Here is a 56,235-nt window from a genome sequence, read left to right on the forward strand (position 1 = left end):
AACTCGCGGCTGAATGTCCGTCTTCTCTCCATAAACCACCTCCGGTTTCATCTTCCACCTTAACAAGGTGTCTTTGAAACCGGCAGCAGCCCACGAAGCGTAGTTGCTGCTGGGTGCACTCCGGCGTTCAGCTACCTGCTACGGTAGATGTGGGCGCAGGCTGCTTCAAAGCTGGCTCAGCGGCAACGCTGCATGGCTGCTCCCTGCCAAGTACAGACGAAAAAAAGCGAGTCATCTGACTCGCTTCATTCTCACCAAGCACCTTGATTGTGAATCCGGCTCACTTTGTCGCGGTTGAAATCCGGTTCGAAGCGTCGTTTCGCGACATTTCGACTTGGATTCCACATCAATGACAAGCAATGCTTGATGTAATTTTGGTTGCGGAGGCAAGATTTGAACTTGCGACCTTTGGGTTATGAGCCCAACGAGCTACCAGGCTGCTCCACTCCGCGCCAAGCCTTGTATTCTATCACGCTTTATCAGCATCAGCTGTCGGCGCAACTTCTTCTGCACGATCAACCAGCTCGACCAATGCCATCGGAGCGTTGTCGCCCACGCGGAAACCCATCTTCAGGATGCGGGTGTAACCACCAGGACGGGCCTTGAAGCGTGGACCCAATTCGTTGAAAAGCTTCACCACCACGTCGCGATCACGCAGGCGATCAAATGCCAAGCGGCGGTTGGCGACGGTGGGCTCCTTGGCCAGGGTGATCATGGGCTCGACCACTCGGCGCAGCTCCTTGGCCTTGGGCACCGTGGTCTTGATGACTTCGTGCGTGAGCAACGAGTTCATCATGTTGCGCAACATCGCGAGACGGTGCTCGCTGGTGCGGTTGAGTTTACGAAGTCCGTGTCCGTGACGCATTTTTCATCCTTTCAGTGTTTTGCTCTCAGCCGTATCAGGTACTGAGAGTTCGTCCGGGTCTGACCTCCTTGGCCAGACACTGCGGTCTCAGTGCTTGTCCAGGCCAGCAGGCGGCCAGTTTTCAAGCTTCATGCCCAAGGTCAGCCCACGCGAGGCAAGCACTTCCTTGATTTCGTTGAGCGACTTGCGACCCAGATTCGGGGTCTTGAGGAGCTCGTTCTCGGTGCGCTGGATCAGGTCACCGATGTAATAGATGTTTTCGGCCTTGAGGCAGTTTGCTGAACGCACGGTGAGCTCGAGCTCGTCCACAGGGCGCAGCAGGATCGGGTCAAACTGTTGCGAGCTGCGTTGGGCCGGTGCATCGAATGCGGAGAGCTCCACACCTTCGAGTTGCGCGAACACCGCCAGCTGTTCGACGAGGATCTTGGCAGAGGCGCGCACCGCCTCTTCAGGGCCGATGGAACCATTGGTCTCGATTTCGAGGACCAGCTTGTCCAGGTCGGTGCGCTGCTCGACGCGCGCGCTTTCCACGGTGTAGCTCACACGCTTGACGGGCGAGAAAGAGGCGTCGAGCACGATGCGACCAATGGAACGGGTCTGGTCATCGTTGCGACGAAGGCTGCCAGGCACATAGCCACGGCCTTTTTCCACTTTGATCTGCATATCCAGCTTGGCGCCAGCAGACAACGTGGCGATCACGTGGCCGGGATTCACAATTTCAACATCGTGTGGCGTCTGGATGTCGGCCGCAGTGACGAGGCCCTCACCGTCCTTGCGCAGGCTCAGCGTGACTTCATCGCGGTTGTGCAGCTTGAACACCACGCCCTTGAGATTCAGGAGCATGTTGACCACGTCTTCCTGCACGCCGTCGATCGAGGAATACTCGTGAACGACACCCGCAATGGTGACTTCGGTCGGTGCGTGGCCCGTCATGGACGACAGCAGAACCCGACGCAGGGCGTTGCCCAGCGTGTGGCCATAACCGCGCTCGAAAGGCTCGAGCGTGACTTTGGCACGATTGGTCGAGACTTGCTCGACGTTGATGGTCTTGGGCTTCAGCAGATTGTTCAGCATTCAAACTTCCTTCAGGACCCTCGGCTCGTTACACCGATAAGGCAGACGGAGCATGGCCCGACCGCACCCAGAAAGTGCAGATCGGGAACGGAATTAACGGGAATACAGTTCGACGATCAGCGATTCGTTGATGTCGGAGCCGAACTCATCGCGATCAGGCGACTTCTTGAACACACCTTCGACCTTGTCGGCCGAAACTTCCACCCAGGCGGGGAAGCCGATCTGCTTGGCCAGCTCGAGCGCCTCAACCACACGACCTTGTTTCTTCGACTTTTCGCGCACAGCGATCACGTCGCCGGCCTTGACCGAGTACGACGGAATATTGACTGCCTTGCCGTTCACCGTGATCGCCTTGTGCGACACGATCTGACGGGCCTCGGCACGGGTTGAAGCAAAGCCCATGCGGAACACCACGTTGTCGAGACGGGCTTCCAGGAGGAACAGCAGGTTGGCACCGGTGTTGCCACGGCGACGATCCGCTTCGGCGAAGTAGCGTCGAAACTGACGCTCCAGCACGCCATACGTGCGCTTGACCTTCTGCTTCTCGCGCAGCTGCACGCCGAAATCGGACGTACGCTGACCAGAAGTGCGGCCATGCTGGCCAGGCTTGGAGTCGAATTTCGCCTTGTCGCTGATCGAGCGGCGAGCGCTCTTGAGCAACAGGTCGGCGCCTTCACGGCGAGAAAGTTTGGCCTTGGGGCCGAGGTAACGTGCCACGTTGGTTTCCTTGTTTCACTGCCACAACCATGTGTTGCGGGAGCCACCTTGTGTTGAAGGTGGCGGTGGGCTTAGCAAAAATGCCACCGCAGAACAATCTGCGGTGGCGCTCGAAAAAGCCTTCAATTATACCGCGATCCGCGGTATGCCATCAGATACGACGGCGCTTCTGCGGACGGCAGCCGTTGTGCGGCACCGGCGTCACGTCCGAGATCGAGTTGATGCGGATGCCGAGCGCACCAAGCGCGCGCACCGACGATTCACGGCCGGGACCGGGACCCTTGATCTCGACATCCAGGTTCTTGATGCCTTGTTCAATGGCTGCGCGGCCTGCGACTTCGGATGCCACCTGGGCAGCGAACGGCGTGGATTTGCGCGAGCCCTTGAAGCCCTGACCACCCGACGATGCCCACGACAGTGCGTTGCCCTGGCGGTCGGTAATGGTGATGATGGTGTTATTGAACGACGCGTGCACGTGGGCAATGCCGTCGGCAACGTTTTTGCGGACTTTCTTGCGGACGCGGGCAGATGCGCTGCTGGAGGGAGACTTGGCCATGAGGGTCCTTCTAACCGTTTATTTTTTCAGCGACTGGGCAGCCTTGCGGGGACCCTTGCGCGTACGGGCGTTGGTCTTGGTACGCTGACCACGCAGCGGCAGACCACGACGGTGGCGGAAGCCACGGTAGCAACCAATGTCCATCAAACGCTTGATGTTCATGGTGGTTTCACGACGCAGGTCGCCCTCGATCGTGAACGTACCGACCTGATCGCGCACCTTTTCGAGTTCCGCGTCGCTCAGATCCTTGATCTTCTTGGCGTAGTCAATACCGCAGGCTTCGCAAATCTTGCGAGCGCGGGTGCGGCCAATGCCGAAGATTGCCGTCAAGCCGATTTCAGCGTGCTTGTGCGGCGGAATGTTGATGCCTGCAATACGAGCCATGTTGGGTCCTCTTAACTAACCAATCAGCCTTGACGCTGTTTGTGACGCGGATCGGTGCAAATGACTCGCACGACACCATGCCGCTTGATAATCTTACAGTTGCGGCACATTTTCTTGACCGAAGCCGAAACTCTCATAGTCTTCTCCTAGATATTCCTAAAAACGTTCAATACCGACCTTCACTTCGAGCGGAACACGATTCGCGCTCTGGTAAGGTCATAAGGTGTCAGCTCCACCTTGACCTTGTCCCCTGGCAAGATCCGGATGTAGTGCATCCGCATCTTGCCGCTGATGTGCCCCAGCACCACATGACCGTTTTCGAGTTTGACCCTGAAAGTCGCATTGGGGAGGTTTTCAACGACCTCACCCTGCATCTCGATCACGTCATCCTTGGCCATAAGCGAAGTTCAAGGGGAGGTTTTGAAATTGGCCTTCTTGAGCAGCGATTCGTATTGCTGCGACATCATGTAATTCTGAACCTGGGCCATGAAGTCCATGGTGACCACCACGATGATCAACAGGGAGGTGCCGCCAAAATAGAACGGCACGTTGTACTTCAGGATCAGGAACTCTGGCAGCAGACACACCGCGGTGATGTACACAGCACCGGCCAGTGTCAGCCTCAGCAGGATCTTGTCGATATAGCGCGCGGTCTGGTCGCCAGGACGGATACCCGGAACGAACGCGCCGCTCTTCTTCAGGTTATCGGCCGTCTCACGGCTGTTGAACACCAACGCGGTGTAGAAGAAGCAGAAGAAGACGATGGCCGCGGCATACAGCGCCACGTAAATCGGTTGTCCGGGGGACAGCGCAGCGGCAAGGTCACGCAGCCAACGGGTCGAATCTCCCGTGCTCACCCAACTCACCACCGTGGTGGGCAGCAGAATGATCGACGACGCGAAGATCGGCGGAATCACGCCAGCCATGTTCAGCTTGAGCGGAAGGTGCGACGACTGGCCGCCGTACACCTTGTTGCCCACCTGCCGGCGTGCGTAGTTCACCAGGATCTTGCGCTGACCGCGTTCCACGAACACCACGAAATAGGTGACCAGGATCACCAGCACGATGATGAAGATCGACACCAGGATGTTCATGGCACCTGTGCGCACCAGTTCGAGCAACCCACCAATCGCGCTGGGCAGGCCTGCGGCAATACCAGCAAAGATCAGGATCGAGATACCGTTGCCCAGACCCCGTTCGGTGATCTGCTCGCCGAGCCACATCAGGAACATGGTGCCCGCCACCAGGCTCACCACAGCCGTCAGGCGGAAACCCATACCGGGATCGATCACCAGACCAGCCTGGCCTTCCAACGCCAGGGCAATGCCCATGGCCTGGAAGATGGCGAGCGCCAGCGTGCCATACCGGGTGTATTGCGTGATCTTGCGACGGCCTGCTTCGCCCTCTTTCTTCAGCTGTTCGAACGTGGGAACCACGTAGGTCATCAGCTGCATGATGATTGAGGCGGAGATGTACGGCATGATGCCCAACGCGAACACGGTGAAGCGCGACAGCGCACCGCCCGAGAACATGTTGAACAGGCTGAGAATGCCCCCCTGCTGACCCTGGAACAGTTGTGCCAGTTGCGCGGGGTCGATACCGGGAACGGGGATATGGGCCCCGATGCGGTAGACCACCAGAGCCAGCAACAGGAACACCAGCCGGCGACGCAAGTCACCGAACTTTCCGGTTTTGGCCAGGGACGTGGATCCAGTTGCCACAGGAAGCTTCCGTTCGTGTCCGATCAGGCGGCAGTAGCCAGCGAGCCACCTGCGGCCTCGATGGCCTGCTTGGCACCCGCCGTGGCAGCGATGTCCTTGAGGGTCACGGCACGCGTGATCTCACCGGTCTTGACAACCTTGACGCGCTTGGCGAGGTGAGGTACGAGACCAGCCTGCTTCAGCACGAGCACATCGATTTCACTGGCTTCGAGAGCATTGAGAGCAGCCAGAGTCACTTCGGCGTTGAACTGCAGCTGCGCAGATTTGAAGCCGCGCTTGGGCAGACGACGCTGCAGAGGCATCTGGCCGCCTTCGAAACCGACCTTGTGGTAACCACCCGAACGGGACTTCTGGCCTTTGTGGCCACGACCCGCGGTCTTGCCCAGGCCAGAGCCGATGCCGCGGCCAACACGGCGCTTGGCGTGCTTGGCGCCTTCGGAAGGCTTGATGGTATTGAGTTGCATGTCAGTGACTCCGATCAGACGATTTTGACCAGATAGCTGATCTTGTTGATCATGCCGCGCACGGCGGGCGTGTCCTGCAGCTCGCTCACGCTGTTGAGCTTGCGCAGGCCCAGGCCACGGACGGTGTCACGGTGGGATTGCTTGGTACCAATGGGGCTGCGCACCAGTTGGACCTTGACGGTATTTTGAGTGGTCATGATCGCTCCAATCAACCCAGGATATCTTCGACGGACTTGCCACGCTTGGCAGCCACGTCGGCAGGGGTCGTCGAGTTCTTCAATGCGTCCAGCGTGGCGCGCACCAGGTTGTAGGGGTTGCTCGAACCATGGCTCTTGGCCACGACGTCGGTGATACCCAGCACTTCGAACACGGCGCGCATCGGGCCGCCGGCGATGATGCCGGTACCCTTGGAGGCCGGCAGCATCATCACGTTGGAAGCGCCGTGCTCCCCGTGCACGCTGTGGTGCAGCGAACCGTTCTTGAGCGACACCTTGATCATGTTGCGGCGGGCCTGCTCCATGGCCTTCTGCACAGCCACCGGCACTTCACGCGCCTTGCCCTTGCCCATGCCCACGCGGCCATCGCCGTCACCGACCACGGTCAACGCCGCGAAACCGAGAATGCGACCACCCTTGACCACCTTGGTCACGCGGTTGATCGCGATCATCTTCTCGCGCAGACCGTCTTCGTTCGCTTCTTTGTTGATGTTTGCCGTAAATTTAGCCATTTTGTGTATTCCGTTTGATCAGAACTGCAGACCGGCTTCACGCGCCGCGTCTGCCAGGGCTTTCACCCGGCCGTGGTAAGCAAAACCGGAACGGTCAAACGCCACCTTCTCGATGCCGGCGGCCTTCGCCTTTTCAGCGATGCGCTTGCCCACCAGGGCTGCGGCAGCGGTGTTGCCACCCTTGCCCGCGCCGCCGATCTGAGCACGCACTTCGGCTTCAGCGGTCGAAGCCGCAGCCAGCACGCGGCTGCCGTCGTCGGAAATAACGCTGGCATAGATGTGCAGATTGGTGCGATTCACACTCAGGCGCACGGCGCCTTGCTGCGCGATGCGGATGCGCGTCTGACGGGCGCGGCGGAGACGTTGCTCTTTTTTGGTCAACATGATCCTGGTCCTTATTTCTTCTTGGTTTCCTTGATCACGACCTTCTCATCCGCATAACGGATGCCCTTGCCCTTGTAGGGCTCGGGAGGGCGAACAGCTCGCACCTCGGAAGCGATCTGGCCCACGCGCTGGCGGTCGGAACCCTTGATCAGGATCTCGGTTGGCGTCGGGGTTTCCACCTTGATGCCGGCAGGCATGTCCATCACAACAGGATGGGAGTAGCCGACCGTCAGGTTGAGCTTGGCGCCTTGTGCCTGGGCCTTGTAGCCCACACCCAACAACGTCAGCTTCTTCTCGAAGCCCTTGCTCACACCATTGACCATGTTGTTGACCAGCTGGCGCATGGTGCCCGACATGGCATTGGCTTCACGCGACTCATCCACGGGAACGAAGGTCAGCGTGCCGCCCTTGTTCTCCACTTTGACCAGTGCGTTCTGCGTCAACGCCAAGGCACCCAGGGCACCCTTGACATTGATCTGGTTGTCCTTGACCGCGACTTCCACCCCGGCTGGGATGGTGACCGGCAGTTTTCCAATACGTGACATTAATTTCTCCTCAATGCCCGCATCAGGCGACGTAACACAGGACTTCGCCACCGACACCGGTGGCGCGCGCCTTGCGGTCGGTCATCACACCTTGCGGCGTGGTGACAATGGCCACGCCCAGGCCGTTCTGGACCTGGGGAATGGCGTTCCGGCCACGGTAGACACGCAGGCCAGGACGACTCACGCGCTCGATGCGTTCAATCACAGGACGGCCAGCGTAGTACTTGAGGGCGATTTCAAGCTCATTCTTGCCATCGGCGCTCTTGACCTGGAAGCCATCGATATAACCCTCGTCCTTCAGGACCTGGGCAATAGCGGCCTTGACCTTGGAAGCCGGCATCGTCACAACGGCCTTTTCGACCATCTGTGCGTTGCGGATGCGGGTCAACATGTCGGCAATAGGATCACTCATGCTCATTTGTGGTTCTCCTGTTGCTTACCAGCTGGCTTTGGTGATGCCGGGGATCTCACCGGCAAACGCCATTTCACGGACTTTGGCACGGGCCAGACCGAAATGATTGAAGGTGCCACGCGGACGGCCAGTGATCTCGCAGCGGTTGCGCTGACGGGTCGGGTTGGCATTGCGGGGCAGCTTCTGCAGCGCCAGCCGGGCGGCATCGCGCTCTTCCTCGCTCTTCTTGGCGTCGCTGGACGTCGCCTTGAGCTCGGTGTATTTCTTGGCGAACTTGGCCGCGAGCTTCTCGCGCTTGAGTTCACGTTGGAGTAGTGCTTGTTTAGCCACGCGCCACCTCAGTTCTTGAACGGGAAACGGAAACCAGCCAGAAGAGCCTTGCACTCTTCGTCGTTCTTGGCGGTCGTCGTGATGCTGATGTTGAGACCGCGCAGGGCATCGACCTTGTCGTACTCGATCTCAGGGAAAATGATCTGCTCCTTGACGCCGACGTTGTAGTTGCCACGGCCGTCGAACGAACGGCCGGAGATACCACGGAAGTCGCGCACACGGGGCAGCGCCACGGTGACGAAACGGTCCAGGAATTCGTACATACGGGCGCCGCGCAGGGTCACCATGCAGCCAATGGCTTGCTGCTCACGGATCTTGAAACCCGCGATAGCCTTCCGGGCCTTGGTCACGACCGGCTTCTGGCCTGCGATCTTGGTCAGGTCGCCCACAGCGTTGTCCATGACCTTCTTGTCAGCCACGGCCTCGCTCACGCCCATGTTCAGCGTGATCTTGGTGATGCGAGGCACCTCCATGGTCGACTTGTAGCCGAACTTCTTCATGAGTTCGGGAGCGACGGAGTCGCGATAGATCTCTTGGAAACGTGCCATGGTCATGCCACCTTGATTTCTTCACCGCTGGACTTGAAGACGCGCACTTTCTTGCCGTCAGCCAGAAGTTTGATACCCACGCGATCCGCCTTGCCCGTAGCGCCATTGAAGATGGCGATATTGGACTGATGGATGGGCATGGTCTTTTCGATGATGCCGCCGGTGATGCCCTTCATGGGGTTCGGCTTGGCATGCTTCTTCACAAGGTTGACGCCTTCGACAACCAGATGGCTGTCGTCGCTGCGCTGCAACACCTTGCCGCGCTTGCCCTTGTCACGACCGGCAATCACGATGACCTCATCGCCACTACGAATCTTGTTCATGATGATTCCTCAGAGAACCTCGGGCGCCAAGGACACGATCTTCATGAACTTCTCGGTGCGCAACTCGCGCGTGACCGGTCCGAAGATGCGGGTGCCGATGGGCTCCAGCTTGGCATTGAGCAACACAGCCGCGTTGCCGTCGAATTTGATCAGGGCGCCATCCTGGCGACGGATGCCCTTGGCGGTGCGAACCACCACAGCGTTGTAGACCTCGCCTTTTTTGACGCGGCCACGGGGCGCTGCTTCCTTGATGCTGACTTTGATGACGTCGCCCACACTGGCGTAACGACGCTTGGAGCCGCCGAGCACCTTGATGCACATCACGGACTTCGCGCCCGTGTTGTCAGCAACATCGAGTCGAGATTGCGTTTGAATCATTTGATTTAAGTCCCAACTTGAATCCCCCCTGCCACCACGGCCGAGAGTGATCAGTCTTGGGCCCGTCGTCGCAGGCTGGCCGGGCATTGCGCCCGACCCACCTGCTTCGGTGGGCAGATAGCTCTCCGCCTTTTCAGGCGAAGCCACAAATTATGGCATGGGTTTAAAACCTGGTCAACTGGCCTGCGTGTGTACAGGCAAATATCGGGCACACAGTTGCTGGAAGGCAGCCAGTTCGGGGTCCACGCCCAGCTCGTCGAGCAGAATGGCGGCCACGTCGGGCGCCAAGCGCGAGGCTTCGACCGCATCCAGGAACAGAATGCGCCAGCGGCGGGCCAGGACATCCTCCACGGTCTGGGCGTATTCAAACCGGGCGGCGTAGCGCACCATGGCCTCGCTCAGTCCGGCCCCGAGAAATGTCGCCGCGCCAGGACATGCGGTGACTTTGGGCCCTTCCGTGCCGTATAGATGAAGGCCGGGCGCGGTATGCAGGGGCGTGACCGGACTGCTAACGGCTTCGGCACCCAGCAACACTTGCTTCGCGCTCTGGCCGCCAGCCCGGTGCGGCAGCAGCCGGCTGGCGAAGCAACGCTCCAGCACGTCCTCAGCCATGGCGCGATAGGTGGTCCACTTGCCACCCGTAACGGTGACGAGGCCACTGGCATCCACCACGATGGTGTGCTCCCGGGACAACACCTTGGTGCCCCCCTTGGCGGATTCGGGGGCCGCCACCAGGGGGCGCAGGCCCACCCAGAGGCTGCGAATGTCTTCACGGCGCACGGGCCGGCTGAGTACCTGGCTGGCCTCGCCCAGAATGAATTCCAGCTCTTCGGCAAAGGCATCGGGTTCGCGCGGTAGATCCCGGCGAGGCGTGTCGGTGGTCCCCAGCACCAGTTTCCCCAGCCATGGCACCGCGAACAGGACACGCCCATCGCGCGTCCTGGGCACCAGCAGGGCATGACCACCCGGGAGGAAGTCGCGATCGACCACCACATGCACACCCTGACTGGGGCTGACCATGTTTGAGCGTGAGCCCTCGCTCACTTTGGGTTCTGTGTGGTCGCGCAGCGCGTCGACCCAGACACCGGCGGCATTGACCACGCAGCGCGCCTGCAACTCGAAGGCGTTGCCGCCTCGCCGGTCGGTCACCGCCAGCGCGGACAACGGGTGGTCGCCGCCGGCGAGCTGGCGCACAGACGTCACCTCGGCGTAGTTCAGCACGCGGGCTCCCGCCGCTTCCGCGCTGCGCGCGAGCGCAAGCGCGAGGCGGGCGTCGTCGAACTGCCCATCCCAGTACTTGACGCCGCCGCGCAGCCCTTCCGGGTTGACGCCCGGCAAGGCCTGTAGCGCCTCTTCGCGGCTCAGAAACTCCGTACGACCCAGCCCCGCGCCGCCCGCGAGCAGGTCGTACAGCTTGAGGCCGAGACCATAGAAAGGCGTCTGCCACCAGCGGTAAGAAGGCATGACAAAGGGCAGAGGCTGGGCCAGGTGGGGCGCCACCCGCAGCACAGTCGCGCGCTCGGCCAGGGCTTCGCGCACCAAGGCCAGGTTGCCTTGGGCGAGATAACGCACGCCACCGTGCAGCAACTTGGTGGAACGGGACGAGGTACCGCCAGCGAAGTCGTGCGATTCCAGCAGCACCACGGAGAAACCGCGCAGTGCCGCATCGAGCGCCACCCCCAGGCCGGTGGCACCGCCACCGACGACGGCCAGGTCATAGACACCGTGGCGCGGGAGCGAGTCGAGCAGTTCTGCGCGTTTCATGAGAGAGAAGATGGTCCTCCGAACCACGAGGTCCGGAGGGGGATTGCTACAAAAGCCGAGGCATCACATCAGCGTACTTTGCCATTCTTCCACGCGTTGAGCAGCTGGTCGTAGGCGATGGTCTCTCCCTTCGGCTTTTCGTTGGCCAGCTTCTTCCAGGGCGCGGCCTTGTCGCTCAGGTACTTGTTGGGATCGCCCTTGGGATTGAGTTTGGGCGCACAACGTTCCATGCCTGCGCGTTCGAGGCGGCTCATCACCTGGTCCATCTGCTCGGCCAGGTTGTCCATCGCGGCCTGAGGCGTCTTCTCGCCCGTCACCGCCTGCGCCACGTTCTGCCACCAGAGTTGCGCGAGCTTGGGGTAGTCGGGCACGTTGGTGCCGGTGGGCGTCCAGGCCACGCGGGCCGGGCTGCGGTAGAACTCGACCAGGCCGCCGAGCCTGGGCGCCAGATCGGTCATGGCCTTGCTCTGGATGTCGCTTTCGCGGATCGGGGTGAGGCCCACGATGGTCTTCTTCAGCGATGTGGTCTTGGCGGTCACGAACTGCGCATACAGCCAGGCCGCCGCGGTCTTGTTTTCGTCATGACCATTGAAGAAGGACCAGGAGCCAACATCCTGGTAGCCGTTCTGCATGCCCTGCTTCCAGTACGGACCGTTCGGGCCGGGGGCCATGCGCCACTTGGGCGTGCCATCGGCGTTGACCACAGGGAGCCCGGGCTTCGTCATGTCGGCGGTGAACGCCGTGTACCAGAAGATCTGCTGCGCGATCTGCCCCTGGGCAGGTACCGGGCCGGCTTCGCCGAACGTCATTCCGGTGGCCTCCTTGGGCGCGTACTTCTTCATCCAGTCGATGTACTTGGTGAGTGCGTACACAGCGGCTGGCGAGTTGGTGGCCCCGCCGCGCGACACGCTCGCCCCCTGCGGATGGCAGCCGTCGGCGGATGCGCGAATGCCCCACTCGTCCACCGGCTTGCCGTTCGGAATACCGACGTCGGCGGTGCCGGCCATGGACAGCCAGGCGTCGGTGAAGCGCCAACCCAGCGATGGATCCTTCTTGCCGTAGTCCATGTGGCCGTAGATCGGCTTGCCGTCGATGGTCTTCACGTCGTTGGTGAAGAACTCGGCGATGTCTTCGTAAGCGCTCCAGTTCAGCGGCACACCGAGGTCGTAGCCGTATTTGGCCTTGAACTTGTCTTTCAGGTCTTTGCGGTCGAACAGATCGGCGCGGAACCAGTACAGGTTGGCGAACTGCTGGTCGGGCAACTGGTAGAGCTTGCCGTCCGGCGCGGTGGTGAAGCTGGTGCCGATGAAGTCCTTGATGTCCAGCCCCGGGTTGGTGAACTCCTTGCCCTTGCCCGCCATGTAGTCGGTCAGGTTCATCATCTTGCCGTAGCGATAGTGCGTGCCGATCAGGTCGGAGTCGCTGATCCAGCCGTCGTAGATCGACTTGCCCGACTGCATCGAGGTCTGCAGCTTCTCGACCACATCCCCTTCCTGGATCAGGTCGTGCTTGACGGTGATGCCGGTGATTTCACCGAAGGCCTTGGCAAGCGTCTTGCTCTCGTACTCGTGCGTGGTGATGGTTTCGGACACCACCGAGATCTCCTTCACGCCCTTGGCCTTGAGCTTGGCGGCGGCGTCGATGAACCACTTCATCTCGGCGGCCTGCTGCGCCTTGGTGAGGGTGGAAGGCTGGAACTCGTTGTCGATCCACTTCTTTGCCGCGGCTTCGTCGGCCCAGGCGGGCAGAGAACCCATGGCCAGCAGCGCGGCCGTGGCCAGCGCGGTGTGTCGCAATCTCATGTTGTCTCCTCGAGCGGTATGCCTCCCCGGCGTGTGACAGGTCTCGGCCCCGGGGAAGCAACGGGCCGAATACGGGAAAAAGCCGGCCGTGGCGTCAGCCCTTGCGCATCACCAGAAGCAGCCAGCCCATGGAGAGCACGAAGGCGATCCAGATGCTGGGTTCCTGCTCGAGCGAGAACCACTCGACGAACCGGCCCGCCATGCCGACGAAGGCGAGGTTGATGTAGGCCGCGCCCAGCAGGCCGATGAAAAGGCGGTCGCCGCGCGTGGTGACCATGGGCAGGAAGCCCTTGCGCTCGATCGTGGGTGCCTTGACTTCCCACAGCGTCATGCCCGCAAGCATGAGCGCGATGCACGTGAAGAAGACGGCAACGGGTGTGGTCCAGACCATCCAGGCAAACATGGAAATCTCCTCAAACGCGGCCCATCGCGAAGCCCTTCGCGATGTAGTGCCGCACGAACCAGATGACGATCGCGCCTGGCACGATGGTCAGCACGCCGGCGGCGGCCAGCGTGGCCCAGTCCATGCCGCTGGCACTCACCGTGCGTGTCATCGTCGCGACGATGGGCTTGGCGTTCACGCTGGTGAGCGTGCGCGCCAGCAGCAGTTCCACCCAGCTGAACATGAAGCAGAAAAAGGCCGCCACGCCCACCCCTGCCTTGATGAGCGGCAGGAAGATGGTGAAGAAGAAGCGCGGGAAGCTGTAGCCGTCGATGTATGCGGTCTCGTCGATCTCGCGCGGAATACCGCTCATGAAGCCCTCCAGGATCCACACCGCCAGCGGCACGTTGAACAGAAGGTGCGCCATGGCCACCGCGATGTGCGTGTCCATCAGACCCAGCGTGGTGTACAGCTGGAAGAACGGCAGCAGGAACACCGCGGGCGGCGTCATGCGGTTGGTGAGCAGCCAGAAGAACACATGCTTGTCGCCCAGGAAACGGTAGCGCGAGAACGCGTAGGCCGCGGGCAGCGCCACCACCAGTGAGATCACCGTATTGATGCCGACATAGATCAGGCTGTTGATGTAGCCGGAGTACCAGGAAGGGTCGGTGAAGATGGTCTGGTAGTTCGCCCAGGTGAACTCCGTCGGCCACAGCGTGAACGAGGACAGGATCTCCTGGTTGGTCTTGAAGCTCATGTTGACCATCCAGTAGATGGGCAGAAGCGCGAAGACCAGGTAGGCAATGAGGAACAGCGTCCTCTTGCGAAAGCGCCGGTTATCCATGGCCCTGCTCCTTTTCGGATGTGCCCAGGCTCTGCATCCAGTTGTAGAGCACGAAGCAGAACAGCAGGATGATGAGGAAATAGATCAGCGAGAACGCCGCTGCCGGGCCGAGGTCGAACTGGCCGACGGCCTTGGTGGTGAGGTATTGCGAAAGGAAGGTGGTGGCGTTGCCCGGGCCGCCACCGGTGAGCACAAAGGGCTCGGTGTAGATCATGAAACTGTCCATGAAGCGCAGCAGCACCGCGATCATCAGCACGCCGCGCATCTTGGGCAGCTGGATGTAACGGAACACCGACCATTTGCTCGCGCCATCGATGCTGGCGGCCTGGTAGTAGGCGTCGGGAATGCTGCGCAGACCGGCGAAGGCCAGCAGGGCCACCAGCGGCGTCCAGTGCCACACGTCCATGATGAGCACCGTCCACCACGCGTGCACCGGATTGCCGGTGTAGCTGTAGTCCATGCCAGCCCACTGCAGGAAGTAACCCAGCAAGCCGATGTCGGCGCGGCCGAAGATCTGCCAGATGGTGCCGACCACGTTCCAGGGAATGAGCAGCGACAGCGCAACCAGCACCAGCACAGCGGAAGACTTCCAGCCTTGCGCGGGCATGGACAGCGCCAGTGCGATGCCCAGCGGAATCTCCACCAGCAGCACGGCGAGCGAGAACTGGATCTGTCGCCACAGCGCCAGGTGCAGTTCGCTGTCGCGCATCACGGCGGCGAACCACTCGGTGCCGACAAACACGCGGCGGTCGGGCGAGAGCACGTCCTGCACCGAATAATTCACCACTGTCATCAGCGGCAGCACGGCAGAGAAGGCCACGCAGAGAATCACGGGCAGCACGAGCCACCACGCCTTCTGGTTCACGGGTTTGGTCGTCATGTGATGAGCACCTCGTCGTGGTAGAAGCAGGTGTGCCTGTCCAGCACCCGCAGGCTCACCACCTCACCCACGGCGGGCACGGTGGTCTCTGGCGTCAGCCGGCACTTCAGGCGGTGCCCGCCTGCCTCACAGGTCAGCATCACGCTGGTGCCGATGTCCTGCACGCGCACCACGGTCGCGGGCAGGGTATCGGGCTCCGCAGCCTGCCCGAGCGTCAGGTACTCTGGCCGGATGCCGAGCTTCAGTGATCCCTCGGGCAGTGCCCGCCCCCGGTTGTTCGCCAGCGGATGCCCCAGCACCATCAGGCCGCCGCGAACGCTGGTGATCGGCAGGAAGTTCATGCCGGGCGAGCCGATGAAATGGCCGACGAAGGTGTGTGCAGGCCTTTCAAACAGCGCCTCGGCGGAACCGATCTGTACGGCGCGTCCACGGGTCATCACGACCACCTCTTCGGCGAAGGTGAGAGCTTCCACCTGATCGTGCGTGACGTAGATCAGCGTGAGCTTGAGCTCCTGGTGGATCTGCTTGAGCTTGCGCCGCAGTTGCCACTTGAGGTGAGGGTCGATCACCGTGAGCGGTTCATCGAACAGCACGGCGGAGACGTCCGAACGGACCAGTCCACGACCGAGCGAGATCTTCTGCTTCTGGTCGGCGGAGAGACCTGCCGCGCGCATGTCCAGCTGGTGGCTCATCTCCAGCATTTCGGCGATGCGGCCGACCCTTGCCTGGATATCCGCTGCGGGCACTTTGCGGTTGCGCAAGGGGAACGCCAGGTTCTGCGCCACGGTCATGGTGTCGTAGATGACCGGGAACTGGAACACCTGCGCGATGTTGCGCTGCTGGGGGCTTTGCCGCGTCACGTCCTTGCCGTTGAAACGCACCGTGCCCTGCGATGGCACCAGCAGACCCGAGATGATGTTGAGCATCGTTGTCTTGCCGCAGCCCGAGGGTCCGAGGAGCGCGTAGGCGCCGCCATCCTCGAAGGTCATCTGAAGGGGGAGCAGCGCGTAGTCCTCATCGGCCTTCGGATTCGCCCGGTAGGCGTGCGCCAGATCGAGTTCAATGCGTGCCATCAGCCCACCCTCCCCGCCCGGGCCGGTGCGCGCACCAGAGGCCCGTCGGCATCGAAGACAAAAAGGCTTTCGGGCTGAAGGTGGAGGGTGATCGGGTCACCCAGCGGGCAGTCGTGCACACCAGTGAGCTGGGCCACCAGTTCGCCCAGCCCGGTGTGCACATGCACGAAGGTGTCGGAACCGGCGATCTCGGCCAATTCCACGCGCCCTGGCACAGCCATGTCGCCGGGTCGCGGGTCTATGCGCAGCCCCCCCGCCCGCACACCCAGGATGAGGCGGGCAGGCGCGTCCGGCGGCAACCCCAGTGGCCAGACCTGATCGTCTTGCACACGCACCCCGCCGGCCACTGTTTGTGCGCTCATCAGATTCATGGGTGGGTCGCTGAACGCCCGCGCCACTCGGATGCTGCACGGCGCATGAAACACCTCGGCGGTGGGGCCGTACTGGAGCAGCTCACCCGCGTCCATCACCGCCGTGTAGCCGCCCAGCAGCAAGGCCTCGCCCGGCTCCGTCGTGGCGTAGACCACGGTGGCATCGCTGGTGGCGAAGAGTTGTGTGAGCTCCTCGCGCAACTCTTCGCGCAGCTTGTAGTCCAGGTTCACCAGGGGCTCGTCGAACAGCATGAGCGGTGCGTGCTTGCCCAACGCGCGGGCCAGCGCCACGCGCTGCTGCTGCCCGCCAGAGAGTTCCGCAGGCAGGCGGTCGAGGAATGCCTCGATGTGCAGCCGACCTGCGAGTTCGCGCACACGCTGCTCCACGTCGCGCTCGCCACGCAGTCGCATCGGCGATGCGATGTTCTGCGCCACCGTCATCGAAGGGTAGTTGACGAACTGCTGATAGACCATGGCCACGTTGCGCTGGCGCACCGGCACCCGCGTCACGTCCGCCCCATCGACCAGCACGCGGCCTGCGGTGACCGTGTCCAGCCCAGCCATCACGCGCATCAGGCTGGTCTTGCCGGCCTGGGTGGCGCCCAGCAGCACGGTGACGGCGCCGGGAGCCAGATCAAGGCTCAGCGGATAGAGATGGGTGCTCGGCCCCACGGTCTTGCTCACGTGTTCCAGTGACAGCTGCATGCAGATTCCGCGTGATAAACCGCACACCCGGCGCGGATGGCGTTTCGTTTTGAAGATTATGTTGTTCGTTTATGTTCCTTTTTATTCGGTATTTACCCTGATCTGGGCGCGAAAAAATTTCCGTTATGTTCGGGTGGACTTCCCCCGCAAGACCCCGGCCGATGAACCTGAATCCCCGCCACACCCAGCTGCTCGACGAAGTGCGCGCCCACGGTCCACAGACCATCGAGGCCCTGGCCGAGCGTTTCGGCGTCACCCTGCAAACCGTGCGCCGCGACGTGCAGCGCCTAGCCGAGGCTGGGCTGCTCTCGCGCTTTCATGGCGGCGTGCGCCAACCAGGGTCGACCACCGAGAACATCGCCTACCGCCAGCGCCAGGCCATGCAATCGGACGCCAAGACGCGCATTGCCCGCGCGGTGGCCCGGCGCGTGCCCAACGGCTGCTCGCTGATCATGAACATCGGCACCACCATCGAGGCAGTGGCGCGCGAGCTGCAGCACCACAGCGGCCTGCGCGTGATCACCAACAACCTGCACATCGCTTCGCTGATGAGCACAAACCCGGACTGCGAGGTGATCGTGGCCGGCGGCCTGGTGCGCGGCGCCGACCAGGGTATCGTGGGCGAAGCCACGGTGGACTTCATCCGCCAGTTCAGGGTGGACATCGGCCTGATCGGCATCAGCGGCATCGAGGGTGACGGCACGCTGCGCGACTTCGACTACCGCGAGGTGAAGGTGGCGCGCGCCATCGTCGAGCAGTCGCGCGAGGTCTGGCTGGCGGCAGACCACAGCAAGTTCAACCGCCCGGCGATGGTCGAGCTGGCCCGGCTGGACGACATCGACGTGGTCTTCACCGACCTGCCCCCGCCCCCGCCTTTCGCCGACCTGCTCGCGCAGGCGAACGTCGAATGCGTGCGCGCCGGTGTGGACACCGACAACGCCTGACCCTTTCATATCCGAACCACGCCATGACCTACCTGCTCGCCCTCGACCAGGGCACCTCCAGTTCACGCAGCATCGTGTTCGATCGACAGGGCCGCGTGGTCACCATGGCACAGCGCGAGTTCCGCCAGATCTACCCACAGCCGGGCTGGGTCGAGCACGACCCGCGCGACCTCTGGCACACCCAGCTGGAGACGGCACGCGAAGCGCTGAAGCAGTCGGACCTGCGCGCCGACCAGATCCGGGCGGTGGGCATCACCAACCAACGCGAGACCACGCTGGTGTGGAACCGCAAGACCGGCGAGCCTGTGTACAACGCCATCGTCTGGCAGGACCGCCGCGCGGAGGCCACCTGCGCCGAACTGCGCGAGCGCGGCGCCAGCGACACGGTGCTGAAGAAGACGGGGTTGCGCATCGACGCCTATTTCTCCGGCACCAAGCTCAAGTGGATTCTCGACAACGTGCCTGGCGCGCGCGCGCAGGCCGAGCGTGGCGAGCTGGCTTTCGGCACCGTGGACAGCTGGCTGATCTGGCAGCTGTGCGGCGACGGGCGCCACGTCACCGACGTGAGCAACGCCTCGCGCACCATGCTGTTCAACATCCACACCCGCGAGTGGGACGACGAGCTGCTGGCGCTGCTCGATGTGCCGAAAAGTCTGATGCCCGAGGCGCTGCCCTCCAGCGCGGCCTTCGGCCGGATGAAGACCGAATGGCTGGGTGCGCCGTTGGAGATCGGCGGCGTGGCGGGGGACCAGCAGAGCGCCCTCTTCGGCCAGGCCTGCTTCACCGCGGGCATGGCCAAGAACACCTATGGCACCGGCTGCTTCATGCTCATGCACACCGGCAAGCGATTCCAGGTGAGTGAGAACGGCCTCATCACGACCGCCGCCGCGCAACCGGCCGGCGCACAGCAGTACGCGCTGGAAGGCAGCGTGTTCATCGGAGGAGCGGTGGTGCAGTGGCTGCGCGATGGCCTGCACGCGATCAAGTCCAGCAGCGAGGTGCAGGCGCTCGCCGAAAGCGTGCCCGATGCGGGCGGCGTCGTGCTGGTGCCGGCCTTCACCGGTCTGGGCGCGCCGTACTGGCAGCCCGATGCGCGCGGCAGCATCACCGGCCTCACGCGGGGCAGCACCATCGCCCACATTGCCCGCGCAGCGCTGGAGAGCATCGCCTTCCAGAGCGCTGCCCTGCTCGATGCCATGGGCCGCGACGCGGTGGCCGCCGGTGGCGTGCCGGTGAGCGAGCTGCGCGTGGACGGTGGCGCCTGCGCCAACGACCTGCTGATGCAGATCCAGGCCGACCTGCTGGGCATCCCCGTGGTGCGCCCGGCCGTGATCGAGACCACGGCCCTCGGCGCGGCCTACCTCGCCGGGCTGCACAGCGGCGTGTACGGCGGGCTGGACGAGCTCTCGAAGCAGTGGCGCGCCGAACGCACCTTCCACCCCACGCTGTCGCGAGAGCGCGCCGCCGAAAAGATGGCGCAGTGGGAGCATGCCGTGCGCCAGACGGTGGCACCCTGATCCGACGCGCGACAATCGCGCGATGAACACCTCCACGCACCCCACCATCACCTTCATTGGCGGCGGCAACATGGCCAGCGCCATTGTTGGCGGCCTGGTCCGCCAGGGCCATCCCGCCCATGCCCTGCAGATCGTCGAACCCTGGGACGAACAGCGCACGCGCCTGCATCAGCAGTTTCCCGGCATCGCCGTGCTGGCCGCCGCCGGGCCGGGGCTGAGGCACTCGGACCTCGTGGTGTGGGCGGTGAAACCCCAGACCTTCAAGGACGCGGCGCTGGCCTGCCCGCCGCACCTGGCCGACACGCTGCACCTGAGCGTGGCCGCTGGCATCACCAGCGACAGCATGGCCGGCTGGCTACAGACGCAACGCATCGTGCGCGCCATGCCCAACACGCCGGCCCTGGTTGGTCTGGGCATGACCGGTCTGTTCGCCCGCGATGCCGCGAACGATGCCGACCGCGCGCTCGTGGAGGCGGTGGTGAAGACGACCGGTGATCTGGTGTGGGTGGCGGAAGAATCGCAGCTCGACGCTGTCACCGCGCTCTCCGGCTCCGGCCCGGCCTACGTGTTCTATTTCCTCGAGGCCATGCGAGACGCAGGCACCCGCATGGGCCTGCCGCCCGAGGTGGCCTACCAGCTCGCGGTGGGCACGTTCGTGGGCGCGGCCACACTGGCGCAGCGCTCGGACGACCCGCCGCAGACGCTGCGCGAGCGGGTGACTTCGAAGGGTGGCACGACCTACGCGGCGCTCACATCGATGGAGGCAGCGGGTGTGAAGGCAAAGTTCGAGGACGCGCTGTTCGCGGCGCAGAAACGCGCGGCGGAGCTGGGGCGGGAATTCGGGAAGTAGGCTTTGCTTCGCTCGTTGCTTGCGGATGCGACACGCGCTGCCCCGCGGCTGTCCTCCAACCCACCGGAGACGAAGACTCAGGCCAACGATCGCTGGATGAGAATTTTCTGCACGTCCGACGTGCCCTCATAGATCTGGCACACCCGAACATCCCGGTAGATCCGCTCCACCGGGAAATCGCTCACGTAGCCATAGCCACCGTGCACCTGGATCGCGTCCGAGCACACCTTCTCGGCCATCTCACTGGCAAACAGCTTGGCCATGGCCGCCTCTTTCAGGCAGGGCTCGCCCGCGTCGCGCAGCGCCGCCGCGTGGTGCACCATCGCGCGCGCCACCTCGATCTGCGTCGCCATTTCGGCCAACCGGAAACCCACCGCCTGGTGGCTGAAGATCGGCTGGCCGAAACTCTCGCGCTGCTTCGCGTACGTCAGCGCACACTCGAACGCGCTGCGCGCCATGCCCACGCTCTGCGCGGCAATGCCGATGCGGCCACCCTCCAGCGCCGACAGCGCGATCTTGTAGCCCTCGCCCTCGGCGCCGATCAGGTTCTCTGCCGGTACACGGCAATTCTCGAAATTGATCTGCGCGGTGTCGCTGCTGTGCTGGCCGAGCTTCTCTTCCAGCCGCGCGACCACATAGCCTGGCGTGTCCGTCGGCACCAGGAAGGCGCTCATGCCCTTCTTGCCAGCGCCCTTGTCCGTCACCGCGATCACGATCGCCAGATGCCCGTTCTTGCCGCTGGTGATGAACTGCTTCACCCCGTTGAGGACGTAATCATCACCCTGCTTGACCGCCGTCGTCCGCAAGGCGGAAGCGTCGCTGCCCACATGCGGTTCCGTCAGGCAGAACACGCCCAGCATCTCGCCGGCCGCCAATGGGCGCAACCAGGCCTCCTGCTGCGCGGCGTTGCCATAGCACATGAGGATGGCGTTGACCGGGCAATTGGTGACCGAGATCGCGGTGCTGGTGCCACCGTCGCCGGCCGCGATCTCCTCCAGCACCACGGCCAGCGTCACATAGTCCAGCCCCGCACCGCCCAGCGCTTCGGGCACGCAGATGCCATAGGCGCCCAGTGCGGCCAGGCCCTGGTGCACCTCCTTCGGGAAGTGGTGCTCCTTGTCCCAGCGGGCTGCGTGTGGCCAGAGCTGCTCCTGGGCGAAGCTGCGCACCGCGTCGCGGATCATGAGTTGGTCCTGGTTCAAGGGCATGGCAATCTTTCGGAAAAAGGAATCACCAGGAGGCGGCGCGCCGCCCGTCGTGGTGGATGAGTCGGCCGTTGTCTTCGGCGGTGATGGACGCCAGGACGCGGCGCAGCCCGGCCACACTCTGCTCGACCGTCAGGGGGGCCGAACCGCCACCCATGTCGGTCTGCACCCAGCCAGGGTCGAGCGCCACGCAGGTGACGCCGGGGTAGCTGTGCCGTGCGCTGGCCACGGCCATGTTCAGCGCGGCCTTGCTCACGCGGTACAGCCAGGCGTCGCTGCCATCCACCAGGCCGATCTGGCTCATCTCGCTGGAGAAGGCGCCGAACACGCCACCGGCGGCCTGCACGGCGGGCATCACCTGCGGCAGCGCCTGCATCACACCGAGCACGTTGGCGTGCATCACGCGGTCGAAGGCCTCGCGCGTGGGCGGCGTGCGCGCGTCGGCCGCGTCGATCACGCCCGCCACGTACAGGGCGATATCGAGCTCCTCACCATCGAGCGACCAGGCCAGGCCGCTCACGCTGGCGGGATCGGCCACGTCCACACGCAAGGGCTCGGCACCCAGTTCGCGCAGGTGCTGCAGTCCCGCGTCGTCGCGCGCGGTGGCGATCACGCGATCGCCTGCCGCCAGGAACTGGCGCACGATCTCCAACCCGATACCGCGCGACGCGCCGATGACAAGAACAGTGCTCATGGAAATGAAGGAGTCTGCAGGCGCCAGTGCCACCGCGCAACCGGCTCCGCCGGGCCACCAGTGGCGCCCCTCGGGGAGTGACGCCGAAGGCAGCGCGGGGGGGGGTTAAACCAGTTCTACGGCCATCGCGGTGGCTTCGCCGCCGCCGATGCACAGCGTGGCCACGCCCTTCTTGCCGCCGCGCGCCTTGAGCGCGTGCAGCAGCGTGACAAGGATGCGCGCGCCGCTGGCCCCGATCGGGTGGCCCAGCGCGCAGGCGCCGCCGTTGACGTTGACCTTTTCGTGCGGAATGCGGAGTTCGGTCATCAGCGCCATGGGCACCACAGCGAAGGCTTCGTTGATCTCCCACAGGTCAACGTCGCTGACCTTCCAGCCGGTCTTGTCCAGCAGCTTCTGCGTGGCGCCCACGGGTGCGGTGGCGAACCAGTTGGGTACCTGCGCGTGGGTGGCATGGCCGACGATGCGCGCCAGCGGCTTCGCGCCAAGCTGTTTCGCGGTGGATTCGCGCATCAGCACCAGCGCGGCGGCGCCGTCGTTGATGGACGAGCTGGACGCGGCGGTGATGGTGCCGTCCTTCTTGAAGGCGGGCTTGAGGCCGGGGATCTTGTCGAGCTTGACCTTGCCCGGGCCCTCATCAATGGCCACCACGCGCTCGCCGCTGCGCTCCTTCACCGTCACGGGGGTGATCTCGGCGGCGAAGGCACCGCTGTCGGTGGCGGCCTTGGCGCGGGTGACCGAGGCGATGGCGAAGGCGTCCTGCTGTTCGCGCGTGAAGCTGTACTTCGCAGCGCAGTCCTCGCCGAAGGTGCCCATGGAGCGGCCGGGTTCGTAGGCGTCTTCCAGGCCGTCGAGCATCATGTGGTCGTACACCTTGTCGTGGCCCATGCGGTAGCCACCACGGCCCTTCTGCAGCAGGTAAGGCGCGTTGGTCATGCTCTCCATGCCACCGGCCACCATCACGGTGGCGCTGCCGGCGGCGAGCATGTCGTGCGCGAGCATCGTGGCCTTCATGCCCGAGCCGCACATCTTGGAGAGCGTGACGGCGCCGGCCGATTTCGGCAGACCGCCCTTGAACGCGGCCTGACGCGCGGGCGCCTGACCCTGGCCCGCCATCAGGCAGTTGCCGAACAGCACCTCATCGACCAGGGCAGGGTCCACGCCGGCCCGCTGCACGGCCGCCTGGATCGCGGCACCCCCGAGGTCGTGAGCGGCAAGACTGGCGAAATCGCTCTGGAACGACCCCATGGGAGTGCGGGCAGCGCCGACGATGACGATGGGATCTGCGGACATGAACGTGGCTCCTGGTTGAAAAAAGAAGAGGATGGCGGCACGGGCCGCCGCAAGTCGCGGCCCGGGTGAATTCAGTCGCGGCTTCGCACGGCCACGCCTTCGATGGCGTGCAGGTAGGTCGAGTCGAGATCCGGGTTGCCGCGCAGGGTCATCTGCAGATCCTGCACCAGCCCGTCCTTGAGGCCGTAGACCCAGCCGTGCAGCGCGAGCGGCTGGCCCCGGTGCCACGCGTCCTGCACCACGGTGGTCTGCGCCACGTTGACCACCTGTTCGATGGCATTGAGTTCGCACAACGCGTCGTGGCGGTGCTCCTCGGGAAGGCCGGCGATCAACGCCGAGTGGCGGTCGCGCACGTCCTTGATGTGGCGCAGCCAGTTGTCTGCGAGGCCCACGCGGGTGTCGCGCAGCGCGGCCAGCACACCGCCGCAGCCGTAGTGACCCACCACCATCAGGTGTTCGACCTTGAGCACGTCGACCGCGTACTGCACGGTGGACAGGCAGTTGAGGTCGGTGGGCACCACCACGTTGGCCACATTGCGGTGCACGAAGACCTCGCCGGGGTCGAGGCCCGTGATCTGGTTCGCGGGCACACGGCTGTCGGAACAGCCAATCCACATGTAGCGGGGGCTCTGCTGCTGCGAGAGTTTGGTGAAGAAGCCAGGGCGCTCGGCCTCGACCTGGGCCGCCCAGCGGCGGTTGTGGTCAATCAGGTGCTGAAGATCGTCACTCATGGGTATGCATTGTCCGGTTGGCGTGGGGCCCTGATGGTCACATGGTTTCGGCAAACAGCTCGCGGCCGATCAGCATGCGGCGGATTTCGCTTGTGCCGGCACCGATCTCGTAGAGCTTGGCGTCGCGCCACAGGCGACCCAGAGGGTACTCGTTGATGTAGCCATTGCCACCGAAGACCTGGATGCCCTCGCCAGCCATCCAGGTCGCCTTTTCCGCGCACCACAGAATGACGGACGCGCAGTCCTTGCGCACCTGGCGAACGTGTTCAGTGCCCAGCAGGTCAAGGTTCTTGGCCACCGTGTAGGCAAAGGAGCGGCCCGCCTGCAGCACGGTGTACATGTCAGCCACCTTGCCCTGGATGAGCTGGAACTCGCCGATGCTCTGGCCGAATTGTTTGCGGTCGTGGATGTAGGGCACCACGTTGTCCATCACCGCCTGCATGATGCCCAGTGGGCCGCCGGTGAGCACCGCACGTTCGTAGTCGAGCCCGCTCATGAGCACCTTGGCGCCGTTGTTCAGGCCTCCCATGATGTTCTCGGCCGGCACCTCGACGTTGTTGAACACCATCTCGCCCGTGTGGCTGCCGCGCATGCCGAGCTTGTCAAGCTTCTGCGCGGTCGAGAAGCCCTTCATGCCCTTCTCGACGATGAACGCGGTGACGCCGCGCGCACCCATCTCGGGCTCGGTCTTGGCATAGACCACCATGGTGTCGGCGTCGGGGCCGTTGGTGATCCACATCTTGCTGCCGTTGAGCAGGTAGTAGCCGCCCTTGTCCTCGGCCTTGAGCTTCATGCTGATCACATCGGAGCCGGCGCCGGGTTCGCTCATGGCCAGCGCGCCCACGTGTTCGCCACTGATGAGCCTGGGCAGGTACTTCTGGCGCTGTGCCTCGTTGCCGTTGCGCTTGATCTGGTTCACGCACAGGTTGCTGTGCGCGCCGTAGGACAGGCCCACGCTGGCCGAGGCGCGCGAGATCTCCTCCATGGCGATCATGTGCGCGAGGTACCCCATGTTCGCGCCACCGTACTCCTCGCCGACGGTGATGCCGAGCACGCCGAGTTCTCCCATCTTCCGCCAGACGTCCATCGGGAACTGGTCGGCACGGTCGATCTCGGCTGCGCGCGGCGCGATCTCGGTCTGGGCGAAGTCGCGCACGGCGTCACGCAATGCGTCGATGTCCTCTCCGAGCTGGAAATTGAGGCCGGGCAGATGGGTCATGGATTCTCCTGGAATGTCGTTGTAAGGGCTGAGGGGCTCAGCCGTGGATATTCTCGCGGCCGACCACCGCCATGAGCGTGCAGCCCATGGTGGCGATCAGCTTCTCGCGACCACCGTCTACGGCATAGGCCTGGCCTTCGCACACGGTCACGGTCCTGCCTGGCTTGATCACCGTGCCAATCATGCGGAAGTGCTCGCCCTGGGCGGGCGCGAGCAGGTTGATCTTGAATTCGATGGTGAGCACGGCTGCGTCGGCCGCCATCAGTGTGAAGCCAGCGTAGCCACAGGCCGAGTCCAGCGCCGTGGCCACCATGCCTGCGTGCAGAAAGCCGTGCTGCTGCGTGAGCGGCTCTGCCCACGGCAGGGTGATCTCGACCCGGCCGGGTTCGAGGCTGGCCAGCGTGGCACCCAACGTGCGCATCGCAGCCTGGCGGGCGAAGCTCTCGCGCGTGCGCTGGTCGAAACCAGGGTGGCGCGGCTCGAAGACGGAAGGGTTCAAGGCAGATTGGGCACTGGGGGGGGTTCGCGATTCTACGTTGACGTTTACGTAAACGTCAATTTGATCGGACTTTCCCTGCCTGCGCGGCTATGCTCTACGCCCGATGCCCTTCACCCTGTCCGGCCCCGTCCACAGCGAAAACACCATCAAGAAGAGCCGTTTCATCGGTTGCGTGGAACCGGTGGCGGACCGGGCCGCCGCCCAGCGCCGCTTGGCCGGGTTGCGGGTCGCGCATCCCAACGCCACGCACGTGTGCTGGGCGCTCATGGCGGGTGGACATTCGGCGGCGAACGACGACGGCGAACCCGGCGGCACCGCAGGCCGCCCCATGCTGGAGGTCTTGCGCCACCAGGATCTGGACAGCGTGCTGGCCACCGTGGTGCGCTACTACGGCGGCACCCCGCTCGGCGCTGGCGGTCTGGTGCGCGCCTACACCGACAGCGTGGCCCAGGCGCTGCTGCAGGCCCACAAGGTGCCGGTGGTGCGCTGGCGCGTGCTGCGCTGCGTGCTGCCCTATGCGCTGGAGGGTTGGCTGCGCCGCGAACTCGACGCCCACGGTGCCAGCCTGATCGACGCCCGACATGGTGACGGCGTGAGCGTGTCCTTGCGGCTGCCCGACACCGGTGTCGATGCCCTGGTAGCCCGCCTCACCAACGCCGGGCAGGGCCGCGTGGTCTGGCTGAAGGACGAACCCTCGTCAACCGGACACGAGGCCTGAGATCAGAAGGCGAATTGCGCGCTCGTAAGGTGCGGCGGACTCACCCCGTGCGATCGCCAGAGCCGCGCGGTCGAATGCGGCCGACAGCAACAGACTGAGCTCCCGCCATGGAAGCGCCGCGTGACCCTCGCCCAAGGCCTCGCGCAAGCCTTCCTGCAACGCCTGGAAGCCAGCGGTCTCGCTCAGCCCCATGACCTGTTCGGCGGACAGCACGGCCGGCGCTTCCAGCAACAGCAGACGCGCGCGGCCGGCCTCGGCCATGGTGGCGAAGTAGGCCTGGGAGCCCGCCAGCAGCGCGTCCAGCGGCGTCTTGCGGCGCTTCGACCGGTGAGTGATCTCGTCCGCAACCTCCTGGGCCACCTGCCGCGCCACGGCATGGAACAACTCTGTCTTGTCCGCGAAATGGTGGTACAGAGCACCACGCGTCACGTGCGCCGCCGCCACGATGTCGGGCGTTCCGGTGGCGGCGAATCCCCGGGACTCAAACAGGACCCGTGCAGCGCTGATCAGCGCTGCACGGGTGGCGTCGGTCCGTTCGACCTGAGAACGCCTTGACAATTTGGAACCATTTTGCATACATACAGCCTGTATGTTATATTGAACTTGCATGCACATTGTATGTATTTCAAGGAGCCCTCGCATGAAATCCGCCCAGTACTACCCCGTGCTCATGACCGATCGCGTGGCCGAGACGGCCCGCTTCTATGAGCAGCACTTCCGCTTCCAGCGCCAGTTCGACAGCGACTGGTACGTGCACCTGCAATCGACCGAAGACGCGAACGTGAACCTGGCGATCCTGGATGGCAGCCACGCCACCATTCCGGCGCCGGCGCGCGGCGGCAAGGTCTCGGGCGTGTTGCTGAACTTCGAGGTGGAGGATGCCGGTGCCGAATACCAGCGTGTCGTCGCACAAGGACTGACGGTGCTGCTGGCGCTGCGCGACGAGCCGTTTGGCCAGCGCCACTTCATCGTGCAGGATCCGATCGGCGTGCTGATCGACGTGATCCAGCCGATTCCGCCGAGCGAGGAGTTCCTGCGCCAGTACGCGACAGGTGCCGCCGCGACCTGATCAGGCCGAACGGCTGAGGTGGACCAGCACGAGCCCCAGCGCGGCCGGCAGCGCCTGCACGTACAGGATCTTGCGGCTGGCCGTGGCCGCACCATACAGGCCAGCGACCAGCACACAGAGCAGAAAGAACACCTTCACGCCGAAGCCCTCTGGTCCGAGCCACAGCCCCCAGAGCAGACCGGCGGCAAGGAAGCCGTTGTACAGGCCCTGGTTGGCCGCCAGCACCTTGGTGGCGGCGGCCGACTCGGGCGTCTGGCCGAACGCCCGCATCCCGGCGGGCTTGTCCCAGAGGAACATTTCGAGCACCAGGAAGTAGAAGTGCAACAGCGCAACAAGCGCGACGACGATGCTGGCAGCGAGAGACATGGCCATGACCCCTGGACACGCGGCCGGGTGGCCGCAGAACGCTGGCAGCTTAACCTGTCGGCGGTCAAGCCTTTGGACTTTTTTCGACCCGGCTCAGCAACGCGCGAGCCTCTTTTTCGTGCGTTTTCACCTCATCGAGGTTGGCCATGAGATCGGCCATCTGCTCCTCCAGCTGGCGACGGTGGTCAGCCAGCACGGTGAGGAATTTGCGCAGCTGCGGCCCGGTGTCGCGCGGGCTGTCGTACATGTCGATGATGTCCCTGGCCTCGGTCAGCGACAGGCCCAGCCGTTTGGCGCGCAGCGTGAGCTTGAGCCGCGTGCGGTCGCGGGAGGTGTACACCCGGTTGCGCCCACCCGGCCCTTCGCGCTGTGGCTGCAGCAAACCCATGTCTTCGTAGAAGCGGATGGCGCGTGTGGTCAGGTCGAACTCTCGCGCCAGGTCGCTGATGGTGAAGGTCGGGTTCGTTGCCATGGGGTCAGGCCCTGTTATTGACGTTTACGTCAACGTCACTTGGCGATCTTAACGGAATCGCCTGGGGTTACACCCACCCGAAGGCACCTCACTCGCCCAGTGGAACGGCAGCGTCGCGCAGCGCCCGGCGCCGCTGCGCGTGATCGGGCAACACGCTGGCCACCACGTCCCAGAATTGTGGGCTGTGGTCCATGTGGTGCAGATGGCTCAACTCGTGCACCGCCACATAGTCGATCATGTCGAGCTTGAGATGGATCAGCCGCCAGTTCAGGCGGATCGAGCCATCCGCGCTCGCACTGCCCCAGCGAGTTCCAGCACTGGAGAGGCGCAGCTTGCTGTAGCGCACCCCGAGTTGCGGCGCGAAGTGGTCCAGCCTTTCGGTGAACAAGGCCTTGGCACGTTTCATCAACCACGCCTGCGCGGCGTCGCGAATCTGCGTTTCCTGCGCGTTGCGGGCCAGGCCAAGCCGCAATGTGGCCATGCCGCCCGGCCCGCAGGCGGGTTCAAACAAGGCCCCCACCTGGGTGAAGGTGTGCGTCGGATCGAGCACGAGGCGCATGCGTTCGCCCAGGTAGTCGAACTCGACCCCATCAGCCCAGCGAATGCGCGCCTGCTCCATCTCGCCGGCACGCTGGCGTGCGCTCTGCAGCTTCTCCAGCACCCACGACGACTTGTCGTGTAGCAGGGCTTCGACCTCGCCCATGGGCGTCCAGCGCGGCGCGCTCACGCTGAGCCCTTCGGTGCTGACCGACAGGCCAATCGTGCGCCGCTTGCCGCGCTTGAATTCGTAGGCCACGTCGCAGGTGCCGAGCCGCAACATGCGGTTGGCACGCGGGTGGTGCCATGCGACGGGCTGGAACACCTGCGTCATGGGCAGGGCCGGTGGCGCCGCCAGCACCGGAGCCACGGGGACCGCAGGCGGCGGGACCGGAGCGGGCTCGGAGCCCCCCAGGAAATCGAGCGCCAGTTGAACGAAGCGCTGCATGGGATCGCTCACGCGGCGCGGTAAGCCTCGGGATCGAGGCGGCGCATCTCGGCTTCGATCCAGGCCTCGACCTCGCGCAGCAGTTCATCGGGATCTCGCCCCGCGCTGGGAATGGGTGGCCCGATGGAGAACTCGACCGTGCCGGGCCTCTTGATGAATGCCTTGCGCGGCCAGCACTTGGCGGACGTCACGGCGATCGGGATCACCGGCGCGCCCGTGGCGACGGCCAGGCGCGTACCACCACTCTTGTACTGGCCTTTCTGCCCGCGCGGGATGCGTGTGCCTTCGGGAAACATGATCACCCACGTGCCCTGGTTGAGCAGCCGCTGGCCTTGCTCGACCACCTTGTTGAAGGCCTGCGTGCGCTTGCTGCGGTCAATGTGGATCATGTCCATGCGACTCATCGCCCAACCGAAGAAGGGCACATAGAGCAGCTCCTTCTTGAAAACGTAGGCCAGCGGGTGTGGCATGAGCGTGGGCATGCAGAAGGTTTCCCAGGTGGACTGGTGCTTGAGCAGCAGGATCGCAGGCGCGGTGCTGCCCACTGGCAGGTTCTCGAAACCCATCACATGGTTGCGAATGCCAAGGATCAGCTTGCCACTGCTCACCGCCAACCGCAACCAGCCCACGCACATCCAGTAGATCCGGGTGCTGCTGAGAAACGGCGCGGCCACCAGCACCGCGAGGGCCCAGGGCACCACAGTGACGGCCATGAACAGGATGTGCAGGACCGAACGCAGCAGGTGAATGAGGATCATGGAGACAGACTCAAGTCGTGGACTGCGCCAGCAGCCAGTCGGCGAAAGCGGCGAGATCGTCGTGGGGATGGGTGCCGGAGGGCAGATCGGGCGCGAGCGCGGCCAGATCGGCCTCGGACCCTTGTCCCAGGCGACCCCGCAGGTGCTCGGATTTTCCCGTCATCAGCAGGTGGGTCTGGCAGCCTGCCGTGGCCGCCGCGCGCACGTGTCGCATGGCGTTGCCCGCCGCATGCACGGAGGCCAGCGGTACACCGAAGCGGGCGCCAACCTGCATGAACAGCCCGGGCGCGGGTTTGCGACAGGCGCAGGCGTCCTCGGGCGCGTGCGGGCAGAGAAAGACCGCCTCCACGCGCGCGCCGACCACGGCCAACTGGCGGTGCATCTTGGCGTGGATCGCGTTGAGCGAGGCCATGTCGAACAGGCCGCGGCCGATGCCGGACTGGTTCGTGGCGAGCACCACACGCCACCCACCCTGGTTGAGCCGCGCCACCGCTTCGAGTGCGCCGGGCAAGGCTTCCCACTCGTCCGGCGAGGCGACGTAGTCATCGCGGCTGCGGTTGAGCGTGCCGTCGCGGTCGAGGATGAGGAGCTTCATGGGGGACTCAGGCGGCAAGCCGCGACAGGTCGGCCACGCGGTTCATGGCACGGTGCAGCTCGCGCAACAGCCCCAGGCGGTTGGCTTTGAGCGCGGGGTCGTCGGCGTTGACCATCACGCCGTCGAAAAAGGCATCCACCGGTACGCGCAGGGCGGCTAGCGCCTGCAGGCTCGCGGCATAGTCGCCCGCCTCGAACCGGGCGTTGGCGGCGGGAACGGTGGCTTGCATGGCCGCGAACAGCGCCTTTTCGGCCGCTTCGGTCAACAGGGCCTCCTTGACCGCCACGGTACCCTCGCCCTCGGCCTTCTTGAGGATGTTGCCGATGCGCTTGTTGGCGGCGGCGAGTGCGGGAGCCTCGGGCAAGGATGCGAACGTGCGCACAGCGGTCAGGCGTTTCGCCACATCGCCCAGGCGCTGGGGCTGCAACGCCAGCACGGCATCCACCTCCTGGGCGCTGTAGCCCTGCTCACGCAGGCTGCCAGCCAGGCGGTCGTAGATGAAGTCAGCCAGCGCGTTGCTGGGATCCTGGATCAACGCGCCAAAGGCAGGCACGGCCAATCCCAGCAGGGCACGGAGGTCCAGCGGCAGATCCTTCTCCACCAGCATGCGCACCACACCCAGTGCATGCCGGCGCAGCGCGAACGGGTCCTTGTCGCCGGTGGGCAGGTTGCCAATGCCGAACATGCCCACCAGCGTCTCCAGCTTGTCGGCCAGCGCCACGACCACGCCCACGGGGTTGCGCGGCAGCCCGTCGCCCGCAAAGCGCGGACGGTAGTGGTCCTCGATCGCGATGGCGATGTCTTCGGTCAGGCCGTCGTGGCGCGCGTAGTAGCCGCCCATGACGCCCTGCAACTCGGGGAACTCACCCACCATGTCGGTCAGCAGGTCGGTCTTGGCGAGCTGCGCGGCGGTGTCGGCCTGCTTCGCGAGCACATCGCCACCCAGCTGCTGGCCAATGGCACGGGCGATGGCGCGCACGCGCTCCATGCGCTCTCCCTGCGTGCCCAGCTTGTTGTGATAGACCACCTTGGCCAGGCCATCGACGCGCGAGGCCAGGGTCTTTTTGCGGTCCTGGTCGAAGAAGAACTTGGCGTCGGCCAGGCGCGGACGCACCACACGCTCGTTGCCACCAATCACGGCACTGGCGTCGGCCGGGCTGATGTTGCTCACGACCAGGAAGCGGTTCGTCAACTTGCCCTGCGCATCGAGCAGCGGGAAGTACTTCTGGTTGGCCTTCATCGTGAGAATCAGGCACTCCTGCGGCACGTCGAGGAACTGTGTCTCGAACTCACAGACCAGCACGTTGGGCCGCTCAACGAGCGCGGTCACTTCGTCCAACAGCGCGTCATCCTCGATCGGCTTTGCACCGTCGCCCACCTTCGCGGCGGCGGCCGCGAGCTGGCGGACGATTTCAGCTTTGCGCTCGGCGAAGGAGGCGATCACCGCCCCGTCCCTGGCCAGGGTGATGGCATAGCTGTCGGCGTCCTTGAGCACCACGGGCGAGACCGCTGCCTCGAAACGATGGCCTTGCGTGCTGTTCTGCGCATTCAACCCCAGCGCTTTCACCGGTACAACGCTGCCGCCATGCAGGGCGACCAGGCCGTGCGCCGGCCGAACGAAGTTCACGCTGCTCCAGCCGGGCAGCTCGCAGTCGGTCTCGAGCTGGTAGCTCATGACCTTCGGAATGGGCAGTTTCGCGATGGCCTCTTCGAGGGCCTTCTGCAGACCGGCTGCCAGTTCGGCGCCGGGCGCCACGCTGTCGTGGAACAGCGCTTCGGCCTTGCCGTCGGGCGCGCGCTTGAGGCTGGCTACCGCAGAGGCGTCGGCCCCCAGCGCGGCCAGCCGCTTGAGCAGTGCCGGCGTCGGCTGGCCGTTTGCATCCAGGCCCACACTCACGGGCATGAGTTTCTGTGACACCGCCTTGTCGGCCGCTCGTGCCAATACCCCGGTGACGTGTGCGGCCAGGCGGCGCGGGGACGCGAAAGCCGTAACAGCGGCATCGGCCGGCGCCAGGCCTTGGGCCTTGAGCTGGTCGGCCAGCACGTTGGCGAAGGCATCGCCGAGCTTCTTCAGCGCCTTCGGGGGCAGTTCTTCGACAAACAGCTCGACGAGCAGGTTCTGTGCAGTCATTCTTGTTCTCTCAACGTGCGCTCAGGCCACCTTCTTCGCCATCTGTTCAACCCACTCGCGCGGCGCCATCGGGAAGCCCACGCGTTCGCGGCTGTCGTAGTAGCTTTGCGCCACCGACCGTGCGAGGTTGCGGATGCGGCCGATGTAGGCGGCCCGCTCGGTCACGCTGATCGCGCCGCGCGCATCCAGCAGGTTGAAGGTGTGTGCGGCCTTGAGCACCTGCTCGTACGCAGGCAGCGCAAGCTGCTGCTCCATCAGGTGCCTGGCCTGCTTCTCGTGCGCAGCGAAGGCGGTGAAAAGGAAATCAGCGTCGCTGTGCTCGAAGTTGTAGGCCGACTGCTCCTTTTCATTCTGCAGGTAGACGTCGCCGTAGCTCAGTGTGTCCGTCCACTTCAGGTTGTAGACGTTGTCCACGCCCTGCAGGTACATGGCCAGGCGTTCAAGGCCATAGGTGATCTCGCCGGTGATGGGCTTGCAGTCGATGCCGCCGACCTGCTGGAAATAGGTGAACTGGGTCACCTCCATGCCGTTGAGCCAGACTTCCCAGCCCAGTCCCCAGGCACCCAGCGTGGGGTTCTCCCAGTCGTCCTCGACGAAGCGGATGTCGTTCTTCTTCAGGTCGAAACCCAGCGCTTCCAGACTGCCCAGGTAAAGCTCGAGGATGTTGCTGGGCGCTGGCTTGAGCACCACCTGGTACTGGTAGTAGTGCTGCAAGCGGTTGGGGTTTTCGCCATAGCGGCCATCCTTGGGGCGGCGGCTGGGCTGGACGTAGGCGGCCTTCCAGGGTTCGGGACCGAGCGCGCGGAGGAAGGTGGCGGTGTGGCTCGTGCCCGCGCCTACCTCCATGTCATAGGGCTGCAGCAGCGCGCAGCCCTGAGCGTCCCAATAGGACTGGAGTTTCAGGATGATGTGCTGGAAGGTCAACATGCAAGGAAGCCGGAGCAAAAGCCCGGCCAAAAGGTGATCTGGAGAGGCGCGCAGCGCTGGGAGCGCCGGAAACAGCCCAAGTGCTCGATTTTACGGGGGCGGTCAGCGCCGGCGCGTGCGCCCACCCCGGCGGCCCAGGTTTCGCGCCAGGGCGATCAGCAGCGCCAGCACGGCACAAACCATCCACATGGGCGCCAGCCCCCACTGCGCCGTCCATTGCGCGTACGGCGTAAGACCGCTGCGGCCCTGCACCGACGCTTCCAGCCGGCCACGCGTGAGGCGCTGCAGTTGCTGCGTGACCCTGCCCTGGTGGTCGATCACCGCCGTGGCACCGGTGTTGGTGGCGCGCAGCATGGGCCGGCCCAGCTCGATGGCACGCAGGCGCGAGATGTGCAGGTGCTGGTCGATCGCAATGCTGTCGCCGAACCAGGCGATGTTGCTGAGGTTCACCAGCACTGTCGGCGATGCACTGGGGTCGCGGAACGAGGCCGCGAGCTCCTCACCAAAAAGATCCTCATAGCAGATGTTGGGCGCCACACGCTGTCCGGCGACGGCCCAGGCAGATTGCGGCAGGGCACCGCGATTGAAGTCCCCGAGCGGGATGTTCATGAGATCGGTGAACCAGCGGAACAGAGGCGGGATGAACTCACCAAATGGCACCAGGTGGTGCTTGTCGTAGCGGTACAGACCGTTGTCGGGCGTGTCCAGCCGCGCCTGACCCTGCAGGCGGTGGGCCGACCCCGAGGTGAGTCCCCAGACCGAATTGGTGTAACCCTGTTCCAGGCTGCCCAACGGCAGCCCCACCAGCGCGCTCACGCCGGCTCCCGCCGGCTGCTGCGCGAGATGGCCGAGCAGCGGTTGCCAGAACTCGGGGCCGAGCTGGCCGGGCAGCAAGGGGATGGCCGTCTCTGGCGCCACCACGAGCTGCGGGCCGGTGGTGGTGGTGCGGGCGGCCTGCACGGCATCGCCGATCTGCCGGGGGTACCAGTCCAGAGCCTGGGCCACGCCGGTGCCCGGCTCAAATTTCTGGTCTTGCGGGATATTGCCTTGCAGCAGCCACACGCGCAGGTCGCCCGCGGCTGCGGTGCCACGATGCCCCAGCCCCCGCCACGCCTCGCCGCCACCGACCAGGCTCAGCACGAGCGCGCCCACCACCAGGAAGAGCGCCAGCGAGCGCAAGGCACTGGACCAGCCATTGGCCAGGCCCGGCAGAAGCCGCGTCTGCACACGTGCCCCCGGCGTGACCCCATGCGCGCCCGTGGCGGAGCGGCTGACCGATGACTGCATCCAGAGGCTGAAGCGCCGCCACACTCCCGAGAAGATGGAGGCCAGCGAATACGCCAGCAAGGCCGCGACGAAGCCCATGCCATACACACCCACCAGCGGCGCCCACCCGGCCATCAGGTCAACATGTGCGTAACCGCCGGCCCCCCAGGGGAAACCGGTGAACCAGTGGCCGCGAGCCAGTTCGGCCAGCGTCCATAACGATGCGAACATGATCCCCTGCGCGGTGCGCGACACCGGCGCCCAGGCGCACAGGAAGCCCACCACCACGGCGTAATAAATGGACAGCGACCCCGCCAGCGCCAGCACCGCCAGCACGGACATCCAGGCCGGCATGCCGCCATAGGTGTGCAGCGATATGAAAAGCCACCAGAAGGTGCCGGCCAGCCAGACAGTGGCGAACACCCATCCACGCCACACGGCCTGCCCCACCCGGGTGGCAAACTGCAGCGCCAGCACCAGCAGGGCGAGCGATGCGATCTGCCACCAGCCGCTGGGCTGGCCGTATTCGGTGCCCGGCGGGCTCCATCCCGCCAGCGGCCAGGCGATGGACGCAGCCTGCAGAGCCCCGCCCAGCAGACACACCAGAAACCACACGAAACCGCTGCCGCGTGCGCTGCGCCCCGGCGGGCGGCGGCTCATCGGATTGAAGCTCGACGGCGTGTGCAGTGATCCGAACAGGCTGCGCATGGATGGCCCGGACCTCAGGTCTCGCCCGGCAAGGGCAGCACCTTGAACCACTTCACGGCCCCACCCTTGGTGTGCAGCACGGTGAAGCGCAGGCCATCGAGTTCATGCACCTCGCCGCGCTTGGGCACGTGGCCCATGGTGTGGGCAATCAGGCCGCCGATGGTGTCGAAGTCGTCTTCGGGCAGCTTCAGCCCGAAGGATTCGTTGATGCGCTCGATCTGGGTGTCACCACTCACGCGCCAGGTGCCATCGGCCAGGGCGAAGATATCGCCATCGTCCTCGACGACATCGAACTCGTCCTCGATCTCGCCGACGATTTCTTCCAGCACGTCCTCGATGGTGATGAGGCCCGCCACGCGCCCGAATTCGTCGATGACGATCGCCAGGTGGTTGCGGTTGCCCCGGAACTCGCGCAGCAGGTCGTTCAGGCCCTTGCTCTCCGGCACGAACGTGGCAGGCCGCAGCAGTGCCCGGATGTTGAGTTCGGGAGCACGCTGCAGCTTGAGCAGGTCTTTGGCCAGCAGGATGCCGATGATGTTTTCCCGCTCCCGCTCGAACACCGGAAAGCGCGAGTGCGCGGTGTCGATGACGAGGTGCAACATGTCTTCGAAAGGCGCGTCGATGTCCAGCACATCCATGCGCGGCGTGGCCACCATCACGTCGCCGGCGGTCATGTCGGCAATGCGGATCACGCCCTCGAGCATCACGCGCGATTCCGCGTTGATGATGTCGTTGTCCTCGGCCTCGGCGAGGGTTTCGATCAGCTCGTCCTTGGAGTCCGGCCCGGGATGGATGAACTCCGCAAGCTTCTGCAGAAAACCACGTTTGTCGGCATGCCGCAGGCTGCGCTGCGGCCCGCTACTGGGGGGGGAGTCGGCCACTGAAGATGGGGGGTGGTTGTAACAGCCCGAAAGGATACCCCAAGCGGGTGTCGTGGCGCAAAGCCACGCGGGAGTTGCCGCTCAACCCCGGGCGCGCTCTCGCGCTTCGCGCACGCCCTGGCGGATGTCCTGCAGCACCGAGAGGAAGCCCCAGAACTGCTTGGCCTGGGCTTTGAGGTGGTAGTCGGTCAGGGCCACTTGCTCATTGACCATCTCGGTCACGCGCGAATCGAAATCCGCGGGTGGCAGGCGCAGATGCGCCTCGGATTCGGAGCCATCACGCTCGATGACCGCGCCGGCACGGCGAGCGATCTTGAGCATCGCGGTGTTTTCCGACAGCGCATGGATGAACAGCATCTGCACGCCTTCGTTGCGTGCGTGCATGACAGCCCGCTCGAACAGGCGGCCGCCATAGCCCCGACCGCGTGCGCTCTTGGCCACCGACACACCGAACTCGGCGCAGCTGGTGTACTTTGGGTCGAGCGAGAACGCCAGATGGGCCATGGCGATGAGTTCGAGCCGGCGGTTGAAGATGCCGAAGAGTTCGTCGCGGTCGAAATTGAGCGCGGCCACATACCGGCGAATCTGCTCGTCATTGGCGGGATAGCCGAAACGCAGGTACCGGTCGTGCGGGTCCAAGTCGAGCAGATGCGCCTCGATGCGGTCGATCTGGGCCGGACCGATGGAGCGGATGGGCACCACCACCGGACTCGGCGCATCCAATCTGTCACCCGGCCCAGGGGACCCACCTGTGGACGATGCCGCGCGTGTCACCGCCTGCGCCTGCAGGGGCGTCGACTTGAACCAGCGGGTGGGATAGACCATGGGTGGAATGTACGGGTTATCCCTATACTGGCAAGGACTCAAACCCCTAAACCGGCGGGAACCCGACGGACGGGCACGCGATCCGCATTCACAAAGGCAATGCCGTGGTGCTTTTCACGCGCTCCATCACGAAGCTGGTCTTGCAGTCCTGCACGCTGGGGTGTTTGAGCAAGGTATCCATGATGAAGCGCGAGTAGGCCGCCATGTCGGCCACCACAAGGCGCAGGTGAAAGTCCATGTCCCCCGTGAGCGCGGCACACTCCACAACCTCCGGCCAGGACAGCACGCTGGCGCGGAACAGGTCCATCGGGCTGCGCTTCGCGCTGTCGAAGTGCTTTTCCAGCCGCACATTCACATGTGCCGTGAGACCGAGTCCCACCGCCTCTGGCTTCACCAGCGCGACATAACGGTCGATCACATGCGCTTCCTCCAGCCGACGCACCCGGCGCAAGACCGCGCTGGGCGAGAGCCCGACCGCCTCTGCGATCTGGTCGTAGGTGGCGCGGCCATCGGCCTGCAGGCAGCGCAGAATATGTCGGTCGAGCTTGTCCAGTGCGTCCATACACGCCATTTTGCAGGAATTCTGCAACAAGGATGAATGGCGCGCGTCAAAACGCCGGAATCGTGCCACCCTTCGCCGATACAGTGGCCCATCGCCCACTGACACGACGGAGACCGACATGAACAAGCCCCTGCCCGCAGCCGCGCAAGCCACCACGCCCTGGGACAACCCGATGGGCACCGACGGTTTCGAATTCATCGAATACGCGGCACCCGACCCCGTCGCCATGGGCGCGCTGTTCGAACGCATGGGCTTCAAGCCGATCGCGAAACACCGCCACAAGGCCGTCACGCTCTACCGCCAGGGCGAGATCAACTTCATCATCAATGCCGAGCCCGACAGCTTCGCGCAGCGCTTCGCCCGGCTGCACGGCCCCAGCGTGTGCGCCATTGCCTTCCGCGTGACAGATGCCAAGGCCGCGTACGAGCGCGCCATCTCCCTGGGCGCCTGGGGCTATGCGCAGTCTGCCGGCCCGGGCGAACTGAATATCCCCGCCATCAAGGGGATCGGCGACTCCATCATCTATTTCATTGACAAGTGGCGCGGCAAGAATGGCGCGAAAACCGGCGACATCGGCAACATCGGCTTCTACGACGTGGACTTTGAACCGTTCGCCCAGAACTCCAGTGCCGAACTCAACCCCACGGGCCACGGCCTGACCTATATTGACCACCTCACCCACAACGTGCACCGGGGACGTATGGAGGAGTGGGCGGGCTTCTATGAGCGCCTGTTCAACTTCCGCGAAGTGCGCTACTTCGATATCGAAGGCCAGGCCACGGGCGTCAAGAGCAAGGCCATGACCAGCCCCTGCGGCAAGATCCGGATCCCGATCAACGAAGAGGGCAACGAGAAATCCGGCCAGATCCAGGAGTACCTGGACCGCTACCACGGCGAAGGCATCCAGCACATTGCCATGGGCTCGACCAACCTCTACGACACGGTCGACGCGCTTGAGCTCAGCGGCGTGAAGCTGCTCAACACGAGTGAAACCTACTACGAGCTGCTGCCCAAACGCATCCCGAACCATGGCGAGGACCTGGAGGGGCTCAAGCAACGCAACATCCTGGTCGACGGCGTTCCAGGTGAACTGCTGCTGCAGATCTTCAGTGAGAACCAGCTCGGCCCGATCTTTTTCGAGTTCATCCAGCGCAAGGGCAACCAGGGCTTCGGCGAAGGCAACTTCAAGGCGCTGTTCGAGACGATGGAACTCGACCAGGTGCGCCGCGGCGTCCTCAAGGCCTGAAGGCAACGCAATGGCTGTCGAACCTGTTGTCTATGGCGCCAGCGAGCGCCCGCCGCGTGGCGACTACTCGCGCGCGCAGGGCGACTACACCTGCCGGCAGAACTGGGCGTCCTACACCGCAGCGGACCACGAAACCTATCAGCGCCTGTACGAGCGTCAGACCGCTTTGCTGCCAGGACTGGCCTGCGACGCGTTCATCGAAGCCCTGCCGTCGCTGGGCGTGAAGGACCGCATTCCTCGTTTCGAGGAGATCAACGAACGGCTCAAGCCCGCCACAGGCTGGGAAATCGTCGCCGTGCCGGGCCTGATACCGGAGCGGCCCTTTTTTGATCTGCTGGCGAACCGCCGTTTTCCCGTCACCGACTGGATTCGCACACCCGATGAGTTCGATTACATCGTCGAACCGGACGTCTTCCATGATCTCTTCGGCCATGTGCCATTGCTGTTCAACCCGGTGTTTGCCGACTACGTGCAACGCTACGGTGTGGGCGGCCTGAAAGCGCACGACCTGGGCGCCGGCGAACTGCTCTCGCGGCTGTACTGGTACACGATCGAGTTCGGCCTGATCCGCCAGCCCGACGGTCTGCGGGCGTATGGCGCCGGCATCCTGAGTTCGTCGGGAGAGTTGCGCCACAGCGTGACCAGCCCGCAAGCCCGGCGCATTGCGCTGGATCTGCTGCGCTGCATGCGCACGCGCTACAAGATCGACGACTACCAGGCGACGTACTTCGTCATCGACAGCTTCGAGCAGCTGTTCGAGATAACCGCGCCCGATTTCACCCCGCTCTACGCAGCGGTTCGCTCGCTCGGCGAGCTCGCTGCTGACGTCACGATCGCCAGCGATTCGTCCATCACCCTGGGGTGAAATGCCAGGGCCACGTGCGCCACGCCGGGCACGTGCCGGTTGTCGGCGCCGGGCAGTGTGGCGGTAGATGCCGGAAACACAATGTTGTCCGCATTCGAGTACCAGCACACGAAGTCTGCATAGGCGTTCTGCGGAGCGATCTCGGCCTCGCGTCGGTGCAGCGCCACCAGCCACTCGCCGTCCTGCCGCATCTGCCGGCCATTCGCCACCCGGCTGAAACGGCCCAGCCAGGTGCCACGATGGGGGCTGCCGATGGTCACGACCTTGTGCACGGAGGTTTCAGGCTCCGCAACCCGCCACGCCCGCGCCACCAGCCCGCCCATGCTGTGGCACACCAGCATCGGTGGGCGGCCGGTGAGGGCCCGCGCACGGCCTACCGCCTCGCTCAGCAGCGGCACATACGCGTCAATGCTCCCGAACACCGGCTCCAGGTTGACGGAGACATAGGGCACTCCCTCGCGGCGCAGGCGACGCATCCACGGCAACCAGATGCCGCGGTTGCACACGAATCCGTGCACGAACACCACGGCGGGCACGCGACCATCGGACGGGTCGGCATCGTCAGGCAGGCTGGCCCAGCGGAACGGCTGATGCCACGCGAACACCCTTGGCGCCACGCGCACCTCTTGCCACCAGGCGCCCGCCACGCCACGCCACGCCAGCGGCGGCGCAGTGTCTCCGCGGTTGAGCAGGGCCGCGGCCACCCCCTCGAGGCCCAGCACCAGCGCGTACCCACCCAGCGACAGCAGCGCACCGAGCACCGCGACCACCCGCGAATGCGGCCACCACAAAAGAAGCCACGTCGCCGCGAACCCTGCGGCCCCCACCGCCAACATTTGTTGCAGGCGGGCCAGGCTGGAACGCGGTAGGGGTTTGTGAGCTGGAGGTATGCGGTCGGACATGGCCGAACTATCTCACGGAGTCATGACTCCGAATTAGACTGGGATGTCACCCTCGACGCTCTGCCCACCATGACCCAGAAGCCCAGCGCCGCCGACCAGATCCGCACCCACCTGGAGCGCGTCAGCCATTTGCGGAAGGAAGCCCGCACGGCGGGTCTTGATCGCGCGGTGCACGAGGTGAAGCAACTGCAGGCTCAGCGGTTCCGGGCCACCTACGCCGACTTCCTCACCCACCCGGTGTATGCACCCGCCACCCGCTTCTTTCTGGAAGAGCTCTATGGAGTGCACGACTTCGCCCAGCGCGACGCGCAGTTCGCTCGCATCGCAGGCGCGATCGAACGGCTTTTTCCGCAGGCAGTGGCGCAGTTGGCCGTCGATCTTGCCGAGATTCACGCCTTGACCGAAGTGCTCGATCACCAGATGGCCAAGAGCTGGATGGCGCAGGACACGTCACTGCTGCCGGTGGTGCGGTACACACGCGCCTGGCGCCAGACCGGACAGGCCGACGCTCGTGGCCGTCAGTTGGCGGTCGTGCAACACATGGGACTCGAGCTTGAACGCCTCACGCGGATGAAGCCTTTGCGGCTTGCGTTGCGCATGATGCGCAACCCCGCGCGGGCGGCTGGCCTCGACGTCTTGCAGCACTTCCTGGAGAGCGGTTTCGACGCCTTCGCCTCGCTGGGCAATGCCAGGGCGTTTCTCGACACCATCAGCGCGCGCGAGGCGGATTGGATTTCCATCCTGTTCGAACAGCCTGAGTCAGCAGCGAGCTCCGCTCTCGCCGCCGAACTGGCGAAGACAACAAATGCGGCCTGAGCCCATGTGCTTTGGGTGACAACACCCTAGGGCTGGCCCGGTACCCACGCCGTCAACGGCTTGCCAGAATGGTCCATCCACTCGCAGCCCATTCAACGCCCATGACCCGACCCTGGCTTACCCAATACCCCGACGGTGTTCCCCACGAGGTGGCGCCGGAACGCTACCGCTCGCTGTCTGCCCTGCTCGAGGAGGCTTTCAGGCAGCATGCCCGTGCTCCTGTCAGCGTGTGCATGGAACAGTGGATGAGCTACGGCGAGCTCGACGGCCTCAGCGCGGCCATGGGCGCCTGGTTGCAGGGCCGCGGCCTGCTGCCGGGCGCGCGCATCGCCATCATGCTGCCGAACGTTCCGCAGTTCCTGATCACGATGGCTGCCATCGTGCGGGCCGGGTACGCGGTGGTCAACGTCAACCCGCTTTACACCGCCCGCGAACTCGAACACCAACTCAAGGATTCCGGCGCACAAGCCATCGTCATCCTGGAGAACTTCGCCCATACCCTTGAAGAGGTGATCGACCAGACCTTGGTGGAACACGTCGTCATTGCCAGCCTTGGCGACGAACTGGGCTTTTGGTACGGACGCTGGATCACCTTCGCGGTCCGGCACCTGGCCAAGATGGTGCCGGCCTACAGGCTCCCCCGCACCGGCCCCCTCGGCGAGCGCACCATCACGAGTTTTCGACATGTGATCCACGAAGGTGGAGCCATGCGACTCAAACCCGGAAACGACACACTCGACTCCGTGGCCTTCCTTCAGTACACCGGGGGCACCACGGGTCTGTCGAAAGGGGCTGTGCTCACCCATCGCAACATCATTGCGGCCATCCTGCAGGCGGAGGCCTGGTTCAAGCCCGCGCTCCACAAGGTGCCGGATCTGCGAGAGGTGAACGGCATAGCAGCACTCCCCCTGTATCACATCTTCGCGCTGACCCTCAGCCTGCTGACCATCCGCTGGGGTGCGCACATGACGCTGATCCCGAACCCGCGCGACATCCCTCAGTTGGTCAACACCCTCAAGCGCAGGCCCTTCCATGTGCTGCCCGCAGTGAACACGCTGTTCAACGCACTGCTGCAGAATCCACAGTTCCGCCAGCTCGATTTCTCCCACCTCGCTTTGTCCCAGGCGGGGGGCATGGCAGCCTCCGAGGGCACGGCACGGCAATGGAAAGCTGTGACGGGCTGCACCATGATCGAAGGTTGGGGCATGAGCGAAACCTGCGCCATTGGCACCAACAACCCTGTCACCAGCCAGCACTTCAGTGGAACCATTGGCCTCCCGCTGCCAGGTATCGACATTGCGATCAAGAACGAAGAGGGTCTCAGTCTGGCTCAGGGCGAGACCGGTGAGATCTGCATCAAGGGGCCCAACGTGATGTCTGGCTACTACAACCAGCCCGAGGAGTCCGCACGAGCGTTCACGCCCGACGGTTTCATGCGGACCGGCGACGTGGGTGTGATGGATGAGCACGGTTTCACCCGAATCGTCGACCGCAAGAAGGACATGATCCTGGTCTCCGGCTTCAACGTGTTCCCCAGCGAGCTGGAAAACGTGATTTCCCTGTGCCCGGGCGTGCTGGAATGCGCCGCGATCGGGATCGAGGACGACAAGCAGGGCGAAGCCGTCAAAGTGTTCGTGGTGCGCTCCGACCCCACCTTGCGCGAAGAAGACGTGGCCAGGTACTGCCAGGACAACCTCACGGGATACAAGCGCCCGAAGCTCATCGAGTTCCGAGACGAACTCCCCAAGAGCAATGTGGGGAAGATATTGCGGCGCGCATTGCGAACGCCCGCCGGGAGCTGAGCCATCCGCGCAATGCCATCCCACATATTGCCTGTGCAGGCAACCGAATTGACCGCAACGCTGGCCCGAGCCGGCATCACATGCCTTGAGAGGGGCTGGCTCTCAGCAAACAACATCCTCATCCGGGGCGAAGGGCCCACGGCGCTCGTGGACTCCGGCTATGCGACACACGCCGAGCAAACGGTCGCCCTGCTCAGGCAATCGCTGGGAGAAGTCCCGCTCGATCTGCTGCTGAACACGCACCTGCATAGCGACCATTGCGGGGGCAACGCGGCCCTGCAACGGACCTATCCGGATCTCGTGACGCATATCCCCCCCGGTTTGGCAGCGGCGGTCGCAGATTGGGACCCCGTCGCCTTGACGTTCGAACCCACCGGACAGATCTGCCCTCGTTTTGCGTACCAGCGTCTGCTCCAGCCAGGCGCGTCCATTCGGCTGGGCCCGATGTCTTGGGACATTCATGCAGCCAAGGGCCACGATCCGCACTCTATCGTGCTGTTCCAACCGGAGCATCGCTTGCTGATCTCAGCCGACGCGTTGTGGGAGAACGGTTTTGGCGTCGTTTTCCCGGAATTAGAGGGTGTGTCGGCTTTCCAGGAGGTGGCAGAAACACTGGACCTCATCGAGGCACTCGCCCCGGTCACCGTCATGCCTGGGCACGGTCGCGTCTTCAATGATGTCGATGGCGCACTCTCGAGAGCGCGCAGCCGCCTCGACCAGTTTGTTCGCCACCCCGACAAGCACCGACGGCATGCGCTCAAGGTACTGGTCAAATTCAAACTGCTGGAATGGCAATCGGTGTCCGAGGGTGCGCTGCTGGATTGGGCGCTGCAAACCAGCTACTTCGCGCAAACCATGCCTGCGGAAGCGCGCGTCCATCGGACCACAGCGCGGCAATGGCTGTCCGAGCTGCTCAGGGAACTGGAGCGCAACCAAGCTCTGCTGTACGAAGACGGTCGGGTCATCAACCGCTAGCGCTAGCACCCCTGGCTTTGCACCCTGCCTGCCCTATGGGTTCAGCGAGCCATTAATGCCAAAAGTACGCGCCAAAGGCGCGCCAGAAAGCCCAAACCCCCAAGTGCATGGAGCACGAGGGGGTTTGGGGGGCTGGTAAGAGCCTGACGATGACCTACTTTCACACGGGAACCCGCACTATCATCGGCGCAAAGGCGTTTCACTGTCCTGTTCGGGATGGGAAGGAGTGGGACCACCTCGCTATGGTCGTCAGGCATAACTTGTTGTCGGGCTGTGAGTGCACAGTCCAACGAATTCATAGAGCTTCGAATCAGCTATCTTGATTGCAGCCAACGATGGGGCCATTTCTGGGCCACCTGGCATAACATGACTTTTCAGTCGGATGACATTTGACTCTGATGATTTTCATCAAAGTTATAGGGTCAAGCCGCACGAGCAATTAGTACTGGTTAGCTTAACGCATTACTGCGCTTCCACACCCAGCCTATCAACGTCCTGGTCTTGAACGACTCTTTAGGGGGCTCAAGGCCCCGGCAGATCTCATCTTGGAACGAGTTTCCCGCTTAGATGCTTTCAGCGGTTATCTCTTCCGCACTTAGCTACCCGGCAATGCCACTGGCGTGACAACCGGTACACCAGAGGTGCGTCCACTCCGGTCCTCTCGTACTAGGAGCAGGCTTCCTCAAATCTGCAGCGCCCACGGAAGATAGGGACCAAACTGTCTCACGACGTTTTAAACCCAGCTCACGTACCTCTTTAAATGGCGAACAGCCATACCCTTGGGACCGGCTACAGCCCCAGGATGAGATGAGCCGACATCGAGGTGCCAAACACCGCCGTCGATATGAACTCTTGGGCGGTATCAGCCTGTTATCCCCAGAGTACCTTTTATCCGTTGAGCGATGGCCCTTCCATACAGAACCACCGGATCACTATGTCCTGCTTTCGCATCTGCTCGACTTGTCAGTCTCGCAGTTAAGCACGCTTATGCCATTGCACTATTAGCACGATGTCCGACCGTACCTAGCGTACCTTCGAACTCCTCCGTTACGCTTTGGGAGGAGACCGCCCCAGTCAAACTGCCTACCATGCACTGTCCCCGATCCAGATAATGGACCTAGGTTAGAACCTCAAACACACCAGGGTGGTATTTCAACGTTGGCTCCACAAGATCTAGCGACCCTGCTTCAAAGCCTCCCACCTATCCTACACAGATCTGTTCAAAGTCCAATACAAAGCTACAGTAAAGGTTCATGGGGTCTTTCCGTCTTTCCGCGGGGAGATTGCATCATCACAAACATTTCAACTTCGCTGAGTCTCAGGAGGAGACAGTGTGGCCATCGTTACGCCATTCGTGCAGGTCGGAACTTACCCGACAAGGAATTTCGCTACCTTAGGACCGTTATAGTTACGGCCGCCGTTTACTGGGACTTCGATCAAGAGCTTGCACCCCATCAATTAATCTTCCAGCACCGGGCAGGCGTCACACCCTATACGTCCACTTTCGTGTTTGCAGAGTGCTGTGTTTTTAATAAACAGTCGCAGCCACCAATTTTTTGCAACCCGTTCGTGCTCAGATGTTCTCATCACACTACTAGGGCACACCTTCTTCCGAAGTTACGGTGTCAATTTGCCGAGTTCCTTCTCCTGAGTTCTCTCAAGCGCCTTAGAATACTCATCTCGCGCACCAGTGTCGGTTTGCGGTACGGTCAATTACAAGCTGAAGCTTAGTGGCTTTTCCTGGGACCTCGTTCAGTTACTTCGCGAGCAAGCTCGCTCGATCGACAGCCTCGGTATATGACACGCGGATTTGCCTACGTATCGCCTACATCTGTCTAAACCGGCACATCCAACCGCCGGATAACCTATTAAGATCCGTCCCCACATCGCACTTGTAATCGGTACAGGAATATTGACCTGTTTCCCATCAGCTACGCATCTCTGCCTCGCCTTAGGGGCCGACTCACCCTACGCCGATGAACGTTGCGTAGGAAACCTTGCGCTTACGGCGAGGGGGCTTTTCACCCCCTTTAACGCTACTCATGTCAGCATTCGCACTTCTGATACCTCCAGCATCCTTTACAAGACACCTTCACAGGCTTACAGAACGCTCTCCTACCACTTGCAATAAATTGCAAATCCGCAGCTTCGGTAACTGGCTTAGCCCCGTTACATCTTCCGCGCAGGACGACTCGATCAGTGAGCTATTACGCTTTCTTTAAATGATGGCTGCTTCTAAGCCAACATCCTGACTGTTTTAGCCTTCCCACTTCGTTTCCCACTTAGCCAATTTTAGGGACCTTAGCTGGCGGTCTGGGTTGTTTCCCTCTTGAGTCCGGACGTTAGCACCCGGTGCTCTGTCTCCCAAGCTGTACTCATCGGTATTCGGAGTTTGCCTTGGTTTGGTAAGTCGCCATGACCCCCTAGCCAAAACAGTGCTCTACCCCCGATGGTAATACTTGAGGCACTACCTAAATAGTTTTCGGAGAGAACCAGCTATTTCCAAGTTTGTTTAGCCTTTCACCCCTATCCACAGCTCATCCGCTAGTTTTGCAACACTAGTCGGTTCGGACCTCCAGTACCTGTTACGGCACCTTCATCCTGGCCATGGATAGATCACTTGGTTTCGGGTCTACACCCAGCGACTGAATCGCCCTGTTCGGACTCGATTTCTCTACGGCTTCCCTATTCGGTTAACCTTGCCACTGAATGTAAGTCGCTGACCCATTATACAAAAGGTACGCAGTCACCCCTTGCGAGGCTCCTACTTTTTGTAAGCACGCGGTTTCAGGATCTATTTCACTCCCCTCCCGGGGTTCTTTTCGCCTTTCCCTCACGGTACTTGTTCACTATCGGTCGATGATGAGTATTTAGCCTTGGAGGATGGTCCCCCCATATTCAGACAGGATTTCTCGTGTCCCGCCCTACTTGTCGTTAGCTCAGTACCACACAGGTCTTTTCACGTACGGGGCTATCACCCGCTATGGCCGCCCTTTCCAAAGCGTTCCGTTAAGTCTTGTGCTATCACTAACAGGCTCTTCCGATTTCGCTCGCCACTACTTTCGGAATCTCGGTTGATGTCTTTTCCTCGAGCTACTGAGATGTTTCAGTTCACCCGGTTCGCCTCACATGACTATGTATTCATCATGCGATACCTACTGCTAGGTGGGTTTCCCCATTCGGAAATCTCCGGATCAAAGCTAATTTGCCAGCTCCCCGAAGCTTATCGCAGGCTATCACGTCCTTCGTCGCCTATCATCGCCAAGGCATCCACCACGTGCTCTTATTCACTTGACCCTATAACTTTGACATCTCACACAATCTTTCGATTGCGCAAGATACAAAATCACATCAAGCAAATGTCTGCCAGGTCTTTCACCTGGCGCGTTATGCCGCTCCAATTTGCATCTTTCGATCAAATTGAATATTCGTTGACGCAATCAAAAAATGTTGCTGATGGCACGGTGCACATGAAACCTTTACGAATATGTGCTTTCCATCAGCAACGCTGATTCGACTCTATGAATTTTTAAAGAACAGCCGTGGCAGCCTTGCGGCCACCGGTCAATCGATGGATATCGATCAACATCAAAGCACCCTTAACCAACCTGGCCAAGATGCTTTGATGTGGATTTATCTAACAAGAATGCTGCCAAACAACATTGGTGGAGGATGACGGGATCGAACCGACGACCCCCTGCTTGCAAAGCAGGTGCTCTCCCAGCTGAGCTAATCCCCCAGGATATTCTTCACTCATTGGAGGGGATGGTGGGTCTGGTTGGTCTCGAACCAACGACCCCCGCCTTATCAAGACGGTGCTCTAACCAACTGAGCTACAGACCCAAGCCGGTCGCTTGATCTCTCCAGGCCTGAGCCCGAATCGCTGGCGACGTCCTTCCAACAACCGATAAGTGTGAGCGTTTGAGCTTGATTGCTCTTTTCCAGAAAGGAGGTGATCCAGCCGCACCTTCCGATACGGCTACCTTGTTACGACTTCACCCCAGTCACGAACCCCGCCGTGGTAATCGCCCTCCTTGCGGTTAGGCTAACTACTTCTGGCGAGACCCGCTCCCATGGTGTGACGGGCGGTGTGTACAAGACCCGGGAACGTATTCACCGTGACATGCTGATCCACGATTACTAGCGATTCCGACTTCACGCAGTCGAGTTGCAGACTGCGATCCGGACTACGACTGGCTTTATGGGATTGGCTCCCCCTCGCGGGTTGGCAACCCTTTGTACCAGCCATTGTATGACGTGTGTAGCCCCACCTATAAGGGCCATGAGGACTTGACGTCATCCCCACCTTCCTCCGGTTTGTCACCGGCAGTCTCATTAGAGTGCCCTTTCGTAGCAACTAATGACAAGGGTTGCGCTCGTTGCGGGACTTAACCCAACATCTCACGACACGAGCTGACGACAGCCATGCAGCACCTGTGTTACGGCTCTCTTTCGAGCACTAAGCCATCTCTGGCAAATTCCGTACATGTCAAAGGTGGGTAAGGTTTTTCGCGTTGCATCGAATTAAACCACATCATCCACCGCTTGTGCGGGTCCCCGTCAATTCCTTTGAGTTTCAACCTTGCGGCCGTACTCCCCAGGCGGTCAACTTCACGCGTTAGCTTCGTTACTGAGTCAGAAGAGACCCAACAACCAGTTGACATCGTTTAGGGCGTGGACTACCAGGGTATCTAATCCTGTTTGCTCCCCACGCTTTCGTGCATGAGCGTCAGTGCAGGCCCAGGGGATTGCCTTCGCCATCGGTGTTCCTCCGCATATCTACGCATTTCACTGCTACACGCGGAATTCCATCCCCCTCTGCCGCACTCCAGCCTTGCAGTCACAAGCGCAATTCCCAGGTTGAGCCCGGGGATTTCACGCCTGTCTTACAAAACCGCCTGCGCACGCTTTACGCCCAGTAATTCCGATTAACGCTCGCACCCTACGTATTACCGCGGCTGCTGGCACGTAGTTAGCCGGTGCTTATTCTTACGGTACCGTCATGAGCCCCAGGTATTAACCAGAGCCTTTTCGTTCCGTACAAAAGCAGTTTACAACCCGAAGGCCTTCTTCCTGCACGCGGCATTGCTGGATCAGGCTTGCGCCCATTGTCCAAAATTCCCCACTGCTGCCTCCCGTAGGAGTCTGGGCCGTGTCTCAGTCCCAGTGTGGCTGGTCGTCCTCTCAGACCAGCTACAGATCGTCGGCTTGGTGAGCCTTTACCCCACCAACTACCTAATCTGACATCGGCCGCTCCAATCGCGCGAGGCCTTACGGTCCCCCGCTTTCATCCACAGATCGTATGCGGTATTAGCGCAGCTTTCGCTGCGTTATCCCCCACGACTGGGCACGTTCCGATGCATTACTCACCCGTTCGCCACTCGTCAGCACCTTGCGGCCTGTTACCGTTCGACTTGCATGTGTAAAGCATGCCGCCAGCGTTCAATCTGAGCCAGGATCAAACTCTTTAGTTCGATCTTGAAATTACTCATAAAAACGGAATTGAAGTGAACTTCACTTCTATTCTCATGAGCGTTTAAAGTCTTGCGACTTGGACTCTTTCGAATCCATGCGGCAATCGCCTTCAAACGCCCACGCTTATCGGCTGTATGTTTTTAATGATCCACAGAACCAGTGGCTCTCACCACTTTCATCTGCTTGCCTAGCTGCGATCAGCTGAGCCTCGTATTATGACACAGTTTTTGGAGGTTTTGCAAGACTTCAAAGAAATCTTTCAACTCAAAAACCGGCCTCTACACTTTATAAAGCCCAAACCCCCAAGTGCATGGAGCACGAGGGGGTTTGGGGGGCTGGTAAGAGCCTGACGATGACCTACTTTCACACGGGAACCCGCACTATCATCGGCGCAAAGGCGTTTCACTGTCCTGTTCGGGATGGGAAGGAGTGGGACCACCTCGCTATGGTCGTCAGGCATAACTTGTTGTCGGGCTGTGAGTGCACAGTCCAACGAATTCATAGAGCTTCGAATCAGCTATCTTGATTGCAGCCAACGATGGGGCCATTTCTGGGCCACCTGGCATAACATGACTTTTCAGTCGGATGACATTTGACTCTGATGATTTTCATCAAAGTTATAGGGTCAAGCCGCACGAGCAATTAGTACTGGTTAGCTTAACGCATTACTGCGCTTCCACACCCAGCCTATCAACGTCCTGGTCTTGAACGACTCTTTAGGGGGCTCAAGGCCCCGGCAGATCTCATCTTGGAACGAGTTTCCCGCTTAGATGCTTTCAGCGGTTATCTCTTCCGCACTTAGCTACCCGGCAATGCCACTGGCGTGACAACCGGTACACCAGAGGTGCGTCCACTCCGGTCCTCTCGTACTAGGAGCAGGCTTCCTCAAATCTGCAGCGCCCACGGAAGATAGGGACCAAACTGTCTCACGACGTTTTAAACCCAGCTCACGTACCTCTTTAAATGGCGAACAGCCATACCCTTGGGACCGGCTACAGCCCCAGGATGAGATGAGCCGACATCGAGGTGCCAAACACCGCCGTCGATATGAACTCTTGGGCGGTATCAGCCTGTTATCCCCAGAGTACCTTTTATCCGTTGAGCGATGGCCCTTCCATACAGAACCACCGGATCACTATGTCCTGCTTTCGCATCTGCTCGACTTGTCAGTCTCGCAGTTAAGCACGCTTATGCCATTGCACTATTAGCACGATGTCCGACCGTACCTAGCGTACCTTCGAACTCCTCCGTTACGCTTTGGGAGGAGACCGCCCCAGTCAAACTGCCTACCATGCACTGTCCCCGATCCAGATAATGGACCTAGGTTAGAACCTCAAACACACCAGGGTGGTATTTCAACGTTGGCTCCACAAGATCTAGCGACCCTGCTTCAAAGCCTCCCACCTATCCTACACAGATCTGTTCAAAGTCCAATACAAAGCTACAGTAAAGGTTCATGGGGTCTTTCCGTCTTTCCGCGGGGAGATTGCATCATCACAAACATTTCAACTTCGCTGAGTCTCAGGAGGAGACAGTGTGGCCATCGTTACGCCATTCGTGCAGGTCGGAACTTACCCGACAAGGAATTTCGCTACCTTAGGACCGTTATAGTTACGGCCGCCGTTTACTGGGACTTCGATCAAGAGCTTGCACCCCATCAATTAATCTTCCAGCACCGGGCAGGCGTCACACCCTATACGTCCACTTTCGTGTTTGCAGAGTGCTGTGTTTTTAATAAACAGTCGCAGCCACCAATTTTTTGCAACCCGTTCGTGCTCAGATGTTCTCATCACACTACTAGGGCACACCTTCTTCCGAAGTTACGGTGTCAATTTGCCGAGTTCCTTCTCCTGAGTTCTCTCAAGCGCCTTAGAATACTCATCTCGCGCACCAGTGTCGGTTTGCGGTACGGTCAATTACAAGCTGAAGCTTAGTGGCTTTTCCTGGGACCTCGTTCAGTTACTTCGCGAGCAAGCTCGCTCGATCGACAGCCTCGGTATATGACACGCGGATTTGCCTACGTATCGCCTACATCTGTCTAAACCGGCACATCCAACCGCCGGATAACCTATTAAGATCCGTCCCCACATCGCACTTGTAATCGGTACAGGAATATTGACCTGTTTCCCATCAGCTACGCATCTCTGCCTCGCCTTAGGGGCCGACTCACCCTACGCCGATGAACGTTGCGTAGGAAACCTTGCGCTTACGGCGAGGGGGCTTTTCACCCCCTTTAACGCTACTCATGTCAGCATTCGCACTTCTGATACCTCCAGCATCCTTTACAAGACACCTTCACAGGCTTACAGAACGCTCTCCTACCACTTGCAATAAATTGCAAATCCGCAGCTTCGGTAACTGGCTTAGCCCCGTTACATCTTCCGCGCAGGACGACTCGATCAGTGAGCTATTACGCTTTCTTTAAATGATGGCTGCTTCTAAGCCAACATCCTGACTGTTTTAGCCTTCCCACTTCGTTTCCCACTTAGCCAATTTTAGGGACCTTAGCTGGCGGTCTGGGTTGTTTCCCTCTTGAGTCCGGACGTTAGCACCCGGTGCTCTGTCTCCCAAGCTGTACTCATCGGTATTCGGAGTTTGCCTTGGTTTGGTAAGTCGCCATGACCCCCTAGCCAAAACAGTGCTCTACCCCCGATGGTAATACTTGAGGCACTACCTAAATAGTTTTCGGAGAGAACCAGCTATTTCCAAGTTTGTTTAGCCTTTCACCCCTATCCACAGCTCATCCGCTAGTTTTGCAACACTAGTCGGTTCGGACCTCCAGTACCTGTTACGGCACCTTCATCCTGGCCATGGATAGATCACTTGGTTTCGGGTCTACACCCAGCGACTGAATCGCCCTGTTCGGACTCGATTTCTCTACGGCTTCCCTATTCGGTTAACCTTGCCACTGAATGTAAGTCGCTGACCCATTATACAAAAGGTACGCAGTCACCCCTTGCGAGGCTCCTACTTTTTGTAAGCACGCGGTTTCAGGATCTATTTCACTCCCCTCCCGGGGTTCTTTTCGCCTTTCCCTCACGGTACTTGTTCACTATCGGTCGATGATGAGTATTTAGCCTTGGAGGATGGTCCCCCCATATTCAGACAGGATTTCTCGTGTCCCGCCCTACTTGTCGTTAGCTCAGTACCACACAGGTCTTTTCACGTACGGGGCTATCACCCGCTATGGCCGCCCTTTCCAAAGCGTTCCGTTAAGTCTTGTGCTATCACTAACAGGCTCTTCCGATTTCGCTCGCCACTACTTTCGGAATCTCGGTTGATGTCTTTTCCTCGAGCTACTGAGATGTTTCAGTTCACCCGGTTCGCCTCACATGACTATGTATTCATCATGCGATACCTACTGCTAGGTGGGTTTCCCCATTCGGAAATCTCCGGATCAAAGCTAATTTGCCAGCTCCCCGAAGCTTATCGCAGGCTATCACGTCCTTCGTCGCCTATCATCGCCAAGGCATCCACCACGTGCTCTTATTCACTTGACCCTATAACTTTGACATCTCACACAATCTTTCGATTGCGCAAGATACAAAATCACATCAAGCAAATGTCTGCCAGGTCTTTCACCTGGCGCGTTATGCCGCTCCAATTTGCATCTTTCGATCAAATTGAATATTCGTTGACGCAATCAAAAAATGTTGCTGATGGCACGGTGCACATGAAACCTTTACGAATATGTGCTTTCCATCAGCAACGCTGATTCGACTCTATGAATTTTTAAAGAACAGCCGTGGCAGCCTTGCGGCCACCGGTCAATCGATGGATATCGATCAACATCAAAGCACCCTTAACCAACCTGGCCAAGATGCTTTGATGTGGATTTATCTAACAAGAATGCTGCCAAACAACATTGGTGGAGGATGACGGGATCGAACCGACGACCCCCTGCTTGCAAAGCAGGTGCTCTCCCAGCTGAGCTAATCCCCCAGGATATTCTTCACTCATTGGAGGGGATGGTGGGTCTGGTTGGTCTCGAACCAACGACCCCCGCCTTATCAAGACGGTGCTCTAACCAACTGAGCTACAGACCCAAGCCGGTCGCTTGATCTCTCCAGGCCTGAGCCCGAATCGCTGGCGACGTCCTTCCAACAACCGATAAGTGTGAGCGTTTGAGCTTGATTGCTCTTTTCCAGAAAGGAGGTGATCCAGCCGCACCTTCCGATACGGCTACCTTGTTACGACTTCACCCCAGTCACGAACCCCGCCGTGGTAATCGCCCTCCTTGCGGTTAGGCTAACTACTTCTGGCGAGACCCGCTCCCATGGTGTGACGGGCGGTGTGTACAAGACCCGGGAACGTATTCACCGTGACATGCTGATCCACGATTACTAGCGATTCCGACTTCACGCAGTCGAGTTGCAGACTGCGATCCGGACTACGACTGGCTTTATGGGATTGGCTCCCCCTCGCGGGTTGGCAACCCTTTGTACCAGCCATTGTATGACGTGTGTAGCCCCACCTATAAGGGCCATGAGGACTTGACGTCATCCCCACCTTCCTCCGGTTTGTCACCGGCAGTCTCATTAGAGTGCCCTTTCGTAGCAACTAATGACAAGGGTTGCGCTCGTTGCGGGACTTAACCCAACATCTCACGACACGAGCTGACGACAGCCATGCAGCACCTGTGTTACGGCTCTCTTTCGAGCACTAAGCCATCTCTGGCAAATTCCGTACATGTCAAAGGTGGGTAAGGTTTTTCGCGTTGCATCGAATTAAACCACATCATCCACCGCTTGTGCGGGTCCCCGTCAATTCCTTTGAGTTTCAACCTTGCGGCCGTACTCCCCAGGCGGTCAACTTCACGCGTTAGCTTCGTTACTGAGTCAGAAGAGACCCAACAACCAGTTGACATCGTTTAGGGCGTGGACTACCAGGGTATCTAATCCTGTTTGCTCCCCACGCTTTCGTGCATGAGCGTCAGTGCAGGCCCAGGGGATTGCCTTCGCCATCGGTGTTCCTCCGCATATCTACGCATTTCACTGCTACACGCGGAATTCCATCCCCCTCTGCCGCACTCCAGCCTTGCAGTCACAAGCGCAATTCCCAGGTTGAGCCCGGGGATTTCACGCCTGTCTTACAAAACCGCCTGCGCACGCTTTACGCCCAGTAATTCCGATTAACGCTCGCACCCTACGTATTACCGCGGCTGCTGGCACGTAGTTAGCCGGTGCTTATTCTTACGGTACCGTCATGAGCCCCAGGTATTAACCAGAGCCTTTTCGTTCCGTACAAAAGCAGTTTACAACCCGAAGGCCTTCTTCCTGCACGCGGCATTGCTGGATCAGGCTTGCGCCCATTGTCCAAAATTCCCCACTGCTGCCTCCCGTAGGAGTCTGGGCCGTGTCTCAGTCCCAGTGTGGCTGGTCGTCCTCTCAGACCAGCTACAGATCGTCGGCTTGGTGAGCCTTTACCCCACCAACTACCTAATCTGACATCGGCCGCTCCAATCGCGCGAGGCCTTACGGTCCCCCGCTTTCATCCACAGATCGTATGCGGTATTAGCGCAGCTTTCGCTGCGTTATCCCCCACGACTGGGCACGTTCCGATGCATTACTCACCCGTTCGCCACTCGTCAGCACCTTGCGGCCTGTTACCGTTCGACTTGCATGTGTAAAGCATGCCGCCAGCGTTCAATCTGAGCCAGGATCAAACTCTTTAGTTCGATCTTGAAATTACTC

General features: G+C 61.9%; 54 protein-coding genes, 5 tRNA genes and 6 rRNA genes. 10 read left to right on the top strand and 55 right to left on the bottom strand.

Annotation, left to right across the window (positions count from 1 at the left end):
- Window positions 1–375 precede the first annotated feature (375 nt).
- The 26 genes from J2X09_RS22930 to J2X09_RS23055 all read right to left on the bottom strand — a co-directional run bounded on the left by J2X09_RS22930 (window position 376) and on the right by J2X09_RS23055 (window position 17,249).
- A tRNA-Met gene (locus J2X09_RS22930) sits at window positions 376–452 on the bottom strand.
- Between the two features lie 17 nt (window positions 453–469).
- Window positions 470–865, bottom strand: a complete 396-nt coding sequence (rplQ, locus tag J2X09_RS22935; protein WP_204735152.1) for a 50S ribosomal protein L17 — start codon at window positions 863–865, stop codon at window positions 470–472.
- Window positions 866–952: 87 nt separating this feature from the next.
- Window positions 953–1,939 (bottom strand): DNA-directed RNA polymerase subunit alpha, encoded by a 987-nt coding sequence (locus J2X09_RS22940; RefSeq protein ID WP_066267868.1) that lies wholly within the window; start codon window positions 1,937–1,939, stop codon window positions 953–955.
- Window positions 1,940–2,032: 93 nt separating this feature from the next.
- Window positions 2,033–2,656 carry a 30S ribosomal protein S4 gene (rpsD, locus tag J2X09_RS22945; RefSeq protein ID WP_204735153.1) on the bottom strand — a complete coding sequence of 208 codons (624 nt, stop codon included), beginning with the start codon at window positions 2,654–2,656 and terminating at the stop codon, window positions 2,033–2,035.
- Between the two features lie 151 nt (window positions 2,657–2,807).
- Window positions 2,808–3,212: a 30S ribosomal protein S11 gene (gene rpsK / locus J2X09_RS22950; RefSeq protein WP_066267872.1), complete on the bottom strand. Its 405-nt coding sequence runs from the start codon at window positions 3,210–3,212 to the stop codon at window positions 2,808–2,810.
- An 18-nt stretch (window positions 3,213–3,230) separates the two neighbouring features.
- A complete protein-coding gene (gene rpsM, locus J2X09_RS22955) occupies window positions 3,231–3,596 on the bottom strand; it encodes a 30S ribosomal protein S13 (RefSeq protein ID WP_137917294.1) in 366 nt (121 codons plus the stop codon).
- A 23-nt stretch (window positions 3,597–3,619) separates the two neighbouring features.
- Window positions 3,620–3,733 carry a 50S ribosomal protein L36 gene (rpmJ, locus tag J2X09_RS22960; RefSeq protein ID WP_009514917.1) on the bottom strand — a complete coding sequence of 38 codons (114 nt, stop codon included), beginning with the start codon at window positions 3,731–3,733 and terminating at the stop codon, window positions 3,620–3,622.
- 42 nt (window positions 3,734–3,775) lie between these two features.
- On the bottom strand, window positions 3,776–3,994 hold the full coding sequence (infA, locus tag J2X09_RS22965; RefSeq protein ID WP_066267877.1) for a translation initiation factor IF-1: 219 nt from the start codon (window positions 3,992–3,994) through the stop codon (window positions 3,776–3,778).
- 9 nt (window positions 3,995–4,003) lie between these two features.
- Window positions 4,004–5,317: a preprotein translocase subunit SecY gene (secY, locus tag J2X09_RS22970; protein WP_204735154.1), complete on the bottom strand. Its 1,314-nt coding sequence runs from the start codon at window positions 5,315–5,317 to the stop codon at window positions 4,004–4,006.
- A 23-nt stretch (window positions 5,318–5,340) separates the two neighbouring features.
- Window positions 5,341–5,781 (bottom strand): 50S ribosomal protein L15, encoded by a 441-nt coding sequence (gene rplO / locus J2X09_RS22975; RefSeq protein ID WP_204735155.1) that lies wholly within the window; start codon window positions 5,779–5,781, stop codon window positions 5,341–5,343.
- A gap of 14 nt (window positions 5,782–5,795) precedes the next feature.
- Complete coding sequence (gene rpmD, locus J2X09_RS22980; protein WP_159589446.1) at window positions 5,796–5,978, bottom strand: 50S ribosomal protein L30; 183 nt, start codon at window positions 5,976–5,978, stop codon at window positions 5,796–5,798.
- 11 nt (window positions 5,979–5,989) lie between these two features.
- A complete protein-coding gene (rpsE, locus tag J2X09_RS22985) occupies window positions 5,990–6,508 on the bottom strand; it encodes a 30S ribosomal protein S5 (protein WP_066267885.1) in 519 nt (172 codons plus the stop codon).
- A gap of 18 nt (window positions 6,509–6,526) precedes the next feature.
- Window positions 6,527–6,892, bottom strand: a complete 366-nt coding sequence (gene rplR / locus J2X09_RS22990; RefSeq protein ID WP_204735156.1) for a 50S ribosomal protein L18 — start codon at window positions 6,890–6,892, stop codon at window positions 6,527–6,529.
- 11 nt (window positions 6,893–6,903) lie between these two features.
- Window positions 6,904–7,437, bottom strand: a complete 534-nt coding sequence (gene rplF / locus J2X09_RS22995; RefSeq protein WP_204735157.1) for a 50S ribosomal protein L6 — start codon at window positions 7,435–7,437, stop codon at window positions 6,904–6,906.
- A gap of 22 nt (window positions 7,438–7,459) precedes the next feature.
- Window positions 7,460–7,855 carry a 30S ribosomal protein S8 gene (rpsH, locus tag J2X09_RS23000; RefSeq protein ID WP_204735158.1) on the bottom strand — a complete coding sequence of 132 codons (396 nt, stop codon included), beginning with the start codon at window positions 7,853–7,855 and terminating at the stop codon, window positions 7,460–7,462.
- Window positions 7,856–7,873: 18 nt separating this feature from the next.
- Entirely contained in the window at window positions 7,874–8,179 is a 306-nt protein-coding gene (gene rpsN, locus J2X09_RS23005; RefSeq protein ID WP_204735159.1) for a 30S ribosomal protein S14, read from the bottom strand.
- Window positions 8,180–8,187: 8 nt separating this feature from the next.
- Entirely contained in the window at window positions 8,188–8,727 is a 540-nt protein-coding gene (gene rplE, locus J2X09_RS23010) for a 50S ribosomal protein L5 (RefSeq protein ID WP_204735160.1), read from the bottom strand.
- A 2-nt stretch (window positions 8,728–8,729) separates the two neighbouring features.
- A complete protein-coding gene (rplX, locus tag J2X09_RS23015) occupies window positions 8,730–9,050 on the bottom strand; it encodes a 50S ribosomal protein L24 (RefSeq protein ID WP_204735161.1) in 321 nt (106 codons plus the stop codon).
- 9 nt (window positions 9,051–9,059) lie between these two features.
- The gene (gene rplN / locus J2X09_RS23020) at window positions 9,060–9,428 is read right to left on the bottom strand and encodes a 50S ribosomal protein L14 (protein WP_009514936.1); all 369 of its coding nucleotides are present in this window, start codon (window positions 9,426–9,428) and stop codon (window positions 9,060–9,062) included.
- Window positions 9,429–9,602: 174 nt separating this feature from the next.
- Entirely contained in the window at window positions 9,603–11,192 is a 1,590-nt protein-coding gene (locus J2X09_RS23025; protein WP_204735162.1) for a glycerol-3-phosphate dehydrogenase/oxidase, read from the bottom strand.
- Window positions 11,193–11,260: 68 nt separating this feature from the next.
- Complete coding sequence (locus tag J2X09_RS23030) at window positions 11,261–12,994, bottom strand: ABC transporter substrate-binding protein (RefSeq protein ID WP_204735163.1); 1,734 nt, start codon at window positions 12,992–12,994, stop codon at window positions 11,261–11,263.
- 94 nt (window positions 12,995–13,088) lie between these two features.
- Window positions 13,089–13,397, bottom strand: coding sequence for a DUF2160 domain-containing protein (locus J2X09_RS23035; protein WP_204735164.1), 309 nt, complete (start codon window positions 13,395–13,397; stop codon window positions 13,089–13,091).
- A gap of 10 nt (window positions 13,398–13,407) precedes the next feature.
- Entirely contained in the window at window positions 13,408–14,220 is an 813-nt protein-coding gene (locus J2X09_RS23040; RefSeq protein WP_204735165.1) for a carbohydrate ABC transporter permease, read from the bottom strand.
- Window positions 14,213–15,100 (bottom strand): carbohydrate ABC transporter permease, encoded by an 888-nt coding sequence (locus J2X09_RS23045; RefSeq protein ID WP_204735166.1) that lies wholly within the window; start codon window positions 15,098–15,100, stop codon window positions 14,213–14,215. The genes J2X09_RS23040 and J2X09_RS23045 overlap by 8 nt, the downstream gene beginning before the upstream one ends.
- Window positions 15,097–16,173 (bottom strand): ABC transporter ATP-binding protein, encoded by a 1,077-nt coding sequence (locus J2X09_RS23050; RefSeq protein ID WP_204735167.1) that lies wholly within the window; start codon window positions 16,171–16,173, stop codon window positions 15,097–15,099. Before J2X09_RS23050 ends, J2X09_RS23045 begins: the two co-directional genes overlap by 4 nt.
- Window positions 16,173–17,249, bottom strand: coding sequence for an ABC transporter ATP-binding protein (locus tag J2X09_RS23055; RefSeq protein WP_204735168.1), 1,077 nt, complete (start codon window positions 17,247–17,249; stop codon window positions 16,173–16,175). Before J2X09_RS23055 ends, J2X09_RS23050 begins: the two co-directional genes overlap by 1 nt.
- Before the next feature lie 161 nt (window positions 17,250–17,410).
- Between J2X09_RS23055 and J2X09_RS23060 the strand changes: the two genes are divergently transcribed.
- From J2X09_RS23060 to proC, 3 genes are read left to right on the top strand one after another with little or no spacing between them, the layout of a single operon-like run.
- Window positions 17,411–18,193: a DeoR/GlpR family DNA-binding transcription regulator gene (locus J2X09_RS23060; protein WP_204735169.1), complete on the top strand. Its 783-nt coding sequence runs from the start codon at window positions 17,411–17,413 to the stop codon at window positions 18,191–18,193.
- A 23-nt stretch (window positions 18,194–18,216) separates the two neighbouring features.
- Complete coding sequence (glpK, locus tag J2X09_RS23065; RefSeq protein ID WP_204735170.1) at window positions 18,217–19,710, top strand: glycerol kinase GlpK; 1,494 nt, start codon at window positions 18,217–18,219, stop codon at window positions 19,708–19,710.
- 22 nt (window positions 19,711–19,732) lie between these two features.
- Window positions 19,733–20,560, top strand: a complete 828-nt coding sequence (gene proC, locus J2X09_RS23070; RefSeq protein WP_204735171.1) for a pyrroline-5-carboxylate reductase — start codon at window positions 19,733–19,735, stop codon at window positions 20,558–20,560.
- Window positions 20,561–20,637: 77 nt separating this feature from the next.
- Here proC and J2X09_RS23075 read toward each other — a convergent pair whose 3' ends face one another.
- The 6 genes from J2X09_RS23075 to J2X09_RS23100 form a co-directional block, all read right to left on the bottom strand.
- Window positions 20,638–21,768, bottom strand: coding sequence for an acyl-CoA dehydrogenase family protein (locus J2X09_RS23075; protein WP_204735172.1), 1,131 nt, complete (start codon window positions 21,766–21,768; stop codon window positions 20,638–20,640).
- Between the two features lie 22 nt (window positions 21,769–21,790).
- Window positions 21,791–22,459, bottom strand: coding sequence for an SDR family oxidoreductase (locus J2X09_RS23080; protein ID WP_204735173.1), 669 nt, complete (start codon window positions 22,457–22,459; stop codon window positions 21,791–21,793).
- 105 nt (window positions 22,460–22,564) lie between these two features.
- On the bottom strand, window positions 22,565–23,749 hold the full coding sequence (locus tag J2X09_RS23085) for an acetyl-CoA C-acyltransferase (protein ID WP_204735174.1): 1,185 nt from the start codon (window positions 23,747–23,749) through the stop codon (window positions 22,565–22,567).
- A 71-nt stretch (window positions 23,750–23,820) separates the two neighbouring features.
- On the bottom strand, window positions 23,821–24,480 hold the full coding sequence (gene can, locus J2X09_RS23090; protein ID WP_204735175.1) for a carbonate dehydratase: 660 nt from the start codon (window positions 24,478–24,480) through the stop codon (window positions 23,821–23,823).
- Between the two features lie 37 nt (window positions 24,481–24,517).
- On the bottom strand, window positions 24,518–25,699 hold the full coding sequence (locus J2X09_RS23095; protein ID WP_204735176.1) for an isovaleryl-CoA dehydrogenase: 1,182 nt from the start codon (window positions 25,697–25,699) through the stop codon (window positions 24,518–24,520).
- Between the two features lie 37 nt (window positions 25,700–25,736).
- A complete protein-coding gene (locus J2X09_RS23100; protein ID WP_204735244.1) occupies window positions 25,737–26,120 on the bottom strand; it encodes a PaaI family thioesterase in 384 nt (127 codons plus the stop codon).
- A 181-nt stretch (window positions 26,121–26,301) separates the two neighbouring features.
- Here J2X09_RS23100 and J2X09_RS23105 point away from each other — a divergent pair, with 181 nt between their 5' ends.
- Entirely contained in the window at window positions 26,302–26,916 is a 615-nt protein-coding gene (locus J2X09_RS23105; RefSeq protein ID WP_204735177.1) for an IMPACT family protein, read from the top strand.
- Here J2X09_RS23105 and J2X09_RS23110 read toward each other — a convergent pair.
- Window positions 26,896–27,474: a TetR/AcrR family transcriptional regulator gene (locus J2X09_RS23110; RefSeq protein ID WP_204735178.1), complete on the bottom strand. Its 579-nt coding sequence runs from the start codon at window positions 27,472–27,474 to the stop codon at window positions 26,896–26,898. The genes J2X09_RS23105 and J2X09_RS23110 overlap by 21 nt on opposite strands.
- A gap of 82 nt (window positions 27,475–27,556) precedes the next feature.
- On the opposite strand from J2X09_RS23110, the gene J2X09_RS23115 reads away from it, so the two are divergent.
- Complete coding sequence (locus tag J2X09_RS23115) at window positions 27,557–27,985, top strand: VOC family protein (protein ID WP_204735179.1); 429 nt, start codon at window positions 27,557–27,559, stop codon at window positions 27,983–27,985.
- On the opposite strand, the gene J2X09_RS23120 is transcribed toward J2X09_RS23115, so the two are convergent.
- From J2X09_RS23120 to J2X09_RS23170, 11 genes are all read right to left on the bottom strand, one after another.
- Complete coding sequence (locus J2X09_RS23120) at window positions 27,986–28,351, bottom strand: DUF1304 domain-containing protein (RefSeq protein WP_204735180.1); 366 nt, start codon at window positions 28,349–28,351, stop codon at window positions 27,986–27,988. It abuts the gene before it with no gap.
- Between the two features lie 64 nt (window positions 28,352–28,415).
- Window positions 28,416–28,823 (bottom strand): MerR family transcriptional regulator, encoded by a 408-nt coding sequence (locus J2X09_RS23125; RefSeq protein ID WP_204735181.1) that lies wholly within the window; start codon window positions 28,821–28,823, stop codon window positions 28,416–28,418.
- A gap of 88 nt (window positions 28,824–28,911) precedes the next feature.
- Complete coding sequence (locus J2X09_RS23130) at window positions 28,912–29,808, bottom strand: M48 family metallopeptidase (RefSeq protein WP_204735245.1); 897 nt, start codon at window positions 29,806–29,808, stop codon at window positions 28,912–28,914.
- Between the two features lie 8 nt (window positions 29,809–29,816).
- Window positions 29,817–30,557, bottom strand: coding sequence for a lysophospholipid acyltransferase family protein (locus J2X09_RS23135; RefSeq protein WP_204735246.1), 741 nt, complete (start codon window positions 30,555–30,557; stop codon window positions 29,817–29,819).
- Window positions 30,558–30,576: 19 nt separating this feature from the next.
- Entirely contained in the window at window positions 30,577–31,161 is a 585-nt protein-coding gene (gene gmhB, locus J2X09_RS23140) for a D-glycero-beta-D-manno-heptose 1,7-bisphosphate 7-phosphatase (protein ID WP_204735182.1), read from the bottom strand.
- 7 nt (window positions 31,162–31,168) lie between these two features.
- Window positions 31,169–33,292 carry a glycine--tRNA ligase subunit beta gene (glyS, locus tag J2X09_RS23145; protein WP_204735183.1) on the bottom strand — a complete coding sequence of 708 codons (2,124 nt, stop codon included), beginning with the start codon at window positions 33,290–33,292 and terminating at the stop codon, window positions 31,169–31,171.
- Window positions 33,293–33,313: 21 nt separating this feature from the next.
- Window positions 33,314–34,219, bottom strand: coding sequence for a glycine--tRNA ligase subunit alpha (gene glyQ / locus J2X09_RS23150; protein ID WP_204735184.1), 906 nt, complete (start codon window positions 34,217–34,219; stop codon window positions 33,314–33,316).
- Window positions 34,220–34,321: 102 nt separating this feature from the next.
- The gene (gene lnt, locus J2X09_RS23155) at window positions 34,322–36,145 is read right to left on the bottom strand and encodes an apolipoprotein N-acyltransferase (protein WP_204735247.1); all 1,824 of its coding nucleotides are present in this window, start codon (window positions 36,143–36,145) and stop codon (window positions 34,322–34,324) included.
- Window positions 36,146–36,207: 62 nt separating this feature from the next.
- The gene (locus J2X09_RS23160; RefSeq protein ID WP_204735185.1) at window positions 36,208–37,074 is read right to left on the bottom strand and encodes a CorC family transporter; all 867 of its coding nucleotides are present in this window, start codon (window positions 37,072–37,074) and stop codon (window positions 36,208–36,210) included.
- Between the two features lie 81 nt (window positions 37,075–37,155).
- Window positions 37,156–37,899 (bottom strand): GNAT family N-acetyltransferase, encoded by a 744-nt coding sequence (locus tag J2X09_RS23165; protein WP_204735186.1) that lies wholly within the window; start codon window positions 37,897–37,899, stop codon window positions 37,156–37,158.
- 88 nt (window positions 37,900–37,987) lie between these two features.
- Window positions 37,988–38,461 carry an Lrp/AsnC family transcriptional regulator gene (locus tag J2X09_RS23170; protein ID WP_204735187.1) on the bottom strand — a complete coding sequence of 158 codons (474 nt, stop codon included), beginning with the start codon at window positions 38,459–38,461 and terminating at the stop codon, window positions 37,988–37,990.
- Between the two features lie 118 nt (window positions 38,462–38,579).
- Here J2X09_RS23170 and hppD point away from each other — a divergent pair, with 118 nt between their 5' ends.
- Window positions 38,580–39,707: a 4-hydroxyphenylpyruvate dioxygenase gene (gene hppD / locus J2X09_RS23175; protein WP_204735188.1), complete on the top strand. Its 1,128-nt coding sequence runs from the start codon at window positions 38,580–38,582 to the stop codon at window positions 39,705–39,707.
- 10 nt (window positions 39,708–39,717) lie between these two features.
- Window positions 39,718–40,572: a phenylalanine 4-monooxygenase gene (gene phhA, locus J2X09_RS23180; protein WP_204735189.1), complete on the top strand. Its 855-nt coding sequence runs from the start codon at window positions 39,718–39,720 to the stop codon at window positions 40,570–40,572.
- On the opposite strand, the gene J2X09_RS23185 is transcribed toward phhA, so the two are convergent.
- Window positions 40,494–41,474, bottom strand: coding sequence for an esterase/lipase family protein (locus J2X09_RS23185; RefSeq protein ID WP_204735190.1), 981 nt, complete (start codon window positions 41,472–41,474; stop codon window positions 40,494–40,496). The genes phhA and J2X09_RS23185 overlap by 79 nt on opposite strands.
- 69 nt (window positions 41,475–41,543) lie before the next feature.
- On the opposite strand from J2X09_RS23185, the gene J2X09_RS23190 reads away from it, so the two are divergent.
- The 3 genes from J2X09_RS23190 (at window position 41,544) to J2X09_RS23200 (ending at window position 45,067) form a co-directional block, all read left to right on the top strand.
- A complete protein-coding gene (locus J2X09_RS23190) occupies window positions 41,544–42,290 on the top strand; it encodes an FFLEELY motif protein (RefSeq protein ID WP_310309522.1) in 747 nt (248 codons plus the stop codon).
- 101 nt (window positions 42,291–42,391) lie between these two features.
- Window positions 42,392–44,092: an AMP-binding protein gene (locus tag J2X09_RS23195; protein WP_204735191.1), complete on the top strand. Its 1,701-nt coding sequence runs from the start codon at window positions 42,392–42,394 to the stop codon at window positions 44,090–44,092.
- A 48-nt stretch (window positions 44,093–44,140) separates the two neighbouring features.
- Entirely contained in the window at window positions 44,141–45,067 is a 927-nt protein-coding gene (locus tag J2X09_RS23200) for an MBL fold metallo-hydrolase (RefSeq protein ID WP_310309525.1), read from the top strand.
- 141 nt (window positions 45,068–45,208) lie between these two features.
- Here J2X09_RS23200 and rrf (J2X09_RS23205) read toward each other — a convergent pair.
- The 10 genes from rrf (J2X09_RS23205) to J2X09_RS23250 all read right to left on the bottom strand — a co-directional run bounded on the left by rrf (J2X09_RS23205) (window position 45,209) and on the right by J2X09_RS23250 (window position 56,219).
- Window positions 45,209–45,321: ribosomal RNA gene (gene rrf, locus J2X09_RS23205) — 5S ribosomal RNA — on the bottom strand.
- Between the two features lie 164 nt (window positions 45,322–45,485).
- Window positions 45,486–48,364 (bottom strand): 23S ribosomal RNA (locus J2X09_RS23210).
- 366 nt (window positions 48,365–48,730) lie between these two features.
- Window positions 48,731–48,806, bottom strand: a tRNA-Ala gene (locus J2X09_RS23215).
- Window positions 48,807–48,833: 27 nt separating this feature from the next.
- Window positions 48,834–48,910 (bottom strand) — tRNA-Ile (locus J2X09_RS23220).
- Between the two features lie 102 nt (window positions 48,911–49,012).
- Window positions 49,013–50,541: ribosomal RNA gene (locus J2X09_RS23225) — 16S ribosomal RNA — on the bottom strand.
- A gap of 345 nt (window positions 50,542–50,886) precedes the next feature.
- Window positions 50,887–50,999, bottom strand: a 5S ribosomal RNA gene (gene rrf / locus J2X09_RS23230).
- Window positions 51,000–51,163: 164 nt separating this feature from the next.
- A 23S ribosomal RNA gene (locus J2X09_RS23235) occupies window positions 51,164–54,042 on the bottom strand.
- A gap of 366 nt (window positions 54,043–54,408) precedes the next feature.
- A tRNA-Ala gene (locus J2X09_RS23240) sits at window positions 54,409–54,484 on the bottom strand.
- A gap of 27 nt (window positions 54,485–54,511) precedes the next feature.
- Window positions 54,512–54,588, bottom strand: a tRNA-Ile gene (locus J2X09_RS23245).
- Between the two features lie 102 nt (window positions 54,589–54,690).
- Window positions 54,691–56,219, bottom strand: a 16S ribosomal RNA gene (locus tag J2X09_RS23250).
- The 16S, 23S and 5S rRNA genes sit together here with 4 tRNA genes alongside, the layout of an rRNA operon.
- Between the last annotated feature and the right edge of the window lie 16 nt (window positions 56,220–56,235).

This window comes from Hydrogenophaga laconesensis (genome assembly GCF_031457235.1).
In the GTDB taxonomy this organism is placed as follows: Bacteria; Pseudomonadota; Gammaproteobacteria; order Burkholderiales; family Burkholderiaceae_C; genus Hydrogenophaga; species Hydrogenophaga laconesensis.

Excerpts from the sequence above, each read along its gene's own strand:
- rplQ (WP_204735152.1), bottom strand. The coding sequence starts at position 865 with ATGCGTCACGGACACGGACTTCGTAAACTCAACCGCACCAGCGAGCAC.
- J2X09_RS22940 (WP_066267868.1), bottom strand. The coding sequence starts at position 1,939 with ATGCTGAACAATCTGCTGAAGCCCAAGACCATCAACGTCGAGCAAGTC.
- rpsK (WP_066267872.1), bottom strand. The coding sequence starts at position 3,212 with ATGGCCAAGTCTCCCTCCAGCAGCGCATCTGCCCGCGTCCGCAAGAAA.
- rpsM (WP_137917294.1), bottom strand. The coding sequence starts at position 3,596 with ATGGCTCGTATTGCAGGCATCAACATTCCGCCGCACAAGCACGCTGAA.
- rpmJ (WP_009514917.1), bottom strand. The coding sequence starts at position 3,733 with ATGAGAGTTTCGGCTTCGGTCAAGAAAATGTGCCGCAACTGTAAGATT.
- infA (WP_066267877.1), bottom strand. The coding sequence starts at position 3,994 with ATGGCCAAGGATGACGTGATCGAGATGCAGGGTGAGGTCGTTGAAAAC.
- rplO (WP_204735155.1), bottom strand. The coding sequence starts at position 5,781 with ATGCAACTCAATACCATCAAGCCTTCCGAAGGCGCCAAGCACGCCAAG.
- rpmD (WP_159589446.1), bottom strand. The coding sequence starts at position 5,978 with ATGACCACTCAAAATACCGTCAAGGTCCAACTGGTGCGCAGCCCCATT.
- rpsE (WP_066267885.1), bottom strand. The coding sequence starts at position 6,508 with ATGGCTAAATTTACGGCAAACATCAACAAAGAAGCGAACGAAGACGGT.
- rplR (WP_204735156.1), bottom strand. The coding sequence starts at position 6,892 with ATGTTGACCAAAAAAGAGCAACGTCTCCGCCGCGCCCGTCAGACGCGC.
- rplF (WP_204735157.1), bottom strand. The coding sequence starts at position 7,437 with ATGTCACGTATTGGAAAACTGCCGGTCACCATCCCAGCCGGGGTGGAA.
- rpsH (WP_204735158.1), bottom strand. The coding sequence starts at position 7,855 with ATGAGCATGAGTGATCCTATTGCCGACATGTTGACCCGCATCCGCAAC.
- rplE (WP_204735160.1), bottom strand. The coding sequence starts at position 8,727 with ATGGCACGTTTCCAAGAGATCTATCGCGACTCCGTCGCTCCCGAACTC.
- rplX (WP_204735161.1), bottom strand. The coding sequence starts at position 9,050 with ATGAACAAGATTCGTAGTGGCGATGAGGTCATCGTGATTGCCGGTCGT.
- rplN (WP_009514936.1), bottom strand. The coding sequence starts at position 9,428 with ATGATTCAAACGCAATCTCGACTCGATGTTGCTGACAACACGGGCGCG.
- J2X09_RS23025 (WP_204735162.1), bottom strand. The coding sequence starts at position 11,192 with ATGAAACGCGCAGAACTGCTCGACTCGCTCCCGCGCCACGGTGTCTAT.
- J2X09_RS23030 (WP_204735163.1), bottom strand. The coding sequence starts at position 12,994 with ATGAGATTGCGACACACCGCGCTGGCCACGGCCGCGCTGCTGGCCATG.
- J2X09_RS23035 (WP_204735164.1), bottom strand. The coding sequence starts at position 13,397 with ATGTTTGCCTGGATGGTCTGGACCACACCCGTTGCCGTCTTCTTCACG.
- J2X09_RS23040 (WP_204735165.1), bottom strand. The coding sequence starts at position 14,220 with ATGGATAACCGGCGCTTTCGCAAGAGGACGCTGTTCCTCATTGCCTAC.
- J2X09_RS23045 (WP_204735166.1), bottom strand. The coding sequence starts at position 15,100 with ATGACGACCAAACCCGTGAACCAGAAGGCGTGGTGGCTCGTGCTGCCC.
- J2X09_RS23050 (WP_204735167.1), bottom strand. The coding sequence starts at position 16,173 with ATGGCACGCATTGAACTCGATCTGGCGCACGCCTACCGGGCGAATCCG.
- J2X09_RS23055 (WP_204735168.1), bottom strand. The coding sequence starts at position 17,249 with ATGCAGCTGTCACTGGAACACGTGAGCAAGACCGTGGGGCCGAGCACC.
- J2X09_RS23060 (WP_204735169.1), top strand. The coding sequence starts at position 17,411 with ATGAACCTGAATCCCCGCCACACCCAGCTGCTCGACGAAGTGCGCGCC.
- glpK (WP_204735170.1), top strand. The coding sequence starts at position 18,217 with ATGACCTACCTGCTCGCCCTCGACCAGGGCACCTCCAGTTCACGCAGC.
- proC (WP_204735171.1), top strand. The coding sequence starts at position 19,733 with ATGAACACCTCCACGCACCCCACCATCACCTTCATTGGCGGCGGCAAC.
- J2X09_RS23075 (WP_204735172.1), bottom strand. The coding sequence starts at position 21,768 with ATGCCCTTGAACCAGGACCAACTCATGATCCGCGACGCGGTGCGCAGC.
- J2X09_RS23080 (WP_204735173.1), bottom strand. The coding sequence starts at position 22,459 with ATGAGCACTGTTCTTGTCATCGGCGCGTCGCGCGGTATCGGGTTGGAG.
- J2X09_RS23085 (WP_204735174.1), bottom strand. The coding sequence starts at position 23,749 with ATGTCCGCAGATCCCATCGTCATCGTCGGCGCTGCCCGCACTCCCATG.
- can (WP_204735175.1), bottom strand. The coding sequence starts at position 24,480 with ATGAGTGACGATCTTCAGCACCTGATTGACCACAACCGCCGCTGGGCG.
- J2X09_RS23095 (WP_204735176.1), bottom strand. The coding sequence starts at position 25,699 with ATGACCCATCTGCCCGGCCTCAATTTCCAGCTCGGAGAGGACATCGAC.
- J2X09_RS23100 (WP_204735244.1), bottom strand. The coding sequence starts at position 26,120 with ATGCGCACGTTGGGTGCCACGCTGGCCAGCCTCGAACCCGGCCGGGTC.
- J2X09_RS23105 (WP_204735177.1), top strand. The coding sequence starts at position 26,302 with ATGCCCTTCACCCTGTCCGGCCCCGTCCACAGCGAAAACACCATCAAG.
- J2X09_RS23115 (WP_204735179.1), top strand. The coding sequence starts at position 27,557 with ATGAAATCCGCCCAGTACTACCCCGTGCTCATGACCGATCGCGTGGCC.
- J2X09_RS23120 (WP_204735180.1), bottom strand. The coding sequence starts at position 28,351 with ATGTCTCTCGCTGCCAGCATCGTCGTCGCGCTTGTTGCGCTGTTGCAC.
- J2X09_RS23125 (WP_204735181.1), bottom strand. The coding sequence starts at position 28,823 with ATGGCAACGAACCCGACCTTCACCATCAGCGACCTGGCGCGAGAGTTC.
- J2X09_RS23130 (WP_204735245.1), bottom strand. The coding sequence starts at position 29,808 with ATGCAGCGCTTCGTTCAACTGGCGCTCGATTTCCTGGGGGGCTCCGAG.
- gmhB (WP_204735182.1), bottom strand. The coding sequence starts at position 31,161 with ATGAAGCTCCTCATCCTCGACCGCGACGGCACGCTCAACCGCAGCCGC.
- glyS (WP_204735183.1), bottom strand. The coding sequence starts at position 33,292 with ATGACTGCACAGAACCTGCTCGTCGAGCTGTTTGTCGAAGAACTGCCC.
- glyQ (WP_204735184.1), bottom strand. The coding sequence starts at position 34,219 with ATGTTGACCTTCCAGCACATCATCCTGAAACTCCAGTCCTATTGGGAC.
- lnt (WP_204735247.1), bottom strand. The coding sequence starts at position 36,145 with ATGAGCCGCCGCCCGCCGGGGCGCAGCGCACGCGGCAGCGGTTTCGTG.
- J2X09_RS23165 (WP_204735186.1), bottom strand. The coding sequence starts at position 37,899 with ATGGTCTATCCCACCCGCTGGTTCAAGTCGACGCCCCTGCAGGCGCAG.
- J2X09_RS23170 (WP_204735187.1), bottom strand. The coding sequence starts at position 38,461 with ATGGACGCACTGGACAAGCTCGACCGACATATTCTGCGCTGCCTGCAG.
- hppD (WP_204735188.1), top strand. The coding sequence starts at position 38,580 with ATGAACAAGCCCCTGCCCGCAGCCGCGCAAGCCACCACGCCCTGGGAC.
- phhA (WP_204735189.1), top strand. The coding sequence starts at position 39,718 with ATGGCTGTCGAACCTGTTGTCTATGGCGCCAGCGAGCGCCCGCCGCGT.
- J2X09_RS23185 (WP_204735190.1), bottom strand. The coding sequence starts at position 41,474 with ATGTCCGACCGCATACCTCCAGCTCACAAACCCCTACCGCGTTCCAGC.
- J2X09_RS23190 (WP_310309522.1), top strand. The coding sequence starts at position 41,544 with ATGACCCAGAAGCCCAGCGCCGCCGACCAGATCCGCACCCACCTGGAG.
- J2X09_RS23195 (WP_204735191.1), top strand. The coding sequence starts at position 42,392 with ATGACCCGACCCTGGCTTACCCAATACCCCGACGGTGTTCCCCACGAG.